The organism is Micromonospora sp. NPDC049175 (assembly GCF_043197345.1).
Taxonomy (GTDB): domain Bacteria; phylum Actinomycetota; class Actinomycetes; order Mycobacteriales; family Micromonosporaceae; genus Micromonospora.
In genome coordinates, this window is the sequence record NZ_JBICSY010000008.1 from 56286 (window position 1) to 111469 (window position 55184).

56 protein-coding genes and 1 pseudogene (2 of these 57 cut by a window edge) are annotated in these 55184 nt (G+C 72.4%); 29 read left to right on the forward strand and 28 right to left on the reverse strand.

From position 1 onward, the window contains the following. Positions 1-337 carry the end of an aromatic acid exporter family protein gene (locus ACGFH8_RS27645; RefSeq protein ID WP_393372586.1) on the forward strand. It extends 905 nt beyond the left edge of the window, so 337 of the gene's 1242 nt are visible here — the last part of the coding sequence; the start codon falls outside the window, past its left edge; the stop codon is at positions 335-337. Between the two features lie 10 nt (positions 338-347). On the opposite strand, the gene ACGFH8_RS27650 is transcribed toward ACGFH8_RS27645, so the two are convergent. After that, on the reverse strand, positions 348-773 hold the full coding sequence (locus ACGFH8_RS27650) for a VOC family protein (protein WP_393372589.1): 426 nt from the start codon (positions 771-773) through the stop codon (positions 348-350). A 155-nt stretch (positions 774-928) separates the two neighbouring features. Here ACGFH8_RS27650 and ACGFH8_RS27655 point away from each other — a divergent pair, with 155 nt between their 5' ends. After that, positions 929-2764, forward strand: a complete 1836-nt coding sequence (locus ACGFH8_RS27655; protein ID WP_393372592.1) for a glycoside hydrolase family 15 protein — start codon at positions 929-931, stop codon at positions 2762-2764. A 9-nt stretch (positions 2765-2773) separates the two neighbouring features. Here the strand turns inward: ACGFH8_RS27655 and ACGFH8_RS27660 are convergent, their stop codons facing one another. Beyond that, on the reverse strand, positions 2774-3589 hold the full coding sequence (locus ACGFH8_RS27660; RefSeq protein ID WP_393373076.1) for a DUF72 domain-containing protein: 816 nt from the start codon (positions 3587-3589) through the stop codon (positions 2774-2776). Between the two features lie 152 nt (positions 3590-3741). Here ACGFH8_RS27660 and ACGFH8_RS27665 point away from each other — a divergent pair, with 152 nt between their 5' ends. Then, the gene (locus ACGFH8_RS27665) at positions 3742-4470 is read left to right on the forward strand and encodes a Clp protease N-terminal domain-containing protein (RefSeq protein ID WP_393372595.1); all 729 of its coding nucleotides are present in this window, start codon (positions 3742-3744) and stop codon (positions 4468-4470) included. Positions 4471-4480: 10 nt separating this feature from the next. On the opposite strand, the gene ACGFH8_RS27670 is transcribed toward ACGFH8_RS27665, so the two are convergent. The 4 genes from ACGFH8_RS27670 to ACGFH8_RS27685 all read right to left on the reverse strand — a co-directional run bounded on the left by ACGFH8_RS27670 (position 4481) and on the right by ACGFH8_RS27685 (position 6038). Continuing rightward, positions 4481-4999 (reverse strand): hypothetical protein, encoded by a 519-nt coding sequence (locus ACGFH8_RS27670; RefSeq protein WP_393372598.1) that lies wholly within the window; start codon positions 4997-4999, stop codon positions 4481-4483. Between the two features lie 108 nt (positions 5000-5107). Continuing rightward, positions 5108-5527, reverse strand: coding sequence for a PIN domain nuclease (locus ACGFH8_RS27675; protein WP_393372601.1), 420 nt, complete (start codon positions 5525-5527; stop codon positions 5108-5110). After that, on the reverse strand, positions 5527-5781 hold the full coding sequence (locus ACGFH8_RS27680) for a type II toxin-antitoxin system VapB family antitoxin (protein ID WP_393372603.1): 255 nt from the start codon (positions 5779-5781) through the stop codon (positions 5527-5529). Before ACGFH8_RS27680 ends, ACGFH8_RS27675 begins: the two co-directional genes overlap by 1 nt. 62 nt (positions 5782-5843) lie before the next feature. Continuing rightward, on the reverse strand, positions 5844-6038 hold the full coding sequence (locus ACGFH8_RS27685) for a DNA repair protein (protein ID WP_393372606.1): 195 nt from the start codon (positions 6036-6038) through the stop codon (positions 5844-5846). 163 nt (positions 6039-6201) lie between these two features. Here ACGFH8_RS27685 and ACGFH8_RS27690 point away from each other — a divergent pair, with 163 nt between their 5' ends. Next, entirely contained in the window at positions 6202-6864 is a 663-nt protein-coding gene (locus ACGFH8_RS27690) for a GNAT family N-acetyltransferase (RefSeq protein WP_393372608.1), read from the forward strand. A gap of 218 nt (positions 6865-7082) precedes the next feature. Here the strand turns inward: ACGFH8_RS27690 and ACGFH8_RS27695 are convergent, their stop codons facing one another. The 4 genes from ACGFH8_RS27695 to ACGFH8_RS27710 all read right to left on the reverse strand — a co-directional run bounded on the left by ACGFH8_RS27695 (position 7083) and on the right by ACGFH8_RS27710 (position 10468). After that, positions 7083-7781 carry a TetR family transcriptional regulator gene (locus tag ACGFH8_RS27695; RefSeq protein WP_393372610.1) on the reverse strand — a complete coding sequence of 233 codons (699 nt, stop codon included), beginning with the start codon at positions 7779-7781 and terminating at the stop codon, positions 7083-7085. Beyond that, a complete protein-coding gene (locus ACGFH8_RS27700) occupies positions 7744-8238 on the reverse strand; it encodes a thiol-disulfide oxidoreductase DCC family protein (RefSeq protein WP_393372613.1) in 495 nt (164 codons plus the stop codon). Before ACGFH8_RS27700 ends, ACGFH8_RS27695 begins: the two co-directional genes overlap by 38 nt. Beyond that, positions 8235-8852 carry a hypothetical protein gene (locus ACGFH8_RS27705; RefSeq protein WP_393372615.1) on the reverse strand — a complete coding sequence of 206 codons (618 nt, stop codon included), beginning with the start codon at positions 8850-8852 and terminating at the stop codon, positions 8235-8237. The genes ACGFH8_RS27700 and ACGFH8_RS27705 overlap by 4 nt, the downstream gene beginning before the upstream one ends. A 161-nt stretch (positions 8853-9013) precedes the next feature. Further along, positions 9014-10468, reverse strand: a complete 1455-nt coding sequence (locus ACGFH8_RS27710) for a glycoside hydrolase family 3 protein (RefSeq protein WP_393372618.1) — start codon at positions 10466-10468, stop codon at positions 9014-9016. Positions 10469-10638: 170 nt separating this feature from the next. Here ACGFH8_RS27710 and ACGFH8_RS27715 point away from each other — a divergent pair, with 170 nt between their 5' ends. After that, positions 10639-11814, forward strand: a complete 1176-nt coding sequence (locus tag ACGFH8_RS27715; protein ID WP_393372620.1) for an ROK family protein — start codon at positions 10639-10641, stop codon at positions 11812-11814. 125 nt (positions 11815-11939) lie between these two features. Here the strand turns inward: ACGFH8_RS27715 and ACGFH8_RS27720 are convergent, their stop codons facing one another. Together ACGFH8_RS27720 and ACGFH8_RS27725 are read right to left on the reverse strand one after the other, a co-directional pair. Beyond that, positions 11940-12947, reverse strand: coding sequence for an ABC transporter permease subunit (locus ACGFH8_RS27720; protein WP_393372623.1), 1008 nt, complete (start codon positions 12945-12947; stop codon positions 11940-11942). Then, positions 12944-13969, reverse strand: coding sequence for an ABC transporter ATP-binding protein (locus ACGFH8_RS27725; protein ID WP_393372626.1), 1026 nt, complete (start codon positions 13967-13969; stop codon positions 12944-12946). The genes ACGFH8_RS27720 and ACGFH8_RS27725 overlap by 4 nt, the downstream gene beginning before the upstream one ends. A gap of 131 nt (positions 13970-14100) precedes the next feature. Between ACGFH8_RS27725 and ACGFH8_RS27730 the strand changes: the two genes are divergently transcribed. Together ACGFH8_RS27730 and ACGFH8_RS27735 are read left to right on the forward strand one after the other, a co-directional pair. Continuing rightward, the gene (locus ACGFH8_RS27730; RefSeq protein WP_393372628.1) at positions 14101-14931 is read left to right on the forward strand and encodes an ABC transporter ATP-binding protein; all 831 of its coding nucleotides are present in this window, start codon (positions 14101-14103) and stop codon (positions 14929-14931) included. Positions 14932-14956: 25 nt separating this feature from the next. Next, a pseudogene (locus tag ACGFH8_RS27735) lies at positions 14957-15852 on the forward strand (ribokinase). A gap of 26 nt (positions 15853-15878) precedes the next feature. On the opposite strand, the gene ftrA reads toward ACGFH8_RS27735, so the two are convergent. Then, entirely contained in the window at positions 15879-16907 is a 1029-nt protein-coding gene (gene ftrA / locus ACGFH8_RS27740; RefSeq protein ID WP_393372631.1) for a transcriptional regulator FtrA, read from the reverse strand. Between the two features lie 70 nt (positions 16908-16977). Here ftrA and ACGFH8_RS27745 point away from each other — a divergent pair, with 70 nt between their 5' ends. After that, positions 16978-17436 carry a rhodanese-like domain-containing protein gene (locus ACGFH8_RS27745; protein ID WP_393372634.1) on the forward strand — a complete coding sequence of 153 codons (459 nt, stop codon included), beginning with the start codon at positions 16978-16980 and terminating at the stop codon, positions 17434-17436. Between the two features lie 26 nt (positions 17437-17462). Here ACGFH8_RS27745 and ACGFH8_RS27750 read toward each other — a convergent pair whose 3' ends face one another. From ACGFH8_RS27750 to ACGFH8_RS27765, 4 genes are all read right to left on the reverse strand, one after another. Continuing rightward, positions 17463-18191 carry a hypothetical protein gene (locus ACGFH8_RS27750; RefSeq protein ID WP_393372637.1) on the reverse strand — a complete coding sequence of 243 codons (729 nt, stop codon included), beginning with the start codon at positions 18189-18191 and terminating at the stop codon, positions 17463-17465. Between the two features lie 47 nt (positions 18192-18238). Continuing rightward, entirely contained in the window at positions 18239-18628 is a 390-nt protein-coding gene (locus tag ACGFH8_RS27755; RefSeq protein WP_393372639.1) for a hypothetical protein, read from the reverse strand. Then, on the reverse strand, positions 18625-19107 hold the full coding sequence (locus ACGFH8_RS27760) for a DUF6232 family protein (RefSeq protein WP_393372642.1): 483 nt from the start codon (positions 19105-19107) through the stop codon (positions 18625-18627). The genes ACGFH8_RS27755 and ACGFH8_RS27760 overlap by 4 nt, the downstream gene beginning before the upstream one ends. A 104-nt stretch (positions 19108-19211) precedes the next feature. Next, complete coding sequence (locus tag ACGFH8_RS27765; RefSeq protein ID WP_393372643.1) at positions 19212-19691, reverse strand: DUF6232 family protein; 480 nt, start codon at positions 19689-19691, stop codon at positions 19212-19214. 98 nt (positions 19692-19789) lie between these two features. Between ACGFH8_RS27765 and ACGFH8_RS27770 the strand changes: the two genes are divergently transcribed. From ACGFH8_RS27770 to ACGFH8_RS27785, 4 genes are all read left to right on the forward strand, one after another. Then, entirely contained in the window at positions 19790-20563 is a 774-nt protein-coding gene (locus ACGFH8_RS27770; protein ID WP_393372645.1) for an enoyl-CoA hydratase/isomerase family protein, read from the forward strand. Between the two features lie 121 nt (positions 20564-20684). Further along, a complete protein-coding gene (locus tag ACGFH8_RS27775) occupies positions 20685-22307 on the forward strand; it encodes an acetolactate synthase (protein ID WP_393372647.1) in 1623 nt (540 codons plus the stop codon). 168 nt (positions 22308-22475) lie between these two features. Next, on the forward strand, positions 22476-23447 hold the full coding sequence (locus ACGFH8_RS27780) for an ATP-binding cassette domain-containing protein (RefSeq protein ID WP_393372650.1): 972 nt from the start codon (positions 22476-22478) through the stop codon (positions 23445-23447). Further along, entirely contained in the window at positions 23444-24253 is an 810-nt protein-coding gene (locus ACGFH8_RS27785; RefSeq protein ID WP_393372652.1) for an ABC transporter permease, read from the forward strand. The genes ACGFH8_RS27780 and ACGFH8_RS27785 overlap by 4 nt, the downstream gene beginning before the upstream one ends. On the opposite strand, the gene ACGFH8_RS27790 is transcribed toward ACGFH8_RS27785, so the two are convergent. From ACGFH8_RS27790 to ACGFH8_RS27805, 4 genes are read right to left on the reverse strand one after another with little or no spacing between them, the layout of a single operon-like run. After that, positions 24237-27551 (reverse strand): BTAD domain-containing putative transcriptional regulator, encoded by a 3315-nt coding sequence (locus ACGFH8_RS27790; protein ID WP_393372654.1) that lies wholly within the window; start codon positions 27549-27551, stop codon positions 24237-24239. The two genes, ACGFH8_RS27785 and ACGFH8_RS27790, sit on opposite strands and share 17 nt — an antisense overlap. After that, entirely contained in the window at positions 27548-27958 is a 411-nt protein-coding gene (locus ACGFH8_RS27795; protein WP_393372657.1) for a PLD nuclease N-terminal domain-containing protein, read from the reverse strand. The genes ACGFH8_RS27790 and ACGFH8_RS27795 overlap by 4 nt, the downstream gene beginning before the upstream one ends. A gap of 27 nt (positions 27959-27985) precedes the next feature. After that, positions 27986-28291 (reverse strand): DUF202 domain-containing protein, encoded by a 306-nt coding sequence (locus tag ACGFH8_RS27800; protein ID WP_393372660.1) that lies wholly within the window; start codon positions 28289-28291, stop codon positions 27986-27988. Further along, entirely contained in the window at positions 28288-28680 is a 393-nt protein-coding gene (locus ACGFH8_RS27805; protein WP_393372663.1) for a YidH family protein, read from the reverse strand. Before ACGFH8_RS27805 ends, ACGFH8_RS27800 begins: the two co-directional genes overlap by 4 nt. A 42-nt stretch (positions 28681-28722) precedes the next feature. Here ACGFH8_RS27805 and ACGFH8_RS27810 point away from each other — a divergent pair, with 42 nt between their 5' ends. From ACGFH8_RS27810 to ACGFH8_RS27825, 4 genes are all read left to right on the forward strand, one after another. Further along, positions 28723-29520, forward strand: a complete 798-nt coding sequence (locus tag ACGFH8_RS27810) for a GNAT family N-acetyltransferase (protein WP_393372666.1) — start codon at positions 28723-28725, stop codon at positions 29518-29520. After that, on the forward strand, positions 29517-29930 hold the full coding sequence (locus ACGFH8_RS27815; RefSeq protein ID WP_393372668.1) for a hypothetical protein: 414 nt from the start codon (positions 29517-29519) through the stop codon (positions 29928-29930). Before ACGFH8_RS27810 ends, ACGFH8_RS27815 begins: the two co-directional genes overlap by 4 nt. Positions 29931-30118: 188 nt before the next feature. Continuing rightward, the gene (locus ACGFH8_RS27820; RefSeq protein WP_393372670.1) at positions 30119-30898 is read left to right on the forward strand and encodes an electron transfer flavoprotein subunit beta/FixA family protein; all 780 of its coding nucleotides are present in this window, start codon (positions 30119-30121) and stop codon (positions 30896-30898) included. A gap of 14 nt (positions 30899-30912) precedes the next feature. Next, on the forward strand, positions 30913-31872 hold the full coding sequence (locus ACGFH8_RS27825) for an electron transfer flavoprotein subunit alpha/FixB family protein (protein WP_393372672.1): 960 nt from the start codon (positions 30913-30915) through the stop codon (positions 31870-31872). A 96-nt stretch (positions 31873-31968) separates the two neighbouring features. On the opposite strand, the gene ACGFH8_RS27830 is transcribed toward ACGFH8_RS27825, so the two are convergent. Further along, entirely contained in the window at positions 31969-32925 is a 957-nt protein-coding gene (locus tag ACGFH8_RS27830) for an anti-sigma factor (protein WP_393372674.1), read from the reverse strand. Then, entirely contained in the window at positions 32879-33481 is a 603-nt protein-coding gene (locus ACGFH8_RS27835; RefSeq protein ID WP_393372676.1) for an RNA polymerase sigma factor, read from the reverse strand. Before ACGFH8_RS27835 ends, ACGFH8_RS27830 begins: the two co-directional genes overlap by 47 nt. A gap of 230 nt (positions 33482-33711) precedes the next feature. Between ACGFH8_RS27835 and ACGFH8_RS27840 the strand changes: the two genes are divergently transcribed. From ACGFH8_RS27840 to ACGFH8_RS27870, 7 genes are all read left to right on the forward strand, one after another. Continuing rightward, the gene (locus ACGFH8_RS27840; protein WP_393372678.1) at positions 33712-34542 is read left to right on the forward strand and encodes a DUF4397 domain-containing protein; all 831 of its coding nucleotides are present in this window, start codon (positions 33712-33714) and stop codon (positions 34540-34542) included. Then, positions 34539-35192: a class F sortase gene (locus ACGFH8_RS27845; RefSeq protein WP_393372680.1), complete on the forward strand. Its 654-nt coding sequence runs from the start codon at positions 34539-34541 to the stop codon at positions 35190-35192. Before ACGFH8_RS27840 ends, ACGFH8_RS27845 begins: the two co-directional genes overlap by 4 nt. Positions 35193-35295: 103 nt before the next feature. Next, positions 35296-36471, forward strand: a complete 1176-nt coding sequence (locus tag ACGFH8_RS27850; RefSeq protein WP_393372683.1) for a cysteine desulfurase family protein — start codon at positions 35296-35298, stop codon at positions 36469-36471. A 240-nt stretch (positions 36472-36711) separates the two neighbouring features. Then, the gene (gene mnmA, locus ACGFH8_RS27855; protein WP_393372685.1) at positions 36712-37785 is read left to right on the forward strand and encodes a tRNA 2-thiouridine(34) synthase MnmA; all 1074 of its coding nucleotides are present in this window, start codon (positions 36712-36714) and stop codon (positions 37783-37785) included. A 37-nt stretch (positions 37786-37822) separates the two neighbouring features. Beyond that, entirely contained in the window at positions 37823-38827 is a 1005-nt protein-coding gene (locus ACGFH8_RS27860) for a methionine synthase (protein WP_393372688.1), read from the forward strand. Between the two features lie 36 nt (positions 38828-38863). Further along, complete coding sequence (locus tag ACGFH8_RS27865) at positions 38864-39229, forward strand: VOC family protein (RefSeq protein ID WP_393372690.1); 366 nt, start codon at positions 38864-38866, stop codon at positions 39227-39229. Between the two features lie 42 nt (positions 39230-39271). Next, the gene (locus ACGFH8_RS27870) at positions 39272-40270 is read left to right on the forward strand and encodes an ADP-ribosylglycohydrolase family protein (RefSeq protein ID WP_393373079.1); all 999 of its coding nucleotides are present in this window, start codon (positions 39272-39274) and stop codon (positions 40268-40270) included. A gap of 323 nt (positions 40271-40593) precedes the next feature. Here ACGFH8_RS27870 and ACGFH8_RS27875 read toward each other — a convergent pair whose 3' ends face one another. After that, a complete protein-coding gene (locus tag ACGFH8_RS27875) occupies positions 40594-41136 on the reverse strand; it encodes a type II toxin-antitoxin system PemK/MazF family toxin (protein ID WP_393372693.1) in 543 nt (180 codons plus the stop codon). Positions 41137-41850: 714 nt separating this feature from the next. Here ACGFH8_RS27875 and ligA point away from each other — a divergent pair. From ligA to gatA, 4 genes are all read left to right on the forward strand, one after another. Further along, the gene (gene ligA, locus ACGFH8_RS27880; protein ID WP_393372695.1) at positions 41851-43986 is read left to right on the forward strand and encodes an NAD-dependent DNA ligase LigA; all 2136 of its coding nucleotides are present in this window, start codon (positions 41851-41853) and stop codon (positions 43984-43986) included. 157 nt (positions 43987-44143) lie between these two features. Further along, positions 44144-46840: a putative bifunctional diguanylate cyclase/phosphodiesterase gene (locus tag ACGFH8_RS27885; RefSeq protein WP_393372698.1), complete on the forward strand. Its 2697-nt coding sequence runs from the start codon at positions 44144-44146 to the stop codon at positions 46838-46840. Between the two features lie 130 nt (positions 46841-46970). Continuing rightward, positions 46971-47276: an Asp-tRNA(Asn)/Glu-tRNA(Gln) amidotransferase subunit GatC gene (gene gatC / locus ACGFH8_RS27890; RefSeq protein WP_007456314.1), complete on the forward strand. Its 306-nt coding sequence runs from the start codon at positions 46971-46973 to the stop codon at positions 47274-47276. After that, the gene (gene gatA / locus ACGFH8_RS27895; RefSeq protein ID WP_393372701.1) at positions 47273-48748 is read left to right on the forward strand and encodes an Asp-tRNA(Asn)/Glu-tRNA(Gln) amidotransferase subunit GatA; all 1476 of its coding nucleotides are present in this window, start codon (positions 47273-47275) and stop codon (positions 48746-48748) included. The genes gatC and gatA overlap by 4 nt, the downstream gene beginning before the upstream one ends. Positions 48749-48824: 76 nt before the next feature. Here gatA and ACGFH8_RS27900 read toward each other — a convergent pair whose 3' ends face one another. The 3 genes from ACGFH8_RS27900 to ACGFH8_RS27910 are packed head-to-tail and all read right to left on the reverse strand — an operon-like array spanning position 48825 to position 49869. Further along, positions 48825-49382: a hypothetical protein gene (locus ACGFH8_RS27900; RefSeq protein WP_393372704.1), complete on the reverse strand. Its 558-nt coding sequence runs from the start codon at positions 49380-49382 to the stop codon at positions 48825-48827. After that, on the reverse strand, positions 49379-49615 hold the full coding sequence (locus tag ACGFH8_RS27905; protein ID WP_393372707.1) for a hypothetical protein: 237 nt from the start codon (positions 49613-49615) through the stop codon (positions 49379-49381). The genes ACGFH8_RS27900 and ACGFH8_RS27905 overlap by 4 nt, the downstream gene beginning before the upstream one ends. Then, positions 49612-49869, reverse strand: coding sequence for a hypothetical protein (locus tag ACGFH8_RS27910; protein ID WP_393372710.1), 258 nt, complete (start codon positions 49867-49869; stop codon positions 49612-49614). Before ACGFH8_RS27910 ends, ACGFH8_RS27905 begins: the two co-directional genes overlap by 4 nt. A gap of 140 nt (positions 49870-50009) precedes the next feature. On the opposite strand from ACGFH8_RS27910, the gene gatB reads away from it, so the two are divergent. Next, positions 50010-51509, forward strand: a complete 1500-nt coding sequence (gene gatB, locus ACGFH8_RS27915) for an Asp-tRNA(Asn)/Glu-tRNA(Gln) amidotransferase subunit GatB (RefSeq protein ID WP_357553889.1) — start codon at positions 50010-50012, stop codon at positions 51507-51509. A 106-nt stretch (positions 51510-51615) separates the two neighbouring features. After that, entirely contained in the window at positions 51616-53973 is a 2358-nt protein-coding gene (locus ACGFH8_RS27920; protein WP_393372713.1) for a pyruvate dehydrogenase, read from the forward strand. A gap of 49 nt (positions 53974-54022) precedes the next feature. On the opposite strand, the gene ACGFH8_RS27925 is transcribed toward ACGFH8_RS27920, so the two are convergent. Then, positions 54023-55184, reverse strand: partial view of a metallophosphoesterase gene (locus tag ACGFH8_RS27925; protein ID WP_393372716.1) — the 3' portion only. The gene runs 461 nt beyond the window's last position; only the last 1162 of its 1623 coding nucleotides appear in the window; its start codon lies beyond the right edge, outside the window — the gene reads right to left on this strand; it ends in the stop codon at positions 54023-54025.

A 55184-nucleotide genomic window follows, 5' to 3' on the forward strand; every position in this document is an offset into this window, starting at 1 on the left:
TGAGTTCGCGGCGGCCATCGACCTGCTGGCCACCAGCGTGCAGACGCTGAGACGCACCACCACCCCCGAGCGGGCGGACCCGCGGGAGGCGCGCCGGCAGATCCTGACCGCTGTCGAGCTGGTCGGAGAGGCGCAGTGCGAGGCCACGCCGGATCCCACCCGCCCGCACACCCACCGGTTGGGGTACTCGGGAATGATCGCCGCGGGTGAGTTCCGCACGGCCGCCCACGACCTGCTCATCGCCAGTGGGTTGGACACCGACGAGGCGGCAGCGCTGGTGCGGCGGACGGCGGACCGGGGCGGGTGGGATTGGCCGGAACACGGCGCTCGGGCGTGAGCCGTCCGGGTCAGGCCGGCTTCAGCGAGGCCAGGATCTCTTCGTAGTGCGGGTTCTTCATGACGCCCAGCACGTTGCCGAACGGGTCGACGACCGCCGCGGTGATGAACCCCTCGTCACCGTGCGGGGTGATCGGCTGGTACTCGGTGGCGCCCAGCGCCAGCAGTCGGTCGACGGTGGCGTCGAGGTCGTCGACGTACCAGTGCATGACCACGCCACCGGGCCCCGTCGCGGCCCCGGGCGGCGCGAACCTGCGGTCGATGATGCCCAACTCCGCCTGGTAGTCGCCGATCCGGAACTCGGTGTAGGCCGGGCGTCCGTCCGGCCCGGGGCGCGAGAAGTACGCCTCGACGCCGAGGAAGTCGGCGTACCAGGCGGTTGCCGCCTCCACGTCGTCGGCCCAGATGTTGAGTGTGGCAAATCCCCGTAGACTCATCAGAAATTCCTTCCGTCGATGTCTTCGAGATGACGCTATCGGCGATCGCGGAAGCTCTGCTTCCGCAATAGTCGGCGTGTTCGCAGAAGTCGCGTGTAGCCCTCCCCTTGGCCGGGTAGTCGCCGCCGTTGCCATCACGAGCGGCGGGGGTCAGCGTGGAAGCGAGGTATCCGGCGATCGAGGCGCACGGTCTGATCGGTGACCTGCAGACCGCCGCACTGATCAGCGCCGACGGCTCGGTCGACTGGTTCTGTGCGCCCCGCTTCGACTCACCGAGCGTCTTCGGCGCGCTGCTCGACCACGACCGGGGCGGCCATTTCCGGCTCACGCCCGACGGCGTCGACTACACGAGCAAACAGCTCTACCTGCCCGGTACGCCGATCCTGATCACCCGCTTCCACAGCGCCGACGGCGTGGGGGAGTTGTTGGACTTCATGCCCGTCACCGGCGAACGTGCCACCGACCGGCACCGGTTGATCCGGCTGGTGCGGATGGTCCGGGGGAGCATGCGGTTCCGCTTCGACTGCCGCCCACGGTTCAACTACGGGCGCGACTCGTACGAGATCGAGGTGCACCCCGAGGGTGACGTCTTCCGGAGCCCGACCCTCACCCTGACCCTCACCCCGTTCCGAGACTCGGAACGGAAATTCGACGCGCGGGGAATCCGACGCGACGCCGAGGGGGTGTCCGCGTCGTTCACCCTGCACGCGGGCGACATCGGCGGGGTCGTCCTGGAGACGGCCTGCCCGCACGCGCCCCGGGCGATGAGCACCGAGGAGGCGTGCGACCTGCTCGCCCAGACCCGCGACCACTGGCGGCGGTGGGTGGGCCGCTCCCGCTACAAGGGTCGCTGGCGGGAGGTGGTCGAGCGGTCGGCGATGACGCTCAAGCTGATGACGTACGCGCCGACGGGCGCACTTGTCGCCGCACCCACCGCCGGGCTGCCGGAGCAGATCGGCGGGCCGCGCAACTGGGACTACCGCTACACCTGGATCCGGGACGCGTCCTTCTCGGTGCACGCGTTGCTGCGCCTGGGCTTCACCGACGAGGCCCAGGGATATCTGTTCTGGCTCAACGATCGCATCCGCGAGGCCCGCGACGACAACCTGCCGCTGCAGGTCATGTACCGGATCGACGGTTCACCCGACCTCGCCGAAGAGGTGTTGGGTCACCTGGAGGGCTACCGGGGCTCCGCGCCGGTGCGGATCGGGAACGGCGCGGCCGGCCAACTGCAGCTCGACATCTACGGCGAGGCGCTCGTCTCGTTGGAACTGGCGGACCGGAGCGGGCTGATCGCGCCGTACCAGGGGTGGCGCAAGACGGCAGGGATGATGGACTGGCTCTGCGAGCACTGGAACCAACCCGAGGACGGCATCTGGGAGACCCGGTCCGGCCGGCAGGACTTCACCTACGGGCGGGTGCTGTCCTGGGTCGCGCTCGACCGTGCCATCCGCATCGCGCACCGCCGCGGGCGCCCCGGCGACACCGCCCGGTGGGCCGCCGAACGGGACGCCATCTACGAGCAGGTCATGGCCCGCGGGTTCGATCCGGGATGTGGCGCGTTCGTGCAGCACTACGGCTCGGACATCCTGGACGCCTCGCTCCTGGCGATGCCCGGCCTGAACTTCATCTCGCCGACCGACCCGATGTGGGAGTCGACGCTGCGGGCGATGGACGACAGCCTGGTCTCCGACAGCCTGGTCTACCGCTACGACCCGAAGGCCTCACCGGACGGCCTCGCCGGCACCGAGGGCACCTTCAACATGTGCACCTTCTGGTACGTACAGGCGCTGGCGTTGGCCGGTCGGGTCGACGACGCCCGGCTGACGTTCGAGAAGATGCTCACCTACGCCAGCCCGCTCGGCCTGTACTCGGAGGAGATCGCCCCGACCGGTGAGCAGATCGGCAACTTCCCGCAGGCGTTCAGCCATCTCTCGCTGATCAGCACGGCCACCCATCTCGACGACCTGCTCGACAGGGAGCAGTGCTGACCCGTTCGGTCAGAACAGCGTCAGCGGCTCCACGGGTGTCGGCTCGGGCAGCGGGTCCAGCTCGGGTACGCGGGCCCGTACCTCGTCGTGGAACCGGCGGGCGAGCACGGGCGCGTCGGCGTTGTCCGGGGTGTGCAGGAACATGGTCGGCGAGCGCCCCTCCCGCAGCCAGGCCACCGTGACGTCGATCCAGCGCTGCCACCCCTCGACCGTGCGGGTCGGGTCGTCCCGGCCGAGGTAGCGGACGATCGGCCGGTCGGTCAGCGCGAGCGACCGGAGCGGCACGCGCGGTTTCTTGGTCCAGGCGTCCCGCTCGGCGTCGCTGCTGGGTGGGCTCGCGAAGAAGGCCGTCGTGTCGAAGGGGATCCACTCGGCGGACGCGCCGGCGAGGGTCGTCTCCAGCAGCCGGGCCGCGTCGGCGTCGGTGAAGAACGCGGGATGGCGGACCTCCACGGCGTACCGGTGCGACGGCGGGAGTTGACCCAGGAAGCGGCGCAGGGTCGGGACGTCGGCGGGGGCGAAGGAGCCGGGCAGTTGGATCCAGAGGGCGTGTACGCGCGGGCCGAGCGGCTCGATCGCGTCCAGGAACGCGCGCAGCGGTTCGCCGACGACGGTGAGCCGGCGTTCGTGGGTGATGACCTTCGGGAGCTTGAGAACGAACCGGAAGTCGGGGTCCGTCTGCGCCGCCCACGACGCGACGGTGTCCCGGGCCGGGGTCGCGTAGAACGTCGTGTTGCCCTCCACGGCGTCACACCAGCCGGCGTAGTGCCGCAGGCGCTCGGCGGGTGGCAGTTGGTGTCCCGGCCACGACCTGTGGCTCCACATCGCGCACCCCACGTGCAGACGCATGCCCGCCCTCTCCGCCGGTGACCCGTGCTTCGACCGGAGCCCACCGTATCGGGGCGCCTCGCCTCCCATCCGCAGTGCATCGTCAACTTGAGGTTGACGGAGACGGATCGTCAACTTATGGTTGACGCATGACAGATCCTCTCCAGATGAGCAACACCGTCAAGCTGGACGACCTGATCCAGGCCATCAAGAAGGCGCACACCGACGCGCTCGACCAGCTCACCGACGCGGTCATCGCCGCCGACCACCTCGGTGAGGTCGCCGATCACCTGATCGGGCACTTCGTCGACCAGGCGCGCCGCTCGGGCGCCTCCTGGACCGACATCGGCCGCAGCATGGGTGTCACCAAGCAGGCCGCCCAGAAGCGCTTCGTGCCGAAGGCCACCGACGGGTCGCCCCTCGACCCGAACGAATCCTTCGGCCGGTTCACCCCCCGGGCCCGCAACGTGGTGATGTCCTCCCAGGAGGAGGCCCGCGCCAGCGGAAGCCCCGAGATCCGCCCCGAGCACCTGGTGCTGGGCCTGCTTGCCGAGCCGGAAGGGCTGGCCGCCAAGGTGATGGCCGGCCGGGGCGCCACTGCCGAGGTGGTGCGGGAGAAGGTCGCCGCCCTCCTCCCGCCACCCGCCGAGCAGGTCCCGGACCTCATCCCGTACGACGCGCGCGGCAGGAAGGCGTTGGAGCTGACCTTCCGGGAGGCGCTGCGCCTCGGGCACAACTACATCGGCACCGAACACATCCTGCTGGCCCTGCTGGAGCAGGAGGACGGCACCGGCGTGCTCACCGATCTCGGCCTGGCGAAGGCGACTGTCGAGGCCGACCTGGCCGCCGCGCTCGCCGCGTTCACGGCACCGAAGTGACGACCCGGCGTCAGGGCGCCTCGGGGAAGCCGTAACGCAGGGCGTGCTCCGGATCGGCCGGATCGATCTGGCGCACGCCCGCGTCGGCGAGGCGCTTGTTGACCTCGTCGAGCTGCTCGCGCACCAGCCGGGCCTCCTCCTCGGTGACCCGGCCCCGGTGTGGCTTGCCGGCGTGCTCGAGCGTGCTGTAGTCGATCTTCTCGGCGCTCTTGCGGGCCTTCGGTGGGCGGACCCGCTCGGCCGTCCGCAACAGTTGCGCCATCGGCACGTCGGTGGCCATCGCGTCGAACTCGCTGGCCGTCAACACCACCCGACGCGGCTCGCCGCCACCGTGCCGGTCGTGGATCTCCACCACCGCCACGTCCAGGGCGGCGTCGTCGATGTTTTCCACCTCGCCCGGGGTGGCGTCCAACTGCACGGGCCCGGCGACCAGGTCCGGGTGCTCCAGCACGACGACGCGGACCACCTCGTCCTCCTGCCGCAGAACCGTGCCGGTGAAGTCGGAGACGTGGATCGTCTTCTTGCCCATGCGCGGAGCTTCTCCTGTCGTAGGCCGGATGCCGGACCACAAGAAATTACCCGACAGGTGTGCGAAAGCCCGCGCTGGACCTCCCCGGTGTGTCGCCTCGGGCGAAGGTCAGAGGCTGCCCTTCGGTGCCACCCACTCGCTGGGTTGACCGGTGACAGCGGTGATGCGGTCGTAGTCGGCGTCGTAGTGCAGGACGGTCGCGCCGTGTTCCTCGGCGGTCGCCGCGATGATCAGGTCGGGCAGCCGGAAGTTGCGGTGCTGGCTCTCGGCCGCGAGTAGGCGATGAACCGCCATGGCACGGTCCATCGCCGCTGTCGACACGTCCATCCACCGCCCTCCACGCAGTGCCTGCCAGAGGATCTCGTACCCCTTCGGGTGGGGTGCGTTGTTGAGGTATTCCAGGCTGGTCATGTGGCAGGCGGCGAGCCGCCCCTCGGCCAGAAGCGACTCGAAGCGCCGCCGGACCGACGCGTGACGCCCCTGCAGAACATAGACCGAGGTGTCCGCAAGATAGATCTGACCAGCCATCAAGCTGCCTCGGCGTTGCGTGCCTGCTCGGCGAGCGAGTCCAGGTCGCGACCGCCACCGTAGCGCCAGGCGTCCACGGACCCGGAGAAGTCCATCTCCACCTGATCGAAGGCGGCAACAACCTCGCGAGCCTGTCGGCGTACGGCGAACGCGTGCAGGGCTGCATTGATGGTGGCCACCTTGGTGTCGGTGCCGAGCACCTCCTTCGCGGCGTCCAGCCACTCGTCGTTCACGTCCACGGTGATGCGAGTCATGGCGTGAAGATACACCAGATTGGGCCCTGCCGAGGCACCAAATTCGAGTGAGGTTTGGTGCGTCAGAGCGTGTTCAGGCGGTGCTGACTCGAACTGCCGGCGGGCAGCTTGTTCAGCCCCGCCCACGACAGGGCGCCCCCGCCGAGCGCTCGGGGATGCCAGTAGCGCGGCTGCGGCGGGATGCCAGCGGTGCCCTCCGTCGCGCGCCAGAGTCGCTCCGGGTCCTGCTGGTAGTGGGGGTACTGCTCATTCGGCATGGCCCTACCGTTGCAAACAAAGGTGTCCAGATAAGGACAAACATATGACGGTCGATCGCTGTGTGCGGTCACCGCGCCCCGCCCGGCCCTGCCGGATCGCAGCCCGGCCGGCCCAGCCCGGCGTACGGTGATCCACGACGGGTGGACCGACGGGGAGGTGGACATGCTCGACCGGCGGGTCCAACTGCACCTGGCCACCTGGCTGGGCCAGTGGCCGGCCGGGGCGGGGCTGCACGTGGTCGCCTCGCACCGACGGGCCGCACCGGCCTGGGACGGCCGGCTGCGCCCCGCGCTCGCCGTGGACACCGGGCGCAGTGGCGTGCTCTCCGTCGCGCCGGACCGGGTGGCGGCGATCCGCTCGCTGATCCGGCGTACCCCGGACCGGTTTCTCGCCGCGTTGCCGCAGGCCGTGGGGCTGCCCGAGTGGTGTGTGCACGACGGCCCCTTCCGGTGGAGCGTGTCCCCCGCGCCGCTACCCGACGTGGGGGAGTGGACCCCGCCGACGGCTCCCGGGCTGCCGCCCTGGCTGCGGCTCTTCGACCGGCCGGTGCTCGTGGTCCGCGACCCGGACGGTGGCTACCTGGCCGGCGCCGGGATCAAACGGCACGACGCGTACGGGCACGAGTTGGCCATCGGCACCGCGCCGGTCGCCCGGGGTCACGGCCTCGCCCGCCGACTCGTGGCACAGGCGGCGCGGCGGGTCCTCGACGAGGGGGCGGTGCCGACCTACCTGCACGAGCGGGACAATCTCGCCTCGGCCCGGGTCGCCGACGCGGCCGGTTTCCCGGATCGGGGCTGGCGGGCGTACGGGGTCTATCCGCGCTGAGTGGCGTGGGGCGCTCGCGGACCGTGGATCCCGGGCCGGATCCACGGTCCGCAACCTCCCCCCAGGCCCCGGTTCCGGACGTACCGACCGCGTCGGGTCGGTACGCGTCGATCACGCTACGTATCGAATAGGCGTGGGGCAAGGTGTGAGCTGTCGGTTCGGAGTGTCGAAAAGCGGACTTGACCTGCTTCTTCGCTGATCGCTAGGTGCCGGCCGGGTCAGTGACGGAGCGTGCGAATCAGGTCGAGCACCTGTCGGGTCACCGGCCGGAGAACCCGGAGCCGGGACAGCGCCACGAGCCGGTCGACAAGGGGTACGGCCCCGTCGATGAGCTGACGGGTCTTGGCCTGGCCCGGCGATCGATCGTGCACCCAGTAGAGGATCACGCCCATGTACGCGAGCCAGAGCAGTTCGGGCAGTTGTGGACGAAGCTCGGCGTCGACCTTTGCCGTCGAGCCCGTCAACACCTCGCCGAAGAGCTCGATGGCCGCCTGTCGGGGGGCGGAGGACTCCGCGGAGAAGGGGCTCAGCGGCGAGGTGGGCTCGGCCGCCGTCTTGAAGAAGGTCGCCGCGAACCCGTGCGACGGCGTCAGCACGTCGATCCCCGCGTGCAGCACTCCGGCCAGCCGGGCGGCGAACGCCTCCTCCCGATCGAGCACGGGCTGGGCGGCCGCCCGGTGTTTTACCTGAAACTGGGCGTAGAACTCCTGGATCAGGTGGTCCTTGGAACCGAAGTAGTAGTAGGCGTTGCCGACCGCCACGCCGGCTTCCTGCGCGATCGCCCGCATGGTGGTCTGGGCGTAACCGCGTTCGTTGAACAGCCGCATCGCGGTGTCCCGGATGAGCTGCCGGGTCTGCTCGCCTCGGGCGGTGGCTGGGTCACCCGCAGTGGTCGTCTGCGCAGGCTGCTCGGTCATCGAGGCCACCGTATCCCGCCAGGTCGTTTGTCGGCTCGTCAGACGGGTCGCGGACCCGCTCCCGGATCGCCGAGGCGGCGGCCACCGCCTGTCGGGCGAGGGGCAGCAGGTGCGGTCGGGCCAGTCGCTCGGCCATGGACCGGTGGTCGGCCAACGCCCACAGGCAGGCGAACCAGGCGCCGTCGCCCGTGTACACCTCACCGGTGTCGGCGATCACGGTGAGGTCGCGCAGCGTCGCGTCGTGGTCCAGGCCGGGGAAGCGCCACCGGGCCTCGGCGGACCCGGCCGGCACGAACTCCAGGGGTACGAGCTGGGCGCGGGAGGTCAACCACCGGCGGGCGGCGCGGCAGAGCGGGCAGGCCGCGTCGAACAGCACGGTGAACCCCCGGATCCCGCCGTCGGAGTGCGCGGCGGGATCCGGGAGCCGACCGACGCCGTCGGTCGGTGGCACGGTCATCGGGTCGGAGGGTTGTTCGCCGGCCCGGCGCCGGGCTGCGGTCCAGCCGGGTGCGGACCGGCCGGGTGCGGACCGGCCGGGTGCGGACCGGCCGGGTGCGGACCGGCGGGGTGCGGACCGGCCGGGTGCGGACCGACGGGCTGGGGTCCGGCCGGGTATGCGCCGGTCGGCTGCGGTCCGGTCGGGTACGCGCCGACCAACTGCGGTCCGACCGGGGCGGGCTGCATGGGAAGTCGGCCGATCGGGGCGATCGGGGGATGGGTGGCGAGCTGGCGGAGGCGGGTTCGGCGGTAGCGGCCCAGGGCGAAGACGTTGAAGAAGTGCAGCGCGCCCAGCACCAGCAGCACCAGGCCGACCTTGAGGGACAGTTCCTCCATGGCCTGGCTTGTCGACACCACCGCGTCGGAGTGCCTCATCGCCACCGTGACGTAGCCGAGGTTGAGCAGGTAGAACCCGACGACCAGGAGGCTGTTGACCGCTCGGGCGAGTCGTTCCTCGGCGAACACCTCCTCCAGGAAGACCAGCCCGTTGCGCGACAGTGCCCGCGCCACCCAGATGGTCAGGCTGACGCTGACCGCGAGGTAGATCACGTACATCCAGACCTTGGTGTCCATGTGGACGCCCTTCTTGAACGTGTTCAACTACCGACGTCGTCAGCCTAGGGCGAATGTTGAACATGTTCAAGAAGGGGTGACAGGTGACTGTGGACACCGTGCTGCGGCGCTGGAGCGCCGATCCGGCCGAGCCCGGGGGGCCCGGCCGGAAATGCCGTGGCTCAGCCGGCCAGACCGAGGGCCTCGGCCGCCGCGCGACCGTTGGCGTGGCTCGCGCCGTACGTGGTGACGAAGGCGCGTACGCCCGCGGGGCGCCACTGTGCCGGCCACCCCATCTCCACCACTGTCACCGGATGTTCGGCGGCCAGCCCGGCGACCAGCTCCGGGCCGCCGGGCAGCCGGTGCAGGTGCCGCCCCACAAGCACGATGGGTCGGTCACCGGCCAACCCGCGCAGCGTCGCCGGATCGGTCTCGGTGGCGATCACGCGCATCTCCGGCACCCCGTCGAGGTGCGGGCCGAGCCCCCACGGCACCCGGCCCTCGGCGATCGTCGACTCGGTGTGCAACTGCACCACGAGCGGCCGGTCCAGCCCGGTGAGCACGCCGTCCACCCGGATGGCGCGACGCGCTGCCGCGTACCCCAGCTCGGTGTCGCCGGCCGTCGTCGACCGGGCGGCGGTCCGGGTCCAGGCGGCGAGTTCGGCGGCGCGGCCGGCGGCCTGCTCGACCCGGGCGGTCGCCAACCGGCCGTCGGTGAGGGCGTCGACGATCTCGGCGGCCACCCGCTCGACAAGTGCGGCGTCGACCCGCGCGCCGATGCAGAGCAGGTCGGCGCCGGCCGCCAGGGCGCGGACCGCGGCCGGCCCGACCCCGCCGGCGGCGACCGCGGCCCCCTTCATCTCCAGCGCGTCGGTGATGACGGCGCCGGTGAAGCCGAGGTCGGTGCGGAGCAGGTCGACAAGGACGGCCCGACTGAAGGTGGCCGGATCGGCGCCGGTCAGCGCCGGCACCCGGATGTGCGCGGTCATCACGGCGCGGGCACCGGCGGCGATGACCGCCCCGAACGGCGGCAGGTCCCGTTGGCGCAGCAGGCTCGGTGGAGCGTCCACTGTGGGCAGCTCGTGGTGGGAGTCGGCGACCGTGGCGCCGTGCCCGGGGAAGTGCTTCGCGCAGGCGGCCACGCCGGCGGCCTGCAACCCCGTCACGGCGGCGGCCGAGTGCGCGGCCACCCGCACCGGGTCCGCGCCGAACGACCGGGTGCCGATCACCGGGTTCTCGTCGGCGGTGTTGACGTCGACAGTCGGGGCGAGGTTGACGGTGATGCCGAGCGCCGCCAGTTCGGCGCCGATCGACTGGTAGACCCGCCGGGTGAGGGCCACGTCGCCGATCGCGCCGAGGGCGGCGTTTCCGGGGTACGGGCTCCCGGTGGCATGTGCTAGCCGGGTCACGTCACCGCCCTCCTCGTCGATGGCGACGAGCGCGTCCGGCCGACCGGAGCGCAGGGCGGCGGTACTCGCCGCCACCTGGGCGGGGTCGTGCACGTTGGTGCCGAACAGGGTGTGCCCGGCCAACCCGTCGGCCAGCAGCTCGCCCGCCCAGTCGGGTGGAACGGGCCCCGGGTACGCGGCGAGCAGCGTGCCCAGTGCCAGCCGGCGCAGTCCTGCGTCCAACCCCACGTGATCTTCCCCCTTCGGTGCCCCACCGGGTACGAAACGTCATACCGGTGGTGGTCCTGGCCCTGCCGAATCGGCGGAGCGTCCCACTGTCGGGTGGCCGTTACGCTACGGCTACCCGTTCGCAGGTCGGTTTACAGTTAGCAAAGTTTACTAAAACTAGAGGACGTGTCATGAGTGCGACCCGGCTGCCCGGCACCCCCCGTCTGTTGCGGGCGCTCAACGACCGTGCGGCACTGGAGTTGCTCCTCGAACGCGGCCCGCTGACCAGGGCCCGACTCGGCGAGCTGACCGGGCTGTCGAAGGTCACCGCGTCCCAACTTGTCGAGCGGTTGGAGGAGCGCGGTCTCGTCACGCGGGTCGGCGAGCAGGCCGGCGGGCGGGGGCCGAACGCACAGCTCTACGCGGTCAGCCCCGGCAGCGCGCACGTGGTCGGCGTGGACGTCGGACCGGACCGGGTGGTGGCCGCGTGTGCCGACATCACCGGTGCGGTCATCGGCCGGGTGGAGCAGTCGACCCGGGACACCGACGACCCGGTGGGAGTCGTGCACAACGCCGTGGTGCAGGCGGCCAGCAGCGCCCACGCGCAGCTCAGCAGCGTACGGCGGATCGTGCTCGGCACGCCGGGCCTGGTCGACCCCGGCACCGGCGACATCACGTTCGCCTTCAACCTGCCGCGCTGGCACAGCGGTCTGCTCGCCGCCCTGCGCGACGACCTGCACACCCCGGTGGTCTTCGAGAACGACGTCAACCTGGCCGCGGTGGCCGAGGCGCAGTCCGGCGCCGCGCAGGGGCTCGCGGACTTCGTGCTGGTCTGGGTGGGCGCCGGCGTGGGCCTGGCGATCATGCTGGGTGGGCGGTTGCACCACGGCAGCAGTGGAGCGGCAGGTGAGATCGGCTACCTGCCGGTGCCCGGCGCGCCCATCCCACGCGACGTCTCCCGCCGCGCCAAGCCCGCCTTCCAGCAGCTGATCGGTGCGGATTCGGTCCGCGCGGTGGCTCGCGAGCACGGCTACCCGGACACCGACGCCGCCGAGGCGGTGCGCGCGGCCGTCGCGGCCGGCGACGACGGTGGCCCGATGCTCGACGAGCTGGCCCGCCGGCTCGCGCTGGGCGTGGCCAGCACCTGCGTGGTGCTCGATCCGCCCCTGGTCGTGCTCGCCGGCGAGGTGGGCCAGGCCGGCGGCGCCGCCCTCGCCGAGCGGGTGCAGCACGAGGTCGCGGCGATCACCCTGGTCCGACCGCGGGTGGTGCCGACCGGGCTGACCGAGGAGCCGATCCTGCACGGCGCGCTGCGCACCGCCCTGGACGCCGTACGCGACGAGGTCTTCGGCTCCACGGTCGGCTGAGCCCGCTGCGCCGGTCATGTGGAGGAATATTTCACCGCAGCTTGGCGGGTTGCAAGCTCTTGCCGAGTTGCGACCGGTGCCGCCGGGTCGCCCGCGATCACGCGTGCGACCCGGCGGACCGCGACTCAGAGCAGGTCGCGGCGACGGAACACGGCGAACGCCGCGGCGGTCAGTCCGCCGGTCAGCACGAGCAGGACCAGCAGCGAGGAACCCCAGGTCAGGCTGTAGTAGCCATCGCAGTAGGCGGTGCCGGAACACCGCTGGGCATCCCAGAACCGCGCCTCGCCGGTGAGCCACGCCCCGATGTGACTGGAGAGCATCAACCGGTCCGACCGGCGGAAGTCGACGATCTCCAAGACCAGCCGGGCCCCCAACTCCCACACCACCAGGTACGCGGCCGCCGCCCCCAGCGCCGCCGACGTGTGCCGACCCAGCGTGGCGATCGAGAAGCCCAGCGCGGCGGCCAGCAACACCAGCACCAGACCACGGCCGTGCACCGCGCCGAGCTCACTCCAGAAGTCGTTGCTCAACCGACCGGGCAACCCGGCGGTCTGCCCGATCACCCAGAACGCGGCGAGGTAGGCCACCGACGCCAGCACGCTCAGCACCAGCACCGTGCCGAGCAGGGTGCCCAACTTGGCCCCGAGCACCGTCAACCGGCGTGGCCGCCAGAGCAGCAGGTTCACCACCCCGCCGGAGTTCAGGTCAGCGCCGATGTAGGAGGCGCCGACCAGGAAACCGAACAGCACCAGGAACGCGATGAGGAAGTAGAGCAGCGGCCGCGCCTGTTGGCCGAAGCTGAACACCCCCGGCAGGAAGTCGGCGGCGATCGGCAGCTGCTCCCGCAGGGCCGGATCGAACTCGGAGCAGTCGGCGGGGAGATAGAACCCGTCGTCCTCCGTCGGGACCATGGCGCCCCTGCGGGCCAGGCACTCCTGGAACGCGACCTCCATGCTCTGCCGCTGCTCGGCGGCCTGCGCCCGCGCCGAGTCCAGCTCGGTCGCGCTCGGCTTGTGCGACCCGGCCAGAGTGGTCGCCGCCGTCACGGCGAACGCCAACGCCAACAGGACGACCATGAGCTGCACGAAGCGGCGACCGGTCAGCCGCTCCAACTCGGCACGAACCAGGTTCACGCGTCCACTCCCCGATCGAGATCAATCACAGCTTCGCCCCGCTGGCCGTCCGGCAGCGCCGAGCCGTCCGGGAGCGCCGAGCCGTCGACCTGCCGGGGGACCGACGCGTGCGCGTACGCCCCCGTCAGCTCCAGGAAGACGCTCTCCAGATCCGGCCGAAGCGGCGTCAACTCGCCCACCCACAGCCCCTGCTCGCCGAGCACCCGGCTGACCACCGTCGGGTCACTCACGCCACTCACCACGAGCGCCTCGCCGTCGACGACCGCCGTCAACCGGGCCGCGTGCAGCAGCTCGACAGCGCGCTCCCGCTCGGCCACCCGCACCAGGAACTCGTGCCGGTCGTGGCCCGCCAGCACCTCGTCCACCCGGCCCGCCGCCACCCGCTTCCCCCGCGAAATGATCGTGACGTGGTCGCAGATCAACTGGATCTCGCCCAGGATGTGACTGGACACCAGCACTGTCACCCCGTTGGCCGCCAGCGACCGCATCAGGTCCCGCATCTCCCGGATGCCCGCCGGGTCCAGCCCGTTCGCCGGCTCGTCCAGGATCAGCAACCGCGGATCCTTCAACAGCGCGGACGCCACCGCGAGGCGCTGCTTCATGCCCAGCGAGTAGCCCTTCACCCGCTCGTCGCCCCGGTCGCGCAGACCCACCATCTCCAGCGCCTCGTCCACCCGCGAGACCGGCACCCCACCGGCACGAGCCAACAGGCGCAGCGTGCGGTACCCGGTGAAGTTGCCGAAGAACTGCGGGCTCTCGACGATCGCGCCGACCTGCCCCGCCACCCGGGGCAGCAGCTCCGGCGACGGTTGACCGAGCACTGTCATCCGCCCACCGTCGGCGCGTACCAGCCCGAGCAGGGCCCGCAGGGTGGTGGTCTTGCCGGAGCCGTTGGGGCCCAGGAACCCATGGACCTGGCCGGCCTCGACCAGCAGATCGAACCCGTCCACCGCCACCCGCCGGCCGTTACGCAGGCTGCGGAAGGCCTTGCGCAGACCCTCGATCTCGATGACCGCGCTCATCCGCGCGGCTCCGAATCTTGACGGAACATCAGCCGTCCTCCGGGTTTGGTGATCAACGACACGGCGCTTCACCCTATGACCGAGGCGCCGCCCGTGGGGGGCGCCCCGGCGCTGCGTGGTTGGATGGTGTGGTGACTGGTGACCTGATCCATGGCGCTGCCGGCGCCGCGCCTGTGGACCCGGATCTGGTGGTCAGCCTGGACGGCGTCGGGGTACGCCGGTCCGGCACCGCCCTCCTGCAGGACCTGACCTGGCGTGTCGAGTTGGACGAGCGGTGGGTGGTGCTCGGCTCCAACGGCGCGGGCAAGACGACCCTGCTCAACCTCGCCTCGGGCCGGCTGCACCCCACCACGGGTGTCGCGCACGTGCTCGGCGAACGGATCGGTCGCACCGACGTCAACGAGCTGCGTACCCGGATCGGGCTCACCACCGCCGCGCTCGCCGAACGGCTGCCCGCCGACGAGCGGGTCACCGATGTGGTGGTGACCGCCGCCTGGTCGGTGGTCGGCCGCTGGCGGGAGAACTACGACCCGGCCGACGAGGCGCGGGCGCGGGCACTACTGAGCCAGCTCGGCGTCGGTGGCCTCGCCGAGCGCCGCTACGGCACCCTCTCCGAGGGTGAGCGCAAGCGGGTGCAGATCGCCCGTGCCCTGATGACCGACCCGGAGCTGCTGCTGCTCGACGAGCCCGCCGCCGGGCTCGACCTGGGCGGTCGGGAGGACCTGGTCGCCCGACTGGCCGAGCTGGCGTACGACCCGGATGCCCCGGCGATGGTGCTTGTCACCCACCACGTGGAGGAGATTCCACCGGGGTTCACCCACGCGTTGCTGCTGCGCGAGGGCGGGGTGGTCGCCCAGGGTCTGCTCGCCGAGACGTTGACGGGTGACAACCTCTCCAAGACGTTCGGTCTGCCGCTCGTGGTCGAGCGGTCGGGCGACCGTTACACCGCGCGGGCCGCCTGAGCGCCACGACAGGGCGGAGACGACAGTGCCGCAGACCCGGGTTGCCGTGGTGGGCAGCGCCAACATGGACCTGGTCGCGATGGCGCCCGCGCTGCCGCGGGTGGGTGAGACCACGCTCGGCACCGACTTCGTGATGGTGCCCGGCGGCAAGGGCGCCAACCAGGCCGTCGCCGCGGTCCGGGCCGGCGCCTCCTGCGCCTTCCTCGGCGCGATCGGCTCGGACGCCTTCGGTGTCACCCTGCGGGCCCGGATCACCGCCGCCGGGGTGGACACCAGCCAACTGCGCGTGGTCTACGGCACCTCGGGGGTCGCGCTGGTCATGGTCAACGCGCAGGGTGAGAACGCCATCATGGTGACTCCCGGCGCCAACGACGCGCTTGTCGGCCTCACCGAGGAGAGCTGGCCACGGTACGCGCGGCGGACGTCCTGATCGCCCAACTGGAGATCCCGGTGCAGACCGTGACGGCCGCCGCGGTGGCCGCCCGCGCCGCCGGCACCCGGGTCATCCTGAACGCCGCCCCGGCCCGGGACCTCCCACCCGAGCTGCTCGCCGCCGTGGACGTCCTGGTCGTCAACGAGGGCGAGGCGCAGACGCTCACCGGCCGAGGCCGGGAGGACCCCCGGGCGCTGCTCGGCCTGACCCCCCGGGCCGTGCTCACTCTCGGCGGCGAGGGCGCCCGGTACGTCGACCGGGACGGCACCGACGTGCACGTGCCGGCGGTACGTGTCGACGTGGTCGACTCCACCGCCGCGGGCGACGCGTTCACCGCCGCGCTGGCCGTCGGCTGGGGCGAGGGACGCGACCTGGTCGACGCGGTGCGCTGGGCGTCGGCGGCGGGCGCGGCCTGCGTCCGCAAGCTCGGTGCCTCGGTGGCGCTACCGCAACGCGCCGAGATCGACGAGCTGTACGCGCCGGCCTGACCGCGACGGCCTGAGCGTGTCGGCGGTTACGTCCGCTGATCCGCGCCCGTGCGGAAGGCCCGCCGGTACGCCGACGGCGAGGTCAGCATGACCCGGCCGAAGTGGTGGCGGTAGGTGACCGGCGAGTCGAAGCCCACCGCGCGGGCGACCTGTTCGACCGGGGCGTCCGTTTCCTCCAGCAGGGTCAGGCTCGCGCGGACCCGTTTGTCGATCAGCCAACGGATCGGGCTGGTCCCGGTGGCCCGGGCGAAGTGTCGCAGGTAGGTGCGGGACGACATGTGCGCCCGCCCGGCGAGCTGGGCCACGCTCAGCGGCTCGGCGAGATGGGCGAGGGCCCAGTCGATGCTGCCCGCGATGCGGTCGTCGTCCGGGTCGGCGGGTACCGGTGCCTCGACGAACTGGGCCTGCCCGCCGTCGCGGTGCGGGGGGATCACCAGCCGTCGGGCGACCGCGTTGGCGATCGTCGCGCCATGGTCGCGCCGGATCACGTGCACACAGAGGTCCAGCCCAGCCGCGCTGCCGGCACTGGTGAGCAGGTCACCGTCATCGAGGTAGAGCACGTCTGGGTCCACCTCGACCCGCGGATAACGACGTGCGAGCAGCTCCGCATACCGCCAGTGGGTGGTGGCCCGCCTACCGTCCAGCAGCCCCGCCCCGGCCAGGGCAAACGCGCCCGAGCAGATCGACATGAGCCGGGCACCGCGCCGGTGCGCCTGGCGGAGCGCGGTGATCAGTTCAGGCGACGGGTCAGCGGTCACGTCCGGTACGCCGGGCACGATCACCGTCCGCGCCGCCGCCAGCTCGGCCAACCCGTACGGGGTGTGCAGGCTGGCCCCGCCGACCACCGGCACCGGCCCCGGCTGCTCGGCGCAGAGCACCAGGTCGTACCAGTCGACGTCGAATTCGGGTCGGGGCAACCCGAACACCTCGGTGACGATGCCGGTCTCGAACACCGACATCCCCGGGTACGCGAGCACGGCGACGCGGTGGGCGGCCGCCTGTCGTCGGGGCGCTGGTAGCGGGCGCGGGCCGGTTGTCGTGGCCGGGATCGGCATGGCGGGATGTTAGCGCAGAACGTCTTTTCCGCCACTCGTCTGGCGATGGACCGACCGCCAGGATCGGTGCATGACCTTCACCTTCGCCGTTTCGCCGGCCGATCCGGCCACCGCCGCCGCCTACTTCCACAATCGGCTCAGCGTCGAGACCGACGTCAGTGATGTGCACGCCGACCTGTCGGCCCGTACCCCGGGCCTGGTGGTGGTCGACTCCCGGGGCGCGGCCGCCTGGGCGCAGGGGCACCTCCCCGGCGCGGTGCACCTGCCCACCGCCGAGATCGCGAGCCGGGCAGCGGGCCTGATCCCGCCAGGCTCGGCGGTGGTGACGTATTGCTGGGGACCGGGCTGCAACGGCGCGACCCGGGCGGCGCTGGAGTTCGCCCGGCTCGGTCATCCGGTGAAGGAGATGCTCGGCGGGTTCGAGTACTGGGTGCGGGAAGGGCTGCCGGTGGTGACGGAGACCGGGTTGACCCGACGTCCGGTCGACGACCTGACCGCGCCAACCGCGACGATCACCTGCGACTGTTGATCCTCCGCACGGGCGCGGGTGTGGGCTCAGCCGGCCGGCTCGTCGGCGAGCTTCTCGCCGCGCCGACGCAGCATGCCCAGCCCGGGAATGCCGGCCACGGCGAGCTTGAGGTCGCGGGTCACGTCGAGCAGGTCGTGCAGGTCGGGCCCGACCCGGTCCAGGGTGGCCAGGATCGGCAGGATGTCGGCCGTCAGGTGCTCCCTGAGCTTGGGCAGCTCGTCGATCAGGTGGATCGCCGCGGTGATCTCCTCGTGGCTCAGCTCCTCGACGAACTTCGCGGTCATCGGCGCGGCCCGGCGCAGCGCCGGCTCGTACGCCGCCAGCAGCTCGGCCGCCGTGGCGGCGGCCTCCGCAGCGGTGCCCACGGTGGCGGCGGCCCGGCCGGCCACCCGGTCGGCCTCGGCGACCACCGTGTCGGCCGATCGGGACACCCGGTCGGCCTCGGCGACCACCACGGCGGCGGCAGCGGCCACCTCGGTGGCGGTGTCGATGGCGGTGGTCGCGGCGGCGCTGATGACGGCCACCTCGCGGACAGCCGCCTCGGCGTCGGTGAGCACCTGATCGGTGCGGTCCAGGGTCGTCTCGATCCGGTCCACCACGCCGTTGATCCGGGCCAGCAGCGCCTCCACCCCGTCCAGCACCGCGAACGCGCGGGTGGGCACGGCGGCCATCGAGGCGGCCGAGCCGAGCGCCTGGTCGAGAGCGGAGCGGGTCAGACCGACGACGGCGGCCGGGGTGGGGAGGGGGATCGCCATGGGGTCAAGTGTGCGTCGGCCGTGCCACAACCGCCCGACGGCGCCGGTCAGCGTGAGTGCCGGGCGGCGGTGTCGGCGCGGGCCACCCGCAGCGCCCACCAGATCAGCGGCGCCTGCAACGGCACCCGGCCGTACGCGATGGCCCGCTTCGTCGGGCGTCGGCGCCGCCAGTCCACTGCCATCTTCACGTTCGCCGGCAGGACGGCGACGAAGAGCGCGGCGGCGGCCCGACCGCCGGCCCGACGGGTGGCCGGGTTCGCGACCGCCGCCGCCACCGCGAGTTCGGCCACTCCGCTGGCGTACGTCCAGAACCGGGCCGGGCCGGGCAACGCGCGCGGCACGATCGGGTCGTAGACGCCGGGGCGTACCAGGTGGGTGACGCCGGCCGCGGCGAGCAGGCCGGCCAGGGCGACGGCCTCACCGCGGCGGGTGGTCATCGATGGTCCCCCTGCTGTTCGACGGCGCGCTGCACGGCCCGGTAGATCTGCCCGAACCGTAGCGCGTCCGGGGTGCGCACCAGCAGGTCCTCCCGGCCGTGGTGCTGCACCCACAGCTCGTGCACGTGACTGCCCCGTTCGTAGGAGCGGTCCAGCCAGCCGAGGGGGATCTCCAGGAACGGCAGCGCCACCAGCGCCCCGACCGCGCAGGCGGCGAGGATGATCAGCGCCAGCTGCCAGTTGCCCCGGTCCTGAGCGGACCACGCCAGTGACAGCACGCAGACCACGGCGACCAACGGCGGCAGCGAGAGCAGCAGCACCAGGACACCGCGCCCCAGCACACGGCCCCGGACGGCGAGGGTCTTCTGCCCCCGCGCGTGCCAGACGAACGTCACGTCGGGCAGGGCGATCACGTGACCACCCGCCCGGATCGACTCGGAGGTCACCTGCACCGCGTCGTCCCGGTAATAGAGGGTCATCACTAAGCCTAACCACCGACAGGCAACATCCGCCTCCGGTGCGTGAGGTTCGCTCAGATCTTGGGCACTCGCCGTCCGCGTCGAACCGGTTCTGAGCGGGGGCCCTATCGACGGCTGGCGGGGCGGGCCGGTTGGCTGTGTTCGACCGCCCGCTGCACCGCCCGGTAGATCTGACCGAAGCGCAACGCGTCGCCGGTGCGCAGCAACCGCACCGGCTGGCCGCGCCAGCGGGCCCAGATCTCCAGTTGACGGCTGCCCCGGGCGTACGAGCGGTCCAGGTGCTCGAAGAGGAAGTCGGCGACCGGCCCGACGGCCAGCCCGATCAGCACCGACGCGCCGACGATCGCGATCGTCACGGTGGGTGAGCGGTGCAGCCACACGGCCACGCCGATGCCGAGCACCGCCGCGATCAGCGGACCGGCCAGGGCGGCGCCGATCGCGCCGCGCCCCACCAGGACGCGCCAGGAACGGCTGCCGCGGCGGTGCCAGATCATGGTGATGTCGGCGAGCGCGTAGCTGCGACCGTCGGCTCGGAAGGTGGTGGAGGTGACCTGCACCGACCTGTCGTCGTAATACGTCGTCATGGCTGGACTCCCGCCCGCGGGGCTGACACCACACTACTTACCCAAACGAGCCGGGTCGTAAGGTTGGCACGCGACTTCGACGAGGAAGTGAGGGCAGCGTGGGCGAGTTCGTTCGGCTGGAGACCAGGGACGGCATCGGCACGATCCGGCTGGAGCGGCCGCCGATGAACGCGCTCAACACCCAGGTGCAGGAGGAGTTGCGCGCCGCCGCCACGGCGGCCGGCGCCGACCCCGAGGTCCGCGCCGTCATCGTGTACGGCGGCGAGAAGGTCTTCGCCGCCGGCGCCGACATCAAGCAGATGGCCGAGATGTCCTACGTGGACATGGCTGATCGGGCCGCGAACCTGTCCAGCGCGCTCGGCGCGATCGCCCGGATCCCCAAGCCGGTGGTCGCCGCGATCACCGGGTACGCCCTCGGTGGCGGCTGTGAGCTGGCGTTGGCCTGCGACTGGCGGGTGGTCGCCGAGGACGCCAAGCTCGGCCAGCCTGAGATCAGGCTGGGCATCATCCCCGGCGCGGGCGGCACCCAACGACTGGCCCGCCTGATCGGCCCGGCCCGAGCCAAGGATCTGATCATGTCGGGGCGGATGGTGGACGCGCCGGAGGCGCTGCGGATCGGCCTGGCCGACCGGGTCGTCCCGGCCGCCGACGTGTACGACACGGCCGTGGAACTGATCACTCCGTACCTGACCGGGCCGGCGCAGGCGCTGCGCGCGGCGAAGCTGGCGGTCGACGGCGGTCTGGACATGGACCTGAACTCGGGTCTGGCCTGGGAGAGTCAACTCTTCGCGGCGCTGTTCGCCACCGACGACAGGCGCGAGGGCATGACGGCGTTCGTCGAGAAGCGCAAGCCGGACTTCACCGGTCGCTGACCCGCCGGTCCACCCTCCAACTGCCCCTGACCTCGGTAGCGTCCACCGGCCGGGACCACCGTCGGACGGTCAAGTGACTGGCCGGTAACCTGTGATCCCGGCCACGGACGATGGGAGCGACATGACGGAGCGGATCGAGGGTCACGGCGGCGAGTTGGCGCTCGCGGCCCTACGCGCGCACGGCGTACGGGAGATGTTCACACTCTCCGGCGGGCACGTCTTCCCGCTCTACGATGCCGCGTACAAGACCGACTTCCCGATCTACGACGTCCGGCACGAGCAGTCCGCTGTGTTCGCCGCCGAGGCGGTGGCCAAGTTGCAGCGCCGGCCCGGTCTCGCGGTGCTCACCGCCGGCCCCGGTGTCACGAACGGCATCTCCGGCATGACGAGCGCGTTCTTCAACGCCTCCCCGGTGCTGGTGCTCGGCGGGCGCGCGCCCGCGTTCCGCTGGGGCTCCGGCAGCCTCCAGGAGATGGACCACCTGCCGCTCGTCACCCCGGTCACCAAGCACGCCGAGACGGTGTTCAGCACCGACGACATCCCGCGTGCGGTGGGCGCCGCGCTCACCGCCGCGCTCACCCCGCACCGTGGCCCGGCCTTCCTCGACTTCCCGCTGGAGACGGTCTTCTCGGTCGCCGAGGTCGACCTGCCCGGCGTCGCCGGCGTCGACCCGGTCGTGCCGGACCCGGAGGAGGTCGGCCGCGCCGCGCTGCTCATCGCCGGTGCGCAGCGACCCGTCATCATCGCCGGCTCCGACGTGTACGCGGGCGACGCGGTCGCCGCGCTGCGCGAGGCGGCCGAGGCGTTGCAGGTGCCGGTCTTCACGAACGGCATGGGCCGCGGCTCCCTCCCGCCGACGCACCCGCTCGCGTTCGCCAAGGCCCGTCGGGCCGCGCTCTCCGGTGCCGACGTGGTCGTGGTGGTCGGCACCCCACTGGACTTCCGGCTCAGCTTCGGCGACTTCGGCGACGCCAAGGTGGTGCACATCGTCGACGCGCCCAGCCAGCGGGCGACGCACGTGCAGCCGGCCGTCGCCCCCGCCGGTGACCTGCGCCTGATCCTGTCGGCGCTGGCCGACCACTCCGGTGACCGGGCCGACCACACCGACTGGATCGCCGACCTGCGCGTGGCCGAGGACGCGGCGAAGGCCCGGGACGCCGCCGAGATGGCCGCCGAGACCGACCCGATCCGCCCCGCCCGGATCTACGGCGAGTTGCGTCGGGTGCTGGACCCGGACGCGATCACCATCGGCGACGGCGGCGACTTCGTGTCGTACGCCGGGCGTTACCTGGAGCCCGCCCAGCCCGGCACCTGGCTGGACCCGGGCCCGTACGGCTGCCTGGGCACCGGCATGGGCTACGCGATGGGTGCCCGGGTCAGCCACCCGGACCGGCAGATCTGCGTGCTGATGGGTGACGGCGCCGCCGGCTTCTCGCTGATGGACGTCGAGTCGCTGGTCCGACAGAAGCTGCCGGTGGTGATCGTCGTCGGCAACAACGGCATCTGGGGGCTGGAGAAGCACCCGATGCAGGCCATGTACGGCTACGACGTGGCCGCCGACCTCCAACCGGAGTTGCGCTACGACACGGTGGTCAGCGCGCTCGGTGGGGCGGGGGAGACGGTCGCCAAGGCGGCCGACCTGGGCCCGGCCCTGCAACGGGCGTTCGACGCCGGAGTGCCGTACCTGGTGAACGTTCTCACCGACCCGACCGACGCGTACCCCCGGTCGTCGAACCTGGCCTGAGTCGCACCCGCCGCCGCCGTCGCCCGTCCGCGGGCGGCGGCGCGGCGTATTCCCGCAGCTAAATCAGCGGAAAATCGGCTCCCGTCGTCGTAACGTCAGCGCGGGATCGGCGGGATGTCAGCCCTGTCGCCCACAGTGGTGTCACCACTGACGACGACAGGAGTTGCGATGGACCACGCGATCCGCGCGGAGGGACTGGTACGCCGTTTCGGCGCCACCACCGCCCTCGCCGGAGTTGATCTGGAGGTCCCGACCGGGACCGTCTTCGGTCTGCTCGGGCCCAACGGCGCCGGCAAGACCACAGCCGTGCGGGTGCTCGCCACCCTGCTGGCCGCCGACGAGGGGCACGCCACGGTGGGTGGCTTCGACGTCGTGCGCGACGCGCACCAGGTGCGCCAGTTGATCGGTCTGACCGGCCAGTACGCCTCGGTCGACGAGACCCTGACCGGCGCGGAGAACCTGCTGCTGATCGGTCGGCTGCTCGGTCTGAGCAGGGCCGACGCCCGACAGCGCGCCCGCCAACTCCTCGCCGACTTCGACCTCAGCGACGCCGCCGACCGGGCCGCCAAGACCTTCTCCGGTGGCATGCGCCGCCGGCTGGACCTCGCCGCCAGTCTGGTCGGCCGGCCACAGGTGCTCTTCCTGGACGAGCCGACCACCGGCCTGGACCCGCGCAGCCGCAACGACCTGTGGGACATCGTCCGCACCCTGGTCTCCGACGGCGTGACGGTGCTGCTCACCACCCAGTACCTGGAGGAGGCCGATCAGCTCGCGGGTGAGATCGCCGTCGTCGACCACGGCCGGGTGATCGCCCAGGGCACGCCGGAGGAGCTGAAGTCCAAGACCGGCGGTCAGACCCTCACCGTGCGGCCGGCCGACAGCACCGACCTGGGCATCGTGACCGCGATCGTCGGCGAGGTGTCCGGTGCGGTCCCCGAGGTGGCCCAGAGCGCGGTCACCGTCGCCGTGAACGATCCGGGCGTGCTGCCCGCGGTGGTCAGCCGCCTCGACGCCGCCGAGATCGCGGTCGCCGAGCTGGCGCTGCGCGGCGCCAGCCTGGACGAGGTCTTCCTCTCGCTCACCGGCCACCGGGCCGAGGACTCGCCGGCCGACACCGACCTGGAAAGGACCCCGGCATGACCGCCGCCACCCTCCCCGCCCCGCTGGCGCCGGCTCGCCGGCTCAGCCCGGCCGCGGGGCTGCGCCACACCCTCACGCTGGCGTGGCGCAGCCTGGTGCAGATCAAGCACAACCCGATGGAGCTGCTCGACCTCAGCATCCAGCCGGTGATGTTCGTGCTGCTGTTCACCTACGTGTTCGGCACCGCCATCGCCGGATCGTCAGGTGAGTACCTGACCTTCATGCTGCCCGGCATCATGGTGCAGAACGCGCTGTTCGCCACGATGACGACCGGGTTCGGGTTGAACAACGACCTCACCAAGGGCGTGTTCGACCGTCTCCGGGCGTTGCCCATCGCCCGGTGGGCGCCACTGGCCGGCCGGATCCTCGCCGACACCGTCAAGCAGGCCTGGTCGATCGCGCTGCTGCTGGGCGTCGGGTCGATCCTGGGTTTCCGGGTCGGCAACGGGCTGCTCGGGGTGGTCGGGGCGTTCGCGCTGCTGCTGGCGTTCACGCTGGCCGCGTCGTGGATCTCGGTGCTGGTCGGCGTGCTGGTGAGCGAGCCGGACAAGGTGCAGATCTTCGGCTTCATGGTGATCTTCCCGCTGACGTTCACCAGCAACATCTTCGTACCCACCGACCGGATGCCGGGTTGGTTGCAGAGCTGGGTGGAGGTCAACCCGGTGACGGTGGTGGCCGACGCGCTGCGCGGGCTCCTGGTCAGCGGCCCGGTGGCCGGTCCGGTCCTCCAGACGCTGCTCTGGGGTGCCGGCATCGCGGTGATCTTCGCGCCGTTGGCGGTGCGCGGTCTCAAGGGTCGAGTGTGACCCGCAGCAGCTCCGGCACCCCGTCCGACCGGATGCGCCGGCCGCCCGCGTACGCCTCGGCGAACTCCGACTCGCCGAGCGCCGAGCGGGCGGCCAGCGCCACCCGGATCGCGTCCAGCGCGCCGTGGTCGTCGCCGCCGCGTACCCCGTCGGCCGCGCCGAGCACGGTGGCCGCCACGCCCGCCCGCCCGCTGCGCAGGGCGAGGTCGGCGTAACCGACAAGCGTGATCGCGACCACCGGCGCGTCGCCGGAGGCGAGCGCCAGCTCCAGGGCCTCATCGAGGTGGGTACGGGCGACCGCCAGCTCCCCCTGCGCGGCGGCGACGTGCCCGAGCGAGGTGGCCAGCATGGCACTCCACTGCGGCGCGATGCTCCGCCGCCGGACCAGGTCCGCCGCCCGATCCGCCCAGCGGGCCGCCTGCTCCCAGTCGCCGCAGTCGCGCAGCAGCTCCGCCCAGACGGCGGCGACGCCGGCCCGCGGTTCGTCCGCGCCCAGCCGTTCGGCCTCCTGCTGCGCCTCGGTGAGCAGCGTGCGGGCCAGCTCGTGCTCGCCCACCTGCCAGTACAACTGCGCCAGCCGGGACCGCATCTGCGGCACATCCTCGGCGGCGCCCAACTCCTCGATGTCGCCCAGGGCGGCGCGGAGCTGGTCGATGGCGAAGTCCCGATCACCGGTTCGACCGGCCAGCTCGGCCAGCGAGAAGCGCGTGGTGGACAGACCCCACCGGTCCCCGACGCCGCTGAACAGCTCCAACGCGGCCCGGAAGTCGTCGGCCGCGCCCTCGGCCGGCGTGCCCAGATTGAGCCGGGTGTGCCCGTGCATCATGCGGGCCGCCCCGGCCACCCACGGGTCCTCGTCGGTGAAGAGCCGCCGCAACGCGGCCAGCCCCTGCACCTGCGTGGCCGGATCGAACATCAGGGTCATCGCTCCGGCCATGCGCAGCAGGGGAGAATCGGCGCCGCCGTCGACCAGCGCCACCACCCGGCGCATCCAGACCTGGGCCGTGTCGAAGTCGGCGTGGGCACTGAGGGTGTTCAACGCCCCGGCGAGGTACGCGGTCGCCAACGCGGTCGCGGTCGGTGCACCGTCGTCCCCGCCCGGCCGCCCGACGGACCCTTCGGCCAACGCCAGCACCTCCCGGGCGAGGTCCGCGCCCTCCAGTCGGTTGCCGCGCGACCACCAGTACCACCCGAGCGCACCTGTCAACCGGACCGCCCGGGTGACCTCGTCGGCTCCGATCGCCCAGCGCAGGGCACCGTGCAGATTGTCGTGCTCCGCGCGCAGCGACCGGACCCAGCGCAACTGGTCCCGACCGCGCAGCTCCCGGTCGGCCCGCTCGGCGAGCTGGAGGAACTCGTCGGCGTGCGCCCGCCGGACCCGCTGCTCCTCACCCGCCTCGCCCAGTCGGTCGAGCCCGTACTCCCGGATCGTCTCCAGCATCTGGTAGCGCGGTTCGCCGGCATCGCTGACGATCACCAGTGACTTCTCCACCAGGGCGAAGAGCCGGTCGAGGACCTCGGGCGCGGCCAGTTCGCCGCCGCCGCAGACCCGCTCCACGGCGTCCGCCGTCGCGCCGCCGGTGAAGACGGCAAGTCGCCGCCACAGCGCCCGGTCGGCATCGTCGAGCAGGTCCCAGCTCCAGTCCACCACCGCGCGCAGCGTCTGGTGGCGGGGCAACGCCGTCCGGCTGCCGCCGGTGAGCAGCCGGAACCTGTCGTCGAGCCGGGTCGCGACCTGCTCGGCCGTCATGGCGCGCAGCCGGGCGGCGGCCAGCTCGATGGCGAGCGGCATGCCGTCCAGCGACCGGCAGATGCCCACCACCGGCCCGACCGTGCGGTCGTCCACCTGGAAGTCCTGTCGCACCGCGGCGGCCCGGTCGGCGAAAAGCCGCACCGACGCGTACGTCATCGCGGTGACCGGGTCTGCGCCCACGGGCGGCTGCTCCAGTGACTCGACGGGGTGCAGCGCCTCGCCGGTGATGCCCAGCGGCTCCCGGCTGGTGACCAGCACCCGTACGTCCGGGCAGGCGGCGAGCAGGCGGTCGGCCAACTCGGCGGCGGCGTCCAGCAGGTGTTCGCAGTTGTCCAGGACCAGCAGCGCTCGTCGGCTGGCCAACGCGTCGATGGCCCGTACGGTCGGCTCGGTGGCCTCCCCGGGTGGGATCCGGGACCGGCTGCCGGCGAAGAACGCCTGCTCCCGAAGGCCGAGCGGGCCCAGCAGCGCCTGCGGCACCTCGGCCGGGTCGGTCACCGGGGCCAGCTCGACGAGCCAGACCCCGTCCGGGAACCGCGCCGCCACCTCGCGGGCGGACTCGATCGCGAGCCGGGTCTTGCCGGCGCCCCCGGGCCCGGTGAGGGTGACCAGCCGAGCCCGGTCGAGCAGGGCCCCGACCCGGTCGACGGCCGCTTCCCGGCCGACGAAGCTGGTCAACGCCGTCGGCAGGGCACCCCGGGCGCGAGCCGCCGCCGACGGCGCAGGGCGGGGCGCCGCCTCGACGTCGGACGCTGCGGGGTCGGCCCGCTCACCGCGCAGCACCGCCAGGTGCAGGGCCGCCAGTTCCGGCCCGGGGTCGGCGCCGAGCGTCTCGGCCAGGTCGGTGCGCAGCCGCTCGTACGCGGCGAGCGCCTCGGAGGAGCGGCCGGCCCGGTGCAGGGTGCGGATCAGCTGGCCGGCCAACCGCTCCCGCAGCGGGTACGCAATGACCAGCTCCCGCAGCCAGGGCACCAGGTGTGCGGGTTCCTCAAGCGCCGAACGGGCCTCGATCAGCTCCTCGGTGGCGGTGAGCCGCAGCTCGTCCAGCCGGGCCAGCGGGGCGCGGGCGAACGAGGCGTCGGCCACGTCGGCCAGCGCTGACCCGCGCCACAGCGCGAGCGCCTCGTCGAGCAGCTTGCGGGCGGCTTCCGGGTCGGCGGGCAGCAGTGCCCGGCCGGCGAGCACGGTGGCCTCGAACCGGTGGAGGTCGACGGCCTGCGGGTCGAGGGTGAGCTGGTAGCCACCGGGACGCGCGTCGACCCCGAGCCCCGGCACGGCCCGGCGGAGCCGGGAGACAAGCGCCTGGAGCGCGTTACCCGCGGCGGCCGGCGGGTCGTCCTCCCAGAGGGCGTCGACCAGGTGCGCGACGCTGACCACCCGGCCGGGCACCAGGGCGAGCAGGATCAGCAGCCGGCGCAGCCGCGCCCCGTGGATCTCGATCGTCGTCGTCGGATCGACCTGTACCTGCAACGGGCCGAGCAGGCTGATCTGCACTCCGCCGATTGTGCCGCCCGCCGGCACCGGCGCGGCCGGGCTGGTGTTCACACCTCCGGCCGGTCACCCTCACGGGGTGGCTCACCGTCGCGGCGGCGCAGGTCGTCCTCACGCCGGCGCAGGTCCTCCTCCCAGCGGCGGAAGATTTCCTGGTCCTGCTGGCGGGAGCGGTCCTGCACCGAGCGGAGGAACTCCGGGTCGTCGTCGGGAGCGAGCGGGCGACGCGGCTGCCGTTCCGTGGAACCACCGCCGACGGGCCGCGCCCCGCGGGCCGCGGGCTCCCGTCCGGCGACGAACCAGGCGATCGACCCGACCAGGGGGAAGAACAGGATGATCAGCACCCAGGCGATCCGGGGCAGAGCGCGGATCTGACCCTCCTCGGCGGAGAGGCAACTGATCAGCGCGCAGACGGCGAGGACAATCTGCACCAGGAAGAGGAGAACGTACAGCCGGGCCATGCACCCATCATGGCGCACCGCGTCGCGTCACCACAGTCCGCGAACGGTCACCAACACGCCGAGCAACGCGAGCCCGACGGTGGCCAACGCGACAAGCGGCAACGTCCGGCCGCCGGTGCGGGCCGCCCCGGTGCCGGTGCTCCGGGGCCAGCAGAGCACGAGCACGCCGCCCCAGACCAGGACGGCCGCACCGGCGACCACTGCTCCGAACGGGCCGCCACTCGACGCCAGCCGGACGGCGAGCGCGGTCACCACGGTCAGCGTGAGCAGGGTGCGTCGCCAGGCCAGCCGGGTGCGTTCCGGTTGCAGCCCGGCGTCGTGTCCGGTGTTCACCGCCCGCCGACCGCTCGGAGCAGCACGGCGATCACCAGCAGCACCGCGCCGGCGCCCACGGCCAGGGCCAGGATGGCGGGAAACCGGGACGCGGGCAGCCCCTCACCGAGCCGGATGGCCCGCTCGGTACGCGCCCAGTGGTCCACGGCCCGGATCGCGACGGCACCGCCGAGCAGGAGCAGCGCGACGGCGATCGCCTCCCGCAGGTGGCTCATCGGCAGGGGCGGCAGGAACTGCGCGGCGGCCAACCCGCCGCCGACCAGCGCCAACCCGGTGCGCAGCCAGGCGAGGAAGGTCCGTTCGTTGGCCAGCGAGAAGCGGTAGTCGGGCTGCTCACCGACCGTGCCCAGCTCCGCCGGGTCGAACCATCGCCTGATCGCCGCCCACACGGTCGGAGATTATCCGCTTCCCATCCCGCTTAGCCTGACTCGGTGACTGATCTCGACGTAATGACGCTGCGCGCCGCCTACGACAACCAACTCCGCCCGGAGATCCCCGACCCGGTCCCGGCCGGCGTGACGGTGGAGCGGGACGGGCCGTTGGTGCGCATCGTCGGGCTCGACGCCGGCGGCTTCCTCACCTACCGCGACCTGGGTGGACTCACCGGGGACGCGCTGGACGAGCTGATCGCCCGGCAGGTGGCCCTGTTCCGCGAGCGCGGCCAGTCGGTCGAGTGGAAGCTCAACGAGCACGACGAACCGGCGGACCTGGCGGACCGGCTGCGCGCCGCCGGCTTCGTGCCGGAGGACCGGGAGACCGTCGTGGTCGGGCCGGTCGCCCCGCTGGCCGCCGCGCTGCCGGTCACCCCCGAGGGGGTACGCCTGCGTGAGGTGACCTCGCGCGCGGACCTGGAGCGGATCGCCGCCATGGAGGCGGAGGTCTGGCAGGAGGACCGCTCGCATCTCGTCACGGGCCTGGCCAAGGAGATCGACGCCGACCCGAACTCGATCACCGTCGTGGTGGCCGAGACGGACGAGACGGTGGTGAGCGCCGGCTGGGTGCGGTTCCCGGCGAACACCGGCTTCGCCACCCTGTGGGGCGGCTCGACCCTGCCGCAGTGGCGGCATCGGGGCATCTACCGGGCGCTCGTCAACTACCGGGCGCGGCTGGCCGACCAGCGAGGCCGGACGCTCATGCAGGTCGACTGTTCCGAGGACAGCCGGCCGATCCTCCAGCGGCTCGGCCTCGTCGCGGTCACCACCACCACCCCGTACGTCTACACTCCGTGATCATGGAACAGCGGTTGACGGACGAGGAGCGGTTGACGCTCAAGACCGGTGCCTTCGGTGCCGTCTTCCTCGTCTCCAACGCCGACCCGGGGGTGCTGGGGGTGATCCGGGAGAGCCTCGCCGCGTCCAACGCGCTCTCCGACGCCAGCGGGACGGTCAAGGAAGCGCTCACCACCGGTCCGCTGCCGCGGCTTCCCCGGGACTCGCAGTTGGAGATCGAGTCGGTGGTGTTGCCGGCGCTGCGGCACGCGGTGCGGATCCTGCGGGACAAGTCACCGGGGGACGTGGACGCGTACCGCTCGGTGGTGTTGGGTGCGGCGGACCGGGTGGCCCGGGCGCACGCCGGGGTGGCGCCCGCCGAGGCGGCGGCCATCGACCAGATCCGGGGTGCGTTGGCCGACCCGGCCTGACCGTCTGCCCGTCGGTGAGCTGTGTCACTCTGAGTGCCCCGGGGAGCGCAAGCTACCGGCAGGTAACATTGCGTCGTGGGCAACTGCACAGCAGCCCGCGGTTGACCTGGCGTCGACCGACGCGCGACGCTGCGCCCCAGACCGGGCGAGCGAATCGCATCACCACACAGGAGGGTCGTCGAAGCGCGATGAATATCGTCGTACTCGTCAAGCAGGTGCCTGATTCGGGCGCGGACCGCAACCTGCGCAATGACGACAACACCGTCGACCGCGGTTCGGCGAACAACGTGATCAACGAGATGGACGAGTACGCCATCGAGGAGGCGCTGAAGATCAAGGAGGCGCACGGCGGCGAGGTCACCATCCTGACCATGGGTCCGGACCGGGCGACCGAGTCGATCCGCAAGGCGCTCTCCATGGGCCCGGACAAGGCCGTGCACGTGCTGGACGACGCCCTGCACGGTTCCTGTGCCGTCGCCACCTCGAAGGTGCTCGCCGCCGCCCTCGGTCAGCTCAACGCCGACCTGGTCATCTGCGGCGCGGAGTCCACCGACGGCCGGGTCCAGGTCATGCCGCACATGATCGCCGAGCGGCTGGGCGTCGCGGCGCTCACCGGCGCCCGCAAGCTCACCGTCGACGGCAGCACGCTCACCGTCGAGCGGCAGACCGAGGAGGGCTACGAGGTCGTCACCGCCGCCACCCCGGCCGTGGTCTCCGTCTGGGACACCATCAACGAGCCGCGCTACCCCTCCTTCAAGGGCATCATGGCCGCCAAGAAGAAGCCGGTGCAGACGTTCTCCCTGGCCGACCTGGGCGTCGCGCCCACCGAGGTGGGCTTCGACGGCGCCACGAGCGCCGTCGTCGAGCACAGCAAGCGCCCTCCGCGCTCCGGCGGCGCCAAGATCACTGATGAGGGCGAGGGCGGCGTCAAGCTCGTCGAGTTCCTCGCCACCGAGAATTTCGTGTGAGAGGGGGGTCTGACATGTCTGAGGTTCTCGTCGTCGTCGAAGCCACGAAGGAATTCGGCGTCAAGAAGGTCACCCTGGAAATGCTCACCCTCGCCCGTGAGCTGGGCACGCCCAGCGCGGTGGTGCTCGGCGGGACTGGCGCCGCCGAGGCGCTGAGCGGCAAGCTGGGCGAGTACGGCGCGGAGAAGATCTACGCCGCCGAGGGTGACGAGATCGACGGCTACCTGGTGGCCCCCAAGGCCACCGTGCTGGCCGAGCTGGTCCGGCGGGTGCAGCCGGTCGCCGTCCTGCTGGCCTCCGCCCAGGAAGGCAAGGAGATCGCCGCCCGGCTCGCCGTCAAGCTGGACAACGGCATCCTGACCGACGTGGTCGGCCTGGACGCCGACGGCACCGCGACCCAGATCGCCTTCGCCGGCTCCGCCATCGTCAAGTCCAAGGTCACCAAGGGCCTGCCGTTGGTCACCGTCCGGCCCAACTCGGTCACCCCCACCCCGGCGGCGGCCACCCCGACGATCGAGCAGCTCACCGTGTCGGTCACCGACGCCGACAAGCTGGCCAGGGTCGTCGAGCGGGTCGCCGAGCAGAAGGGCTCCCGGCCCGAGCTGACCGAAGCCGGCGTGGTCGTCTCCGGTGGTCGCGGCGTCGGCAACGCCGACAACTTCAAGCTGGTCGAGGAGCTGGCCGACCTGCTCGGCGGGGCTGTCGGCGCGTCCCGCGCGGCCGTCGACTCCGGCTTCTACCCGCACCAGTTCCAGGTGGGCCAGACCGGCAAGACGGTCTCCCCGCAGCTCTACGTCGCGCTCGGCATCTCCGGTGCCATCCAGCACCGGGCCGGCATGCAGACGTCGAAGACCATCGTCGCGGTCAACAAGGACGGCGAGGCGCCGATCTTCGAGCTGGCCGACTTCGGCGTGGTGGGCGACCTGTTCAAGATCGTCCCGCAGGCCGCCGAGGAGATCCGCAAGCGCAAGTGACCCTGCGACACGACAGTGGCCGCCCCCGATCGGGGCGGCCACTTCTTTTTCGTGGGGAGCTGATCGGCGGGCCGGGGAGCTGAACCGGCCCGCCGATCAGCCCGTCAGGGTGCCCCTCAACAGGCTGTCGCCGGAGTGGCGGGTGTTGTTGTCGTACCGCTCGGCGGAGACGTCGACCACCGAATAGCTGGTGAGGTCGACATTCGGGGGCAGGGGCAGCAGCGCGTCCGAAGCGCCACCCAGGGTGCCCACCGAGAACATCTCCATCGTCGTCGGATTGATCAGCCAGACCTCGTAGTACCCCGGGACGCGCGGGAGATTCGCCACGTGCAGATGTAGTTGGCCGTCCCGCAGAACCCGGGCGTCGCCCTTGGCCGCCGGAGGCGTCGACCCGTACGCCGCCAGCGGCGCGCTCGCCACCACCACAGGCGTCGGAGCGGGGGCCGGGTCGTCCGGCCGCAGCACGGAGACCGTACCCAGCACACCGACCGCCGCGGCGGCTGCCGCGGTCACCGCGGTGGCCGCCCAGCGCGACCAGCCGGCGCTCCGACGGGACCGGCGCGCCGAATCCAGCCGGGTGACAGTCGGCTCGGCCACCGAACCGGTGGCCGGCCCGCCCGTCGTGCCGCCGGACTCCGCAGTCGTGCCGGTGGCCGGTGCGGTCGGGCCGGTGGACCGTGCGGTCGGGTCGGTGGCCTGGGCTGTCGGGTCCATGGCCTGGGCGGTCGGGTAGGTGGCCTGGGCGGTCGTCAGGTCGTTTGTCTGCTCGGCCCGGGTGCCGGCGGCCTGCCCGGGGAGGTGCCGCGGACGGATCTCGGCCGGCGACGGCTCCGCCGCCCTGACCTGGGCGGTGATGCCCTGCCAGACGTGCTCCGGCGGGTCGGGCAGGTCGGCCAGACCCTGCGTCTCGGTGCCGAGGCCGGCCACCTGCCGCAGGGTCGCCACCTCCGCGCGGCAGAGCGCGCAGGTGCCGAGGTGGGTGCTCTCCCCGTTGTCCGACTCGCTCTCACCGAGCGCCAGAAAGACCAGCCGCTCGTGGTCCAGGTGCTGCACCGTCCACCTCCCATCTGCGTTTCAAGCTCGCCATGCCGCGCCGGATGTGGCTCTTCACGGTGCCCAACGGCACGCCTGTCACCGTGGCTATCTGCTGGTGTGTCAGGTCGTCGTAGAAGGCCAGCTCCAGCATCCGTCGCTGGTCGTCCGGGAGACGAGCCAACTCGTCGGCGATCACCAACCGGTCCACCACGCGGTCCGGGTCCGGGTCGGCGGGTGCCGGCTCCGGCAGTTGCCGGACCGTCTCCACCACCCGGGTCTCCCGCGCCGAGGCGCGCATCCGGTCGATCACCTTGCGCCGGCCGATGCCGAGCAGCCAGCCGATGAGCGATCCCTTGGCCGGGTCGAAGGTGTCCCGGCCCAGCCAGGCGGCGACGAACGTCGCCTGGGTGACGTCCTCGGCGTCGGCGCGGTTGGCCAGCATGGAGGTGGCCAGGTGGAACACGGCCCGACCGTACCTGTCGTACGCCTCGCGCAGCGCCGCGTCGTCACCGGCGCGGAAGCGCGGGTCGAGGTCGTCCACCGGGGGGTCCGGTTCCTCGTGCAGGGCCGTCATCGGGCGGCTCGCCTTCGATGGGGCATGCCCGACTGTAGCTGCCACAGTCTCCGCCCCACTCTCCCGGTCGATGTCATCTCAGCAGCTCTTCGTCTCGCGACCCCGGTTCGGATGCGGGTGGGGCCGAAAAAGAAAAGTGCCTCCGGCCCGCATCCGCGCGTCGGAACGGCGGCGTAACCCGTTCTGCAAGCCAGGCCTGACGAATCAGCACCAATCACCAGGAGGCAGACATGCAGTTCTCGTACCTGCGTCGGGTCGCGGCGGGCGGCGCGGTCGCCGCGCTGGCCTTCGCCGGAGTCGGCGCACTCACCGCCACCCCCGCGTACGCCGCCACGTCGAAGGTTTCCGTCGTGCACGGCATCCCGGACACCCCTGTCGACGTCTACGTCAACGGCAAGAAGACGCTTGAGAACTTCAAGCCCGGTGACGTGGCCGGCCCGCTCAACCTGGAGGAGGGCGACTACGACATCGCGCTCACCAAGCCGGGCGAGCCGATCGGCAGCGCGATTCTCAAGGTCGACGACGCGGCCGTTCCGGGCGGCGCGAACATCAGCATCGCGGCCCACCTCGACGCCGCCGGCCAGCCGAAGATCACCCCGTTCGTGAACGACGTCTCGAAGGTCGACGCCGGCAAGGCCCGGCTGATCGTCCGGCACACCGCGGCCGCACCGGCGGTGGACGTACGCGCCGGCGGCACCCCGGTCTTCAAGGGCCTCACCAACCCGAACGAGGCCAAGGGCGACGTCGACGCGGGCAGCGTCAAGGCCGACGTGGTGCTCGCCGGCACCGACACCGTGGCCATCGGCCCGGCCGACCTCAACCTCAAGGAGGGCACCGCCACGATCGTCTACGCGATCGGCTCCGCCGAGGGCAAGACCCTCGACGTGGTGGCGCAGACCATCACCGGCCTGCACTCCGCCCCGGGCGGCGTGCCGAGCGGTGACGGCGGTCAGGCCGGCACGGGCGTGGACACCTGGTGGTACGTGCTCACCGGTGCCGGCGTACTCCTGCTGCTGGGCGGCGGTGTGCGGATGGCGACCGCGCGGACCGGTCGCAAGTGACGGTGCGCAACCGCGGCGCGCTGGCGGCCCTGGCCGCCGGCGTTGCCGCGCTCACCGTCGCCGCCGTGGTGGCGTGCGGTTCCCAACCGGCGGGGAACGTGGGTGCCGAGGAGGCGACCACCCTGGCCAGCAACCCACCGGCGGACGCCAGCGCGCCGTCGGTGCCGGTCACCGTCGGTGAGCTGCCGGCCGACGCGGGGGTCGTCCCGCCGGTACGGCTGGTGATCCCGGACATCGACGTCACCGCCACCGTCAACGCGGTGGGCATCAACGAGCGGACGAACGAGTTCGAGGTGCCGCCCAGCGTCGACCAGATCGGGTGGTACCGCTACGGGCCCGGCCTGGAGGCAACCGCCGGCTCGGTGGTCATCGCCGGTCATGTGGACAGCGCCACGCAGGGCAGGGGGGCGTTCTTCCGACTCCGCCAACTCGACAAGGGCGACACCCTGACCGCGACCGGCAGCGACGGCACGGCGCGGCGGTACCGGGTCGTCGCCCGGGAGGAGTACGCGAAGACCAGGATTCCGTTGGACCGGTACTTCGCCCGGGACGGCAAACCGCGGCTGACCCTGATCACGTGTGGCGGGCCGTTCGACGCCAAGGCGCGCAAGTACCGCGACAACATCGTTGTCACAGCGGTGCCCGCCTGACCTGGGCCGCCGCCAGGGCCGGGGTGGGAAATCCCACCCCGGCCCCGGTGCCGGGTCCCTCCGCCATCCGGGCGCCGCGGTGTCGGCCGTAGGCTGAACGGCGATGGCTTACCTGGATCACGCGGCGACGACTCCGATGCTCGACGAGGCACTGGAGGCGTACGTCGCTACCGCCCGCGAGGTCGGCAACGCGTCCTCCCTGCACGCGGCGGGTCGTCGTGCCCGCCGCCGGGTCGAGGAGTCCCGCGAGAAGGTCGCCGCGGTGCTGGGCGCCCGGCCGTCCGAGGTGATCTTCACGGGTGGCGGCACGGAGAGCGACAACCTCGCGGTCAAGGGCATCTTCTGGGCCCGCCGGGGAGCCGCCCCGGACCGCCGTCGGGTGGTCTCCAGCGCCGTCGAGCACCACGCGGTGCTCGACGCTGTCGACTGGCTCGTCGAGCACGAGGGGGCCGAGGTCGGCTGGCTGCCGGTGGACGCCGCCGGTCGGTTCGACCCGGAGGACCTGCGCGCCGAGCTGGCCCAGCACGCCGGCCGGGTGGCCGTGGTCACCGCGATGTGGGCAAACAACGAGGTGGGCACCATCCAGCCGGTCGCCGAGCTGGCCGCCGTCGCGGCCGAGCACGGTGTGCCGTTCCACACCGACGCCATCCAGGCGGTCGGTCAGGTGCCCGTCGACTTCGGCGCCAGCGGCGTCGCCGCGCTGACCGTCACCGGGCACAAGTTGGGCGGCCCGACCGGGGTGGGCGCGCTGCTGCTCGCCCGGGACGTGCCGGCCACGCCACTGCTGCACGGGGGCGGCCAGGAACGTGACATCCGTTCCGGCACCCTGGACACGGCCGGCATCGTGGCCTTCGCGGTCGCCGTCGAGACGGCGGTCAAGGGCCAGCAGGAGTACGCGGCCCGGGTGGCCGCGCTCCGCGACGACCTGATCGAGCGGGTTCGTCGGGCGGTGCCCGAGGTGATCTACAACGGTGACCCGACCGACCGGCTGCCCGGCAACGCGCACTTTTCCTTCCCCGGCTGCGAGGGCGACGCCCTGCTGCTGTTGCTCGACGCCCAGGGCATCGCCTGCTCGACGGGGTCGGCCTGCTCCGCGGGGGTGGCCCAGCCCTCCCACGTGCTGCTGGCGATGGGCGCCGACGACGACCGCGCCCGCTCCTCGCTGCGCTTCTCCCTCGGCCACACGAGCACCCAGGCCGACGTCGACGCCCTCATCGCGGCCCTCCCGGCAGCCGTCGACCGAGCCCGCCGAGCCGCAGCCCTCCGCACCCCCCGCTAACCGCCCCCACCCCCGCTCTCGCCCTCGCCCCACCCCACCCCCACCCCTGTCCCGGGCTCCGCCCCTTCCTTCCGGCGATCTTGCACTTTCGGTTGGCGGTTCGCGTCTTGTGCGGCATATGTCACCGCAGAAAGTGCAAGATCGCGTGGGTGGGGTGGGTGGGTGGGCGTGGGTTCCGGGGTTTTCGGGGGTGGTGGATAGGGTTGTCGTGGGGAACTGGGGTGGGAAGGGGGTTCGCTGGTGAAGGTTCTGGCGGCTATGTCGGGCGGGGTTGACTCGGCCGTGGCGGCGGCGCGGGCGGTGGCGGCCGGGCACGACGTGACGGGTGTACACCTGGCGCTGGCCCGAAATCCACAGACCTATCGGACCGGGGCGCGCGGCTGCTGCACGCTGGAAGACTCCCGGGACGCACGGCGGGCCGCCGACGTGATCGGCATCCCGTTCTACGTGTGGGACATGGCCGACCGCTTCCACGAGGACGTGGTGGACGACTTCGTCGCCGAGTACGCCGCCGGGCGCACGCCGAACCCCTGCCTGCGCTGCAACGAGAAGATCAAGTTCGCGGCGGTGCTGGACCGGGCGGTGGCCCTGGGCTTCGACGCGGTGGTCACCGGGCACCACGCCCGGCTCGGCGCGGACGGGCTGCTGCGGCGCAGTGTCGACATCGCCAAGGACCAGTCGTACGTGCTGGCCGTGCTCACCCGCGAGCAACTGGACCGGTCGATCTTCCCGTTGGGCGACTCGACGAAGGCGCAGGTGCGCGCCGAGGCCGCCGAGCGTGGCCTGGCCGTGGCCGACAAGCCGGACTCGCACGACATCTGCTTCATCGCCGACGGCGACACCCGGGGCTTCCTGGCCGGCCGGCTCGGCGAGGCGCCCGGCGACGTGGTGGACGCCAGCACCGGCGCGGTGGTCGGCAGTCACAGCGGCGCGTACGCGTACACGGTGGGGCAGCGACGCGGGCTGCACCTGGACCGGCCGGCCCCGGACGGCCGCCCGCGTTACGTGCTCTCCATCACGCCGAAGACCAACACGGTGACCGTCGGCCCCGCCGAGGCGCTGGAGGTGTCCGAGGTCCGCGCCGTTCGTCCGGTCTGGACCGGCGGCGCACGCCCGGAGGCGCCTGTCGAGTGCGAGGTGCAACTGCGTGCACACGGCGACGTGGTGCCGGCGACCGTCGCCCTCGACGGCGACCTGCTGCACGCCGAGCTGCGCCGGCCGGTACGCGGTGTCGCCGCCGGTCAGGCAGTGGTCGCGTACCGGGCGGATCCGGCCGGCGACGTGGTCCTCGGCTCCGCCACCATCACCGGCTGACCGCACGGCCTGGGTGTCCGCGGGATAGCCTTCGGCCGTGACAGATCAGGCGTGGCCCTGGCCGGCCGGCGCGGCAACCGGAATTGGTTCGCTGCCCGGCACCGACATCGGCGAGGCCCAGCGGGTGGTCCTCGGTGAGCTTCCCGAGCTGCCCCATCTGCCCGAGCTGCCGGCCCGTGGTCCCGGCGCGGACCTGATCGGCCGGTCCGCCGGGCTGCTTGTCGAGCTGCCCGTCGAGGTGTACGCCGGACGGTGGCGGGTCGCCCCGCGCCCGGGTCGCGACCTGCGTCGAGCCCGTGACCTGATGGAACGTGACCTGGACCAGCTCGCCGAGCAGGCCGAGGGGTACGCCGGGCCGATCAAGGTGCAGGCCGCCGGTCCACTGACGCTTGCCGCGTCCGTGGAGTTGCCGATCGGCGGCCGTCTGTTGCGTGACCCCGGCGCGGTCCGTGATCTGACCGGCTCCCTCGCCGAAGGGCTGCGCGCCCACGTCGCGGCGGTGACCCGGCGGCTGCCCCGGGCGTCGGTGCTGCTCCAACTCGACGAGCCGTCGCTGCCGACCGTGCTGGCCGGGCGAGTGCCGACCGAGAGCGGGCTGGGCGCGTACCGGGCTGTCGACTCGGTGGACGCGGCCGCGCTGCTGCGCACGATCGTCGACGCGGTGGGCGTACCGACGCTTGTGCACTGCTGCGCCCCGGACGTGCCGCTGGAGCTGATCCGCTCCACCGGCGCCGTCGCGGTCGCCCTCGACCTGGACCTGGTCACCAAGCTGGACCCGCTCGGCGAGGCGCTCGACGCCGGCCTCGGGTTGTTGGCCGGGGCCGCGCCGACCCGACCACCGTCGGCCGGTGGCGCGCCGACCTCCGCGCAGATCGCCGATCGGGTACGCCAGGTCTGGGACCGTCTGGGCTTTCCCCGTCGGCAGCTCGCCGAGCAGGTGGTGGTCACCCCGGCCTGCGGGCTCGCCGGTGCCACCCCGGAGTACGCAAGGGCGGTGCTCGCCGCGTGCCGGGACGCCGGCCGGCGGCTCGCCGAGGTGTGAGGTTTCCTGTCGTACCCGGTGGGCAGGATGACGGTCATGATTGGACAGCTGCGTTCAGTGGTGATCGACTGCCCGGATCCGCGGGCGCTGGCGACGTTCTACGCCGAGTTGCTCGGGGTGCCTCTCGCCGAGGGTGAGACGGAAGACGACTGGGTGGTGCTGGGCGGTCCGCCCGGTCACCAACCTCGTCTCGCCTTCCAGCAGGCGCTCAACCTGCGCCCTCCGGTCTGGCCGGATCCGGAGCGCCCTCAGCAGTTCCACCTGGACGTGACGGTGGACGACATCGAGAGCGCGGAGAAGGCGGCACTCGCGCTCGGTGCGCGGCGGCTGCCGGGCGAGGGCGAGGGTTTCCGGGTCTACGCCGACCCGGCCGGCCATCCGTTCTGTCTCTGCTGGGACTGAGTCGGACGGGGGTTGCGGCGGCCGGGCATCATGGCCGCCGTGATGCCCATCCCCGCGCTGCGCGCCTCCGGTTCGCTCTTCGGCCTCGCCTACGGTGACGCCCTCGGCAAGCCCACCGAGTTCCTGACCGTCGCCGAGATCGAACACCGGTACGGCCCGACCGGCCCACGTGAGCTGTCCGGCGAGCCGGCGCTTGTCACCGACGACACCCAGATGGCACTCGCGGTGGGCTGGGCGCTGCACGACGCGCCCGCACTCACCCCGGAGGTGGTGGAGCCGCTGCTGCGGCGGCGCTTCCTGGCCTGGGCGGTCAGCCCGGACAACAACCGCGCCCCGGGCATGACCTGCCTGCGTGCCTGCGCGGAGTTGAGCCGTGGGCTGCGCTGGCAGGAGGCGACCGTGGCCGGGTCGAAGGGGTGCGGTGCCAACATGCGGGTCACCCCTGTTGGCCTGCTCAACGTGGACCCGGACACGATGGCCGGGTTGGCGCAGTTGCAGGCCGGGATGACCCACGGCCACCCGACCGGGCTGGCCGCCAGCGAGCTGACCGCGTACGCGGTCTTCGCGCTACGCGCCGACGCCACGTTGCCCGAGCTACCCGCGATCCTCACCGAGCGCGCGCGGTCCCAGCGCCTGGTCTACCGGGAGCAGTGGCTGGGTGATCTTTGGCAGCGCCCGGGGGTCGGGACGCCGGAGGAGTTCATCGCCCGAGGCTGGGACGAGTGCCTGGCGGTGCTGGGCCGACTGACGGATGCTCTGCGCCTGCCGGACGACGGCGGCGACCCGTGCCGGGCCACCGGGGAGGGCTGGATTGCCGAGGAGGCGCTGGCCACCGCGCTGCTCTGCGCCGTACGGCACGCCGACGACCCGGTGGCGGCCCTGTCCCGGGGCGCGACCACCGCCGGCGACTCCGACTCGATCGCAGCCCTGGCCGGCGCTTTCGTGGGCGCGGCCGCCGGCATGGCCGCCTGGCCGACCGGGTGGATCGACCGCATCGAGTACGCCGACCAACTCGCCACCCTCGGCGCCGCCTGGGACTAACCGCCCTCCCCGCCCGGCGCCCGCCCTCCCCGCCCTCCCCGCCCTCCCCGCCCGGCCCGCCCTGGCCTGGGCTGGCCTGGGCTGGCCTGGGCTGGCCTGGCCTGGGCTGGCCTGGCCTGGGCTGGCCTGGCCTGGGCTGGCCTGGGCTGGCCTGGCCTGGGCTGGCCTGGGCTGGTCCGGCCCGCCGGCATGATCGACTCGGCTTCCTGGAAGCTGGGGTGTCCGAGGGGCTGGGATGCCGCGGTTTCCGGGGACCCGAGTGGATCAGCGCCCGGCGCGGCCCCGACGAGGGCCGGTACGGTCGGCGCCCGGTCCGACCAGGGTCAGGGGGTGGGTAGGTGACGCAGGCTGCGGACCTTGCGCCACAGGTCGGCGTCGCAGCGGCCGGCGTGGTCGGCGAAGGCGGCCGAGCTGAGTCGGATCGGCTCGGTCAGGCTGAGATAGCTGTCGTGCTCCGCGCCGGGGTCCCAGTCCAGGGTGGGGATCCGTACGTGGTCGTCCCGGTCACTCTTGTCCTGACTGGTGATCTTCAGGACGTCCGCGCCCCGGGAGTCCGTCCGCAGCACCAGGCAGGGCCGCACCTTCGAGCCACTGCCGTCGGCGTACGGCACGTCTGCCCACCAGATCTCTCCGGGTGCCGGGGTGTCGTGCCGGTCGGTATCGCGTGAGCGGCTCTTGGTTGCCGGCCGGTCGGTGCCGCGCGGTCGGGGCGGCGCGGGACGACGACCACCGGTGCGGGCCGTGGCGCCGCGGTCCCCTCGGGTGCCCGAGGGGCGGGTCGAGACCCGGTGCCGCCAGCTGTTCCATGCCCAACCCGCGGCAACTGCCAGCAGGATCGCCGCTGCCCAGAGCAGTGCCTCGCGCATCGCGTTACCTCCTGCCCACCGACGGACGCATCCCCGCCGCCTGCCCACCGGCGGGTACTCCCGCCTCGTGCCTGTCGGCGGAGTTTCTCCGCCACGTGCCTGTCAGCGGACGTATTTCCGCCCTCACCGCGGCCCACCGGCCGCACCGTCCGGCGATCCTCGCACGTCGCCGCCCGGGCCGCCCGCCAACCACACCGCAACCGCCCCACCACCAGCCCGCCCGACTGCCCGACCGACCACCCGACTGCCCGGCTGCCCGGCCGCCCGACCGCCCGGCTGCCCGACCGACCACCCGACTGCCCGACTGCCCGACTGCCCGGCTGTCCGACTGCCCGGCTGCCCGGCTGCCCGACCGACCACCCGACTGCCCGACTGCCCGGCTGTCCGACTGCCCGGCTGCCCGACCGACTGCCCGGCTGCCCGACCGACCGCCCGGCTGCCCGACCGACCGCCCGGCTGCCCGACCGACCGCCCCGCTGCACCACTTGATCATCTGATGCTGAGTAGTTGGATCGGCCTGTCGAGAACTGCTGAGCATTAAGTGATCATGGATCGCGGCGGAGAGGAACGTCGCGGCGAGCGCGGGCGGGCGAGCGAGCGCGGGCGAGCGCGGCGGGCGGGCGGGCGGGCGGGCGACGGATTGTCCCACCGGCCCGATACCGTGCCGGAGTAGCGTGATCAGGGGAGGTCGCAGGCGTGTCCGAAGGTGGCGGTGTGTCCGAGGAGCAGATCGGTCAGCAGGTCAGCCCGGCGCAGGAGGCGGCGGCCGGGGCTGAGCCGACGCCGCAGGCCCGGGAGCGGCATGCCACGCTCAGTCAGGAGTTGACCGAGCATCAGTACCGCTACTACGTGCTGGACACGCCGACGATTCCCGACGCCGACTTCGACCGGCAGTTGCGCGAGCTGGAGGCACTGGAGGCGGAGTTCCCGGCGTTGCGGACGCCCGATTCACCCACCCAACGTGTGGGCGGCACGTTCTCCACCGACTTCACCCCGGTCACCCACGCCGAACGGATGCTCTCGCTCGACAACGCCTTCGCCGACGAGGAGTTGGCCGCCTGGGCCGAGCGGGTCGAGCGGGACGCGGGCGGCCCGGCGCCCTACCTGTGCGAGCTGAAGGTCGACGGGTTGGCTATCAACCTGACCTACGAGAAGGGCAGGCTGGTCCGGGCCGCCACCCGGGGCGACGGCCGCACCGGTGAGGACGTCACCGCCAACGTGCGCAGCATCCGGGGCGTGCCCGGCCAGCTCACCCCGTCCGCCGAATTCCCGGACATTCCCGAGCTGGTCGAGATTCGGGGCGAGATCTACTTCCCGGTCGCCGCGTTCGCCGATCTCAACGCCGGCCTGGTGGAGCAGGGCCGCGCTCCCTTCGCCAACCCCCGCAACGCCGCGGCGGGCAGCCTTCGGCAGAAGGATCCGCGGGTCACCGCCTCCCGGCCGCTGCGCTTGGTGGTGCACGGCATCGGCGCCCGCCGGGGGTTCCAGCCCACCGCACAGTCCGAGTCGTACGCTGCGCTCAGGTCCTGGGGGTTGCCGACCAGCGACCGCTGGCGGGTCGTCCCCGACCTGGCCGGCGTCGTGGAATACATCGGCTACTACGCCGAGCACCGGCACGACGTCGAGCACGAGATCGACGGGGTGGTGGTCAAGGTCGACCCGGTCTCCATCCAGGGCCGGCTGGGCTCGACCAGCCGTGCGCCCCGGTGGGCGATCGCCTTCAAGTACCCGCCGGAGGAGGTCACCACCAAGCTTCTCGACATCGACGTCAACGTGGGGCGGACCGGGCGGGTCACCCCGTTCGCCGTGCTGGAGCCGGTGCGGGTGGCCGGCTCCACCGTCGCGCTCGCGACCCTGCACAACGCGCGTGAGGTCGAGCGCAAGGGCGTGCTGATCGGTGACACGGTGGTGCTGCGCAAGGCCGGTGACGTGATTCCCGAGGTTCTGGGCCCGGTGGTCGACATGCGTCCCGCCGACGCCCGGCCGTTCGTCATGCCGACCACCTGCCCGGCCTGCGGCACCCCGCTCGCGCCGTCGAAGGAGGGCGACATCGACATCCGTTGCCCCAACACCCGCAGCTGCCCGGCCCAGCTACGCGAGCGGGTGTTCCACCTTGCCGGCCGCGGCGCCTTCGACATCGAGGCGCTCGGCTACAAGGGGGCGGCGGCCCTGCTGGACGCGGAGGTCATCGCGGACGAGGGGGATCTGTTCCAGCTCGATGCCGAGCAGCTGTCCCGGTCTCCGTTCTTCGTCAACAAGGACGGCAGCCTGGGCAGCAACGCCAGCAAGTTGCTGGACAATCTGGCGGTCGCCAGGGAACGGGACCTGTGGCGGGTGCTGGTGGCGCTCTCCATCCGGCACGTCGGTCCGACCGCGGCCCAGGCGCTCGCCCGGCACTTCCGCTCGATGGACGCCATCGACGCGGCCACCGAGGAGGAGCTGTCCTCGGTCGACGGGGTCGGGCCGACCATCGCGGCGAGCCTCCGGGAGTGGTTCGCGGTGGACTGGCATCGCGAGGTCGTCCGCAAGTGGGCCGACGCCGGCGTACGGATGGCGGAGGAGGCCGGCGACGAAGGGCCGCGCCCGTTGGAGGGGTTGACCGTGGTGGTGACCGGCACGCTCGCCGGTTTCTCCCGGGACCAGGCCGCCGAGGCCGTCCAGAGCCGGGGCGGCAAGGTCAGCGGGTCGGTCTCCAAGAAGACGAGCTTCGTGGTGGTGGGGGACAACCCGGGGTCCAAGGCCGACAAGGCGGTCAGCCTCAAGGTGCCGGTGCTCGACGAGGCCGGGTTCCAACTCCTGCTGGACGCCGGCCCGGACGCCGCACGGGAGGTCGCTCAACCGGGCGGCTGACCGGGTGGGCGGTGCCGCGCGACGACTGGTCACGTATACCAACTTAATTACGACTACGACCGATTCGTGACTGTCCTACCGGGAAACCGGGGCCCGAGGGCGTTTCATTGGGTCACGGCGTGCGCACCGGCACGTCGACGGTCGGTCGGGAGGTGTGGTGGAGGTCGCCGACCCACGCAACTCGCTGCCCCCGGGACGGGTGGCACCGTTCGCTGCCTTCGTCGTCGGCATCCTGGTGGTGGCCACGGCGACCGCCGCCGTTCCACTCGCGACGCTTCCCGACGAGGTGTCCCGGCTGCCGGTGGCGTTCTGGACGATGGCCACGCTCGCCGTGATCTGCGACGCCCGCCCGTTCGTCCCGCCGGGGCGCCGGCAGACCTCGGCGGTGTTCCCCTCCACCTGCTTCACCTTCGCGATCCTGCTCGGTTGGGGCCTCGGCCCGGCGGTGCTGGTGCAGGCGGTGGGGGTGGTCGTCTCGGGTTGGCGGATGCGGCACGCGCCGTGGCGGACGGCGTTCAACGTCGGGCAGTACGCGTGTGCCCTCGCCGCCGCGTACGGCGTGATCCTGCTCGGGCCGGGCACCATCTTCTCCGGCGGGCGGTTGCACTGGACCGACGTGGCCGCCGTCGCCGGGGCGACGCTGGCGTGGTTCGTCGTCAACTACGGGCTGGTCAGCTGGGCGGTGCGACTGCGCTTCGGCGACCGGTGGTGGCCCACCCTGCGGCAGGGGCTCGGCTTCGAGTTGCTCTCCACCGGCTCGCTACTGCTGCTCGCCCCGGTGCTGGTCGCGGCGGCGCGGGTCAGCGCGGCGCTGATTCCGCTGGTGCTGGTGCCGCTGTTCGCCGTCTACCGGATGGCGCGGCTGACCGTCGAACAGCAGCACCTCGCCGCCGCCGACCCGCTCACCGGCCTGCCCAACCGCAAGGCCCTGCTGACCGAGGTGGCCGAGCAGGTACACGTGCATGCCGACCGGACGGCTCGGGGCGAACCCGACGGTCAGTTGGCGCTGCTGTTGATCGACCTGGACCGCTTCAAGAACGTGAACGACGCCCTCGGGCACGCCGTGGGCGACCGGCTGCTGGTCGAGGTGAGCGCGCGGCTCACCGACGTACGGCCCCGACCGAAGATGATCGCCCGGCTCGGCGGCGACGAGTTCGCCATCGTGATGACCGGGCTGACCGACGTCGGTCAGGCGCGGGAGTTGGCCGACCAGGTGGTCGAGGCGCTGGCCGAGCCGGTGCCGCTCGACGGGCTTCCGTTGGACGTGGGCGGGTCGATCGGGATCGCCCTCTTCCCCGAGCATGGCGAGGACTTCGCCACTCTGATGCGCCACGCCGACGTCGCGATGTACGACGCCAAGCACCGCAACGACACGGTGGCCGTCTACGCCCCCGAGTCCGACCACAACTCCGCCGAGCGCCTCGGCCTCCTCGCCGACCTGCGTCGGGTGCTGGAATCCGGCCCGCCGATCGACGGGTTGTTCGACGCCGAGCGGGCCGGTCACAGCCACCTCGGGGGATCGCCGGACCAGGAAGACCGCGCCGCCCACGCCGACCGGGCCGACCGGGGAGACGGGCGGGGTCGGGACGGCGTGCCGGGTGAGGTGGCCGGTACGGAGCGGGTGGTCGGCGTACCCCTCGACGCGGCGGCCGAGGTGCGCGGTGGTGACGGGGCGGCGCTGCCCACCGGGGCGGCGGCCGAGGCCGCGCCACACGCGGACCCGGCGCCGGCGATCGCGACGGCGCCCCGGTCCGGTGGCCGGTGGTGGGGACGCCGTCGGCGCGACGACGCCGCGCTGCTGCACGCCGACGAGCTGATCAACCAGATCGCCACCGGTGCCGACCCGATCCGGGGCCGCAACACCCGTGCCGCGGTCACCGGAGCCCGGCCGGGTCGGGGTCGGGAGCGACGCGCCGGGCTCGGAAACGGCCGTCGGTCGCCGAACGGAGGGGCGGTCACCGCGCTGGGCAACGGTGACCTCGGGCCACGGCGGGGCATCGGGTCGGACGCACCGGGGCGACCGCTCGAAGCAACGGGGTGGGCGCACGCGGACGACGGGCCGGCCGACGACGCCGGGGAAATCACCATGTATTACCAGCCGCAGATCGCCATCGCGACCGGCGAGGTGGTCGGTGTCGAGGCCCTGCTGCGGTGGCGACACCCGCGGCGGGGCATGGTCGACCCGGAGGAACTCATCCGGGTCGCCGAGCAGAGCGCCGTCATGCGGCTGCTCACCCGGCGGGTGGTCGACGACGTGGTCGGGCAACTCGCCAGGTGGTCGGCGGCCGGCATCGGCCTGCGCGCGGCGCTCAACGTCAGTGTGCGGGATCTGCACACCGGCGAGATCGCCGACCAGATCGCCGACCGGTTGGCCCGGTCCGGGGTGCCGGCCGAGCGGCTACAGGTGGAGATCACCGAGGGCGCGTTGATGGCCGACCCGCGCCGGGTGCTGGCGACCATCTCCCAGTTGCACCGGATCGGGGTGGGCATCGCGCTCGACGACTTCGGCACCGGCTACTCGTCATTGCAGCACCTGCGCAGACTGCCGCTGTCCGAGGTGAAGGTGGACCGGTCGTTCGTACTCGGCATGGCCGACGACGCCGACGACGCGGCGATCGTCCGGTCGATGATCGAGTTGGCCGGCGCTCTGGGGTTGCGGGTGGTGGCCGAGGGCGTCGAGGACGAGCGGACCTGGCGGATGCTGCACGCCGCCGGGTGCGACGCGGCGCAGGGTTGGTTCTACGCCCGACCCATGCCCGCCGCGGAGCTGGTCACCTGGCTGGCCCGGTACCGGCCGGTGCGCCCCACCGGTGGGCACCCGCAGCCGGAGAGCGCGCGCCGCCCCACCCGCTGACCCGAGGGGGAGTCCGGGGACGCGGCACCGGAGCGGAACAATAGACTCGCTCCGGTCACCGCGCGTCACGCTCCAGTCGTCGCGCGGCCGGCACACCGCCCGACCAGCAGGACATCAGAAGGGGGCACGGATGGCCGCCATCTCCCGCGAGGAGGTCGCGCACCTGGCGCGCCTGTCGCGGCTCGCCGTCACCGAGGAGGAGCTGGACACGTTCGCCGGTCAGCTCGACGTGATCCTCCAGGCGGTCGCCCAGGTCGGCGAGGTCGCCGCCGCGGACATTCCGCCGACCTCGCACTCGGTGCCGTTGACGAACATCTTCCGCGAGGACGTGGTCACGCCGTGCCTGACCCCGCAGGAGGCGCTGTCGGGCGCGCCCGATGCCGAGGACCAGCGGTTCCGCGTGCCGCGGATCCTGACCGAGGATGTGGCCTCATGAGCGATCTGACCAGAATGACGGCGACGGAGATCGCCACGCTTGTCGCCGGCGGTGAGACCTCCGCCGTCGAGGTGACGCAGGCGCACCTGGACCGGATCGCCGCGGTCGACGACCGGGTGCACGCCTTCCTGCACGTCGACAGTGACGGCGCGCTCGCCGCGGCCCGCGCGGTGGACGAGCGCCGGGCCGCCGGCGAGGAGTTGGGCCCTCTCGCGGGTGTGCCGGTCGCGGTGAAGGACGTGCTCGCCACCCGGGGTGTGCCGACCACCGTCGGCTCCAAGATCCTGGAGGGCTGGCGTCCGCCGTACGACGCGACGATCGTGCAGCGGCTGCGTGCCGCCGGCACGGTGATGCTCGGCAAGACCAACATGGACGAGTTCGCGATGGGCTCCTCCACCGAATACTCGGCGTACGGGCCGACGCACAACCCGTGGGACCTGGACCGGATCCCGGGTGGTTCGGGTGGCGGCAGCGCCGCCGCGCTGGCCGCGTACGAGGCGCCGCTGGCGATCGGCTCGGACACCGGCGGCTCGATCCGCCAGCCTGGCGCGGTCACCGGCACCGTGGGCGCGAAGCCCACCTACGGCGGCACCTCCCGTTACGGGCTCGTCGCCTTCTCCTCGTCGCTGGACACCCCCGGCCCGTGTGCCCGTACGGTGCTCGACGCGGCCCTGTTGCACCAGGTGATCGGTGGGCACGACCCGCGGGACTCCACCTCGATCCCGCAGCCGGTGCCGGACGTGGTGGCGGCGGCGAAGCTCGGGGCGACCGGCGACCTGACCGGCGTGCGACTCGGCATCGTGAGCGAGTTCGTCGGCGAGGGCGCCGAGCCGGGTGTGATGGCCGCGTTCCGCGAGTCGGTGGACGCGTTGACCAAGATGGGCGCCGAGGTCGTGGAGATTTCCTGCCCGACGTTCGCGTACGCGCTGCCGGCGTACTACCTGATCGCCCCGAGCGAGTGCTCCTCCAACCTGGCCCGGTTCGACGGCGTCCGGTTCGGCCTGCGGGTCGGCGACGACGGCAACCGGTCGCTGGAGGAGGTCATGTCGTTGACCCGGGAGGCCGGTTTCGGCCCGGAGGTCAAGCGCCGCATCATGGTCGGCACGTACGCGCTGTCGTCGGGTTACTACGACGCGTACTACGGGCAGGCGCAGAAGGTCCGGACGCTCATCACCCGCGACTTCACCGCCGCGTTCGAGCGGGTCGACGCGTTGATCTCGCCGACCACCCCGTCGGTGGCGTTCCCGATCGGCGCGCGCACCGCCGACCCGTACCAGATGTACCTGGCCGACCTGTACACGATCCCGACCAACCTGTACGGCGGGCCGGGCATCTCGGTGCCCTGTGGCCTCTCCGAGGGGTTGCCGGTCGGCCTGCAGGTGATGGCCCCGACGATGGCCGACGACCGGATGTACCGGGTCGCCGCCGCGTTGGAGTCCGCCGTCGGCACGTTCACGCCGCCGGCGCTGTAGGACGGGTGTCACCGCATCGGCGCCGGGGGACGTGTCCCTCGGCGCCGATCGCGCGTTCGGGTAGGTGGGGTGCCGATCAGGGCTGGTTCGGCGGCTCGGCGAGGTAGCGGCGGGCCTCCCGCAGACCACGCCAGCGATACCAGGCGGAACCACCCCAGAGCAGGATCAGCAGTACGGCCAGGACGCGGGTGAACGGGCGGTCCGCGCTCACCAGGGCCAGTAGTTGGGTGAGGACGCCCACCGCGAACAGCCACAGCAGCCAGCGTTGACTGACCCGGGTTCGGGCCTCCCTGCGCGCCAGCGCGTCCAGGCGGGGATCGTCGGTGGAGCCATCGCGTAGCGCCTGCGCGATCCGCCGCCTCGTCGTCGGATCGGCACCGGCCGTCCGGGGCAGCCGGCTGAGCAGCCGGCGGCCGAAGACGAGGGCGACGACCGCGCCGACAAGCGACGGGATCAGAATCATCGCGAACGCCGCGAGCAGATTGTCGGCGTCCATCCGGCCGTCGCCGACAAGCGCGGCGGCGCCCAGCACGCTGGCGCCGACCACGACGAGCGCGGCGACCGCGTAGGTGCTGCGGCGGTCCGGCCCCTGCGTGACCGGCTCGTCCGGGGCTGTCCGTTCCTCGGTGGTCACCGCCGCCCCCGATCCGCATGCCGCCGGTTGAGCAGGTGCACCACGGCGTACCCGATCGCCACCGCCAGCACCCCGGGCAGTGCCATGCCGAGCACCAACGCGACCGGCGAGTCCGGGTTCCGGTCCTCTCCGGCGGCGAACCAGGTGATCAGGGTGACCACGACGGCCACCGCCCACACCGCGACCACCGCGAGGATCACCGGCCGGGCGGACGCCCCGCGGGCCGGCCTCACGACCTGTCCCGGCTGCGGCTGCGCGAGTCCGCCCACCTGCCCGCCGCCCTCGCCGCGGGCCACACCAGGATCGGGATGGCGAGCATGAGCACCAGGAACAGAAGGTCTCCCGGCGTCCGCTCACCGCCGGCGGCACGCCAGAGGACGAGCGTCACCACCCACGCGGCCAGCACCGCCAGCAGGAACACCATGGTCTTGGGCCGACGCCCCGGCGCGGCCTGGTTGATGGATCGATCGTTCCCCGTATTCGTCATGGTCGACGGATACCCAGGTGCCGCCGCGGACACACCCGGCCTTTGGCGATCGCCGGTGGGTCGGTAAACCCGGGCGAACCGTGATCGGACAACCCCACTAGGCTGGACCGGTTCTGTCCGGATCGCGCCTGGAGCGTCTCATGACCACGACACTGCCCGCGTACGACGAGGTCGTCGCGCGCTTCGAACCGGTGATCGGCCTGGAGACCCACGTCGAGCTGGGCACGAACACCAAGATGTTCTGTGGTTGCCCGACCGATTTCGGTGGCGAGCCGAACACCCGGGTCTGCCCGGTGTGCCTGGGCCTGCCCGGTTCGCTGCCGGTGGCCAACAAGGCGGCCATCGAGGCGATCATCCGGATCGGCCTGGCGTTGAACTGCTCGATCGCCGAGTGGTGCCGGTTCGCCCGGAAGAACTACTTCTACCCGGACATGCCGAAGAACTTCCAGATCAGCCAGTACGACGAGCCGATCTGTGTCGACGGTTACCTGGACGTCGAGGTGGGCGGCGAGACGGTGCGGATCGAGATCGAGCGGGTGCACCTCGAGGAGGACACCGGCAAGACGCTGCACGTCGGCGGCGCCACCGGCCGCATCCACGGCGCGACCGAGTCGCTCGTCGACTACAACCGGGCCGGCATCCCGCTCGTCGAGATCGTCACCAAGCCGATCACGGGCACCGGTGCGCTCGCCCCCGACGTGGCCAAGGCGTACGTCGCCGAGCTGCGCGACGTGATCCGTACCCTCGGCGTCTCCGACGTGCGGATGGAAGAGGGTTCGCTGCGCTGCGACGTGAACACCTCACTCAACCTGCCGGGCGCGGAGTGGGGCACCCGTACCGAGACGAAGAACGTCAACTCGCTGCGGTCGGTGGAGCGGGCGGTCCGCTCGGAGATGCTGCGCCAGGCGTCGGTGCTCGACGCGGGCGGCCGGATCACCCAGGAGACGCGCCACTTCCACGAGGACACCGGTGACACCACCCCGGGGCGCTCGAAGGAGACGGCCACCGACTACAGGTACTTCCCGGAGCCCGACCTGGTGCCGATCGCACCGGACCGGGCCTGGGTCGCCGAGCTGAAGGCCGCCCTGCCGGAGCTGCCGCGGGTGCACAGGCGTCGGCTCCAGGAGCAGTGGGGCCTCTCCGACCTGGACATGCAGTCGGTGTTGAACGCCGGCGCGGTCGAGCTGATCGAGGCGACCGTGGCGGCGGGCACTACCCCGGCGGCGGCTCGCAAGTGGTGGCTGGGTGAGTTGTCCCGCCGGGCCAACGAGAGCGGCGTGGAGCTGGCCGAGATCGGGGCCACCCCCGCCCAGGTCGCCGAGCTGCAGGGGCTTGTCGACGCCGGCAAGCTCAACGACAAGATGGCCCGTACGGTGCTGGAGGGCGTGGTCGACGGTGAGGGCTCGCCCACCGAGATCATGACCAGCCGGGGCCTGGAGGTCGTGTCGGACACCGGCGCGCTGACCGCCGCCGTGGACGAGGCGATCGCCGCCAACCCCGGCATCGCCGACAAGATCCGCAGTGGCAAGGTCGCGGCGGTCGGCGCGCTCGTCGGCGCGGTCATGAAGACCACCCGGGGTCAGGCCGACGCGAAGACCCTGCGTGAGCTGATCCTGGAGCGCCTCGGCGTCCAGGGCTGACCGGCACACCCGAAACAGGCCGCCCGGCGGCCTGCCGCCACCCCCGGTCCGCATCTGCGGCCACCCCGCACGAGGGCGTCAACGGCGACGCCCGAATGGAGCCACCGTGACCCAGCACGACCTCGATGTCCTCGACGAGATCCAGCGGCGGGTGCTCTGGCTCGCCACCCGGATCGTGGACGCCGCCAACCATGACCGGGCCACCGGCGACGGCGTGAAGGTCGGCGGCCACCAGGCGTCCAGCGCCTCCCTGGTCACGGCGATGACCGCGCTGTGGTTCGCGCACCTGGACGCCGAGGACCGGGTCGCCGTCAAGCCGCACGCGTCCCCGGTGTTCCACGCCATCCAGTACCTGCTCGGCAACCTGGACCGCTCCTACCTGCCCCGGCTGCGGGCCCGCGGCGGCCTCCAGTCGTACCCGTCGCGCACCAAGGACCCCGACGAGGTGGACTTCTCCACCGGCTCGGTCGGCCTGGGCGCGGCGGCCCCGCTCTTCGCCGCCGCCACCCGGCGGTACGTCGACGCGCACTTCGGTGCCCGACCGCACTCCCGGTTCGTGGCGCTGATCGGCGACGCCGAGCTGGACGAGGGCAACATCTGGGAGGCGGTGGCCGACCCGGCGACCACCGGGCTGGGCAACGTCATGTGGCTCGTCGACTTCAACCGGCAGTCGCTGGACCGGGTGGTTCCCGGCATCCGGATCAACCAGTGGCGCGGCCAGTTCGAGGCGGCCGGCTGGCACGTCGTGGAGGTCAAGTACGGCCGTCGGCTCGCCGAGGCGTACGCCCGGCCGGGTGGCGAGGCGCTGCGCGACTGGATCGACGCGATGCCCAACGAGCAGTACCAGTCGCTGTTCGGGTTGACCGGCCCGGTGCTGCGCAAGCAGTTCCTGGACGGTGCCCCGGCCGGCATCGACGAGCTGATCGCCCACGTCAGCGACGAGGAGCTGAGCCCGCTCGTCACCGACCTGGGCGGGCACGACCTGTCCGCGATGCTCGACGCGTACGCCCAGTGCGACGCGGTCACCGACCGGCCCAGCGTCGTCTTCGCGTACACGGTGAAGGGTTGGGGGTTGCCCATCGCCGGCAACCCGCGCAACCATTCCGCGCTGCTCAGCTCGGAACAGGTCGACGCGCTGCGGGCCGCGCAGGGGTTGACCGCCGAGACCGAGTGGGACCGCCTGGACCCGGCGTCACCGGCCGGGATCCGGGCCGGCGCCCGCCGGGAGGCGCTGTCCCGCGCGCCCCGCGAGCGCGCGCTGGGGGTCACCGTCCCGGAAAGCACGGGAGTACGCGCAACCAAGTCGATCTCCACGCAGGAGGTCTTCGGTCGGGTGCTGGTCGACCTGGCGCGACACCGGGAGGTGGGCCGCTACCTGGTCACCACCGCCCCGGACGTGGCCACCTCCACGAACCTGGCCGGGTTCATCAACAAGACCGGGGTGTTCGCACCCACCGAGCAGCGTTCCTGGACCGAGGACCGGATGCTGCGCTGGACCGAGAGCCCCGCCGGACAGCACATCGAGCTGGGCATCTCGGAGATGAACCTGTTCCTGCTGCTCGGTCAGCTCGGCCTGTCCTGGGACCTGTCCGGGCAGCCGCTGCTGCCGGTGGGCACCGTCTACGACCCGTTCGTGCTGCGCGGCCTGGACGCGTTCCTGTACGGCACCTACTCCGGCTCCCGGTTCGTGGTGGCCGGCACCCCGTCCGGCATCACCCTGGCCCCGGAGGGCGGCGCCCACCAGTCCACGATCACCGCGTCGGTGGGCCTGGAGCTGCCCGGGGTGACCTTCGTCGAGCCGGCGTACGCGACCAGCCTGGACTGGCTGCTCTGCGACGCGCTGGGGCAGATCGCCGGTGGGTCGACACCGGCGGCCACCGCCGCGCCCGCCGAGGACGGCGCGTACTACTTCCGGTTGAGCACGCGACCGCTGGACCAGGCGCCGTTCGAGGCGGCCCGGACCCGGCTCGGTGACGCGGTGCTGCGTCGACAGGTGGTCGCCGGGGCGTACCGGCTTGTCGACGCGCACCAGGCGTACCCGCATCTGGTCGACGCCCCGGTGGTGCAACTGGCCGCGTCCGGCGCGGTGCTGCCCGAGGTGCTGGCCGCCGCCGCGGAGCTGGCCGACGAGGGCATCGCCGCGCACGTGGTCGACGTGACCAGCCTCGACCGGCTCTACCGGGCCTGGCAGCGCACCCTGCGCCAGGGCGTACGGACGGCCACCGTGCCCAGCGTGCCGGGCGCGCTGCGGTCCGCGTTCGCGGATCGGGTGCCGGTGGTGACAGTGCACGACGCGGCGTCGCACGCGATGGCCTGGCTCGGTTCGGCCGTCGGCGCGCCGGCGGTGCCGCTCGGCGTGGACGAGTTCGGCCAGTCCGGCACCGTCGCCGAGCTGTACGACCTGCACGACCTGCTGCCCGGGAGCATCGTCAACGCCGCTCTGGCCGCCATCGCCCTGCGCTGACCCGGCCGCGCCGGCGCAGTGGTGCCATGCCGGCGGCGTGGGGCCAGGATCAGCTGGTCGGGCTCGGGGTCGGGCTTTGCAGCGGGTTGGGTGACTCCGGCGCGCCACCGGTCGGCGTCGGGGTGACCGACGCCTGCGTACCCTGCGCCGGATCGGCCACCACGTGCCGTTCCAGGTTGACCTGGGACTGACCGGTGCCGCCCACGGTGATGTCGTCGTACGCCTGGAGCATCTTCTGCTGGTCGAAGTAGAGAACCGTCATCGTCAGCGGAGTCGGTTTCTCGCCCTCCAGGCCGCGCAGGCCGGCGCCGCCGGTGGAGCCCTCGACCATCAGCGCGGTGGGCTGCTGGCCGGGCGCCTGGGGCAACCGGGACACCTGCCGCGCGTGGGTGTGCCCGGCCAGCACCAGCGGGCAGGTGCCGGCGAGCGGCCCGGCCGACGCCGGGTCGTGCACCAGCGCGATGTTCACCGGCTGGGGCGAGCGGCGCACCGTGGTCGCGAGCTGCTCGCCCGCGTCGATCACCTGGTCGGCGACCTGGGGGGTCAGGCCGCTGCCGGCGGGTGAGGTGTTCTTGTCCGGGGTGAAGCGGGGGTCGCCGATGCCGGCGATGGTCAGCCCGCCGACCGTGGTCGTCGAGTTGTTCAACACGATCGCGTTCGGCTGACGGGCGACGGCGGCGGCGGTCTTGCCGGAGTCGTGGTTGCCCCGGATGAACACGTACGGCTTCTTGAGCAGGCCGATCGAGCCGACGAAGGACGCCTCCGGCTCGCTGCCCCAGTCGGTGATGTCACCGGTGTCGATCACCACGTCGATGCCGAACTGCTCCACCACCGTCCGGATCAGTTGCCAGCCGGTCGGGTTGAGGTGCATGTCGGAGACGTGCAGCACCCGCGTGGTGCCCGGAGTCGGCTCCAGCAGCGGAAGCGCCGAGACGGTGGTGTAGAGCTGGCTGACGTTGCCGACCAGACGTTGCAGCTGCTCGGCGTACTTGGTGTAGTCGTTGGCGATCCGGCGCGCGTCGCCGACGATGGCCGGCGCGTTGACGAGCAGCCCCTCGTAGCGTGGCTCCTCGATCGCCTGGGGACGGACGGTGGCCGCCGCCGTGCCGAGGCTCCCGGCGGTGACAAGCAGCGCGAGGCCACCCGCCCAGGCGGTCCGCCGGACGTTGCGGAAGATCAGCCCGGCCAGGATCAGGGTGACGAGCACCGAC

What these genes read in the sequence shown, in the direction of transcription:
- ftrA (WP_393372631.1), bottom strand. Translation starts at nt 16,907, where the DNA reads ATGCCGATCCCGGCCACGACAACCGGCCCGCGCCCGCTACCAGCGCCC.
- ACGFH8_RS27765 (WP_393372643.1), bottom strand. Translation starts at nt 19,691, where the DNA reads ATGACGACGTATTACGACGACAGGTCGGTGCAGGTCACCTCCACCACC.
- ACGFH8_RS27745 (WP_393372634.1), top strand. Translation starts at nt 16,978, where the DNA reads ATGACCTTCACCTTCGCCGTTTCGCCGGCCGATCCGGCCACCGCCGCC.
- ACGFH8_RS27840 (WP_393372678.1), top strand. Translation starts at nt 33,712, where the DNA reads ATGCAGTTCTCGTACCTGCGTCGGGTCGCGGCGGGCGGCGCGGTCGCC.
- ACGFH8_RS27865 (WP_393372690.1), top strand. Translation starts at nt 38,864, where the DNA reads ATGATTGGACAGCTGCGTTCAGTGGTGATCGACTGCCCGGATCCGCGG.
- ACGFH8_RS27690 (WP_393372608.1), top strand. Translation starts at nt 6,202, where the DNA reads ATGCTCGACCGGCGGGTCCAACTGCACCTGGCCACCTGGCTGGGCCAG.
- ACGFH8_RS27755 (WP_393372639.1), bottom strand. Translation starts at nt 18,628, where the DNA reads ATGACCACCCGCCGCGGTGAGGCCGTCGCCCTGGCCGGCCTGCTCGCC.
- ACGFH8_RS27680 (WP_393372603.1), bottom strand. Translation starts at nt 5,781, where the DNA reads ATGACTCGCATCACCGTGGACGTGAACGACGAGTGGCTGGACGCCGCG.
- ACGFH8_RS27695 (WP_393372610.1), bottom strand. Translation starts at nt 7,781, where the DNA reads ATGACCGAGCAGCCTGCGCAGACGACCACTGCGGGTGACCCAGCCACC.
- ACGFH8_RS27650 (WP_393372589.1), bottom strand. Translation starts at nt 773, where the DNA reads ATGAGTCTACGGGGATTTGCCACACTCAACATCTGGGCCGACGACGTG.
- ACGFH8_RS27820 (WP_393372670.1), top strand. Translation starts at nt 30,119, where the DNA reads ATGAATATCGTCGTACTCGTCAAGCAGGTGCCTGATTCGGGCGCGGAC.
- ACGFH8_RS27870 (WP_393373079.1), top strand. Translation starts at nt 39,272, where the DNA reads ATGCCCATCCCCGCGCTGCGCGCCTCCGGTTCGCTCTTCGGCCTCGCC.
- ACGFH8_RS27850 (WP_393372683.1), top strand. Translation starts at nt 35,296, where the DNA reads ATGGCTTACCTGGATCACGCGGCGACGACTCCGATGCTCGACGAGGCA.
- ACGFH8_RS27775 (WP_393372647.1), top strand. Translation starts at nt 20,685, where the DNA reads ATGACGGAGCGGATCGAGGGTCACGGCGGCGAGTTGGCGCTCGCGGCC.
- ACGFH8_RS27660 (WP_393373076.1), bottom strand. Translation starts at nt 3,589, where the DNA reads ATGTGGAGCCACAGGTCGTGGCCGGGACACCAACTGCCACCCGCCGAG.
- ACGFH8_RS27685 (WP_393372606.1), bottom strand. Translation starts at nt 6,038, where the DNA reads ATGCCGAATGAGCAGTACCCCCACTACCAGCAGGACCCGGAGCGACTC.
- ACGFH8_RS27715 (WP_393372620.1), top strand. Translation starts at nt 10,639, where the DNA reads ATGAGTGCGACCCGGCTGCCCGGCACCCCCCGTCTGTTGCGGGCGCTC.
- ACGFH8_RS27670 (WP_393372598.1), bottom strand. Translation starts at nt 4,999, where the DNA reads ATGGGCAAGAAGACGATCCACGTCTCCGACTTCACCGGCACGGTTCTG.
- ACGFH8_RS27875 (WP_393372693.1), bottom strand. Translation starts at nt 41,136, where the DNA reads ATGCGCGAGGCACTGCTCTGGGCAGCGGCGATCCTGCTGGCAGTTGCC.
- ACGFH8_RS27835 (WP_393372676.1), bottom strand. Translation starts at nt 33,481, where the DNA reads ATGACGGCCCTGCACGAGGAACCGGACCCCCCGGTGGACGACCTCGAC.
- ACGFH8_RS27700 (WP_393372613.1), bottom strand. Translation starts at nt 8,238, where the DNA reads ATGACCGTGCCACCGACCGACGGCGTCGGTCGGCTCCCGGATCCCGCC.
- ACGFH8_RS27795 (WP_393372657.1), bottom strand. Translation starts at nt 27,958, where the DNA reads ATGGCCCGGCTGTACGTTCTCCTCTTCCTGGTGCAGATTGTCCTCGCC.
- ACGFH8_RS27780 (WP_393372650.1), top strand. Translation starts at nt 22,476, where the DNA reads ATGGACCACGCGATCCGCGCGGAGGGACTGGTACGCCGTTTCGGCGCC.
- ACGFH8_RS27665 (WP_393372595.1), top strand. Translation starts at nt 3,742, where the DNA reads ATGACAGATCCTCTCCAGATGAGCAACACCGTCAAGCTGGACGACCTG.
- ACGFH8_RS27825 (WP_393372672.1), top strand. Translation starts at nt 30,913, where the DNA reads ATGTCTGAGGTTCTCGTCGTCGTCGAAGCCACGAAGGAATTCGGCGTC.
- gatB (WP_357553889.1), top strand. Translation starts at nt 50,010, where the DNA reads ATGACCACGACACTGCCCGCGTACGACGAGGTCGTCGCGCGCTTCGAA.
- gatA (WP_393372701.1), top strand. Translation starts at nt 47,273, where the DNA reads ATGAGCGATCTGACCAGAATGACGGCGACGGAGATCGCCACGCTTGTC.
- ACGFH8_RS27785 (WP_393372652.1), top strand. Translation starts at nt 23,444, where the DNA reads ATGACCGCCGCCACCCTCCCCGCCCCGCTGGCGCCGGCTCGCCGGCTC.
- gatC (WP_007456314.1), top strand. Translation starts at nt 46,971, where the DNA reads ATGGCCGCCATCTCCCGCGAGGAGGTCGCGCACCTGGCGCGCCTGTCG.
- ACGFH8_RS27750 (WP_393372637.1), bottom strand. Translation starts at nt 18,191, where the DNA reads ATGGCGATCCCCCTCCCCACCCCGGCCGCCGTCGTCGGTCTGACCCGC.
- ACGFH8_RS27725 (WP_393372626.1), bottom strand. Translation starts at nt 13,969, where the DNA reads ATGAGCGCGGTCATCGAGATCGAGGGTCTGCGCAAGGCCTTCCGCAGC.
- ACGFH8_RS27910 (WP_393372710.1), bottom strand. Translation starts at nt 49,869, where the DNA reads ATGACGAATACGGGGAACGATCGATCCATCAACCAGGCCGCGCCGGGG.
- ACGFH8_RS27760 (WP_393372642.1), bottom strand. Translation starts at nt 19,107, where the DNA reads ATGACCCTCTATTACCGGGACGACGCGGTGCAGGTGACCTCCGAGTCG.
- ACGFH8_RS27705 (WP_393372615.1), bottom strand. Translation starts at nt 8,852, where the DNA reads ATGGACACCAAGGTCTGGATGTACGTGATCTACCTCGCGGTCAGCGTC.
- ACGFH8_RS27675 (WP_393372601.1), bottom strand. Translation starts at nt 5,527, where the DNA reads ATGGCTGGTCAGATCTATCTTGCGGACACCTCGGTCTATGTTCTGCAG.